The following is a 57,671-nucleotide window of genomic DNA, read 5'->3' as shown; positions in this document are numbered from 1 at the left end:
GGCGCTTCGGCAGACGAGGCAGGACGGCGGATAGACGAGATCGAGAAGCGCGTTCCCCGCCCGTGCAAAGGGTCGCAAAAGTCCCATCTCGGCGCGCCGCGTCATCGGTCGAAACCCGCTCGATCAGTCTTTCCAATGCGATATTTGCCGCCGTCCCGGCATGTATTCCGGCGCCGGAAGGATTGTGTCGCCACTCGCGCGCCGACCAAAATCGTTCGATCGAGATCGTCCGACGCTCGGCCGCCCCCTGTATTGCTAATCAGGGGTTGAGCGCAGGCGGAACCCTAACGCATCGTATGGATCTGGAAAAGATTCGGTCGCGGGTCGGTTTGCCGGCAATCCGCCGTGACCTGCGAATTGGAGCCCAACAGGAGATTGACGCCCATGATTGAGTTCCACGCGATCTTCATCATCTCCTGCATCGCCGTGCTCGCGCCGCTGCTCAATCGCATTCCGGTTTTTGCGCGCGCGCCGATCGTCGCCATCGAACTTCTCCTGGGCATGCTTGTCGGCCCGAGCGGCGCGGGACTGGTGAATGCGGACAGCGCTTTGGACTTTCTCAGGGAATTCGGGCTGGTCTATCTGTTTTTTCAGGCGGGTTTCGAGTTCAACCAGAAGGAAATAAGCGGAAAGCCCCTTCGACTAGGGTTTTATGCATGGCTCGTATCCTTGAGCCTTTCGTTAGTTATTTCCGGAGCGCTTTACCTTCTCGGCCTCGTCGAGGCGCCGCTTCTCGTCGCGCTGATCCTGCCGACCTCGGCTTTCGGCATATTGATCCTGATGTTGCGGCAGGCGGGAGAGCTCGACGACGAATTTGGACATTATGTCCTTGGCGTCGCGGCCGTAAGCGAACTCGGGCCGCTCGTTCTCGCGTCAATCGTTCTCGCGCAACACAATCATCATCTCCACCAGACGCTCTTGAGCGCGTCGTTCATCGCCATCGGACTCGCGGCGATTTTCCTGCTCAAGCGGGTCCGATCCGATCGATTGGCGGAAAGCATCGTTCTTTGGCTTGGCGACGGCGAACTGCTTCCCATCCGAATTTCGATTGTGGTTTTGCTCGGTTTCGTCTCCTTCGCCGATCGACTGGGCATGGAGCTTGTGGTCGGCTCCTACATGGCTGGCATGGCTGTCGCAGTCCTTGTGCGCGGCACCAGGGCGGAAATTCTCAAGGAGCGTTTGACGGCGATCGGCTCTGGTTTCCTCATCCCGCTGTTTTTCATCGAGAGCGGCGCGGCTTTCGATTTCCCGGCGCTGGTCTCGAGTCCGGCGAGCGTCGTGCGCTTCATCTTGTTTTGCGTGGCGTTCCTGCTCATTCGCCTGGCGCCGCTCAATCTTTTCCGAGGGACGCTGCCGGAGCGGGATATGCCGGCATTGGCGCTATTGTCGTCGACCACGCTACCGCTGGTCGTCGCGTTGACTTATCTCGGCGTGGGCAGGGGTCAGATGTCGCATGAGACGGCCTCGGCGCTTGTCGGCGCGGCGATGGTGACCGTCACGGCGTTCCCAACATTGGCCTTCTGGCTTCGCGGAACGCATCGACAATCGCGCCTTGCGGACAGCGTATCGCTTGTCGCCCACGCCGTCGCCGATTGGTGCTCGCTGCAGGCGTCCGCCGGATTGGCCAGACTTCCCCCGCAATGGCGCGAGGACCTGCATGGTCTTGAGCGGCGCGTTCGGGACCTTATCAACCGTTCGGCAAAGTAGTATGGGCGTTCGGTCAGGTCGAAGGGAAGGTCGCGCGCGTTAGCCGAGCAGACCGCGCGCCTTCGGCGCGAGCGGACTATCGGCGAGCGCTTGGGCGTCGGGGCGATCCGGCGCAGGGTGATTGACCAGCGCGCCGTAGAGTCCCTGAACGAAGCCTTCGTCGAGATCCTTGACGATGAAGACGATGCGCGTGCGCGTGTCGGCGTCGGGCCAGGCGTCGAGTCGATGCGGCGGGTGGAAGACATGCTGCACGCCGTGGATCGCCACGGGGCGCGAGGGATCGTCGGCGAGGGCCACGATTCCCTTCACGCGCAACATGCGCGGCCCATGCGTGTGGCGCAGAAGATCGATGAAAATATCAAAGGAGGCTGGCGTCAGCGGCGCGTCGGCGGAAAAGCAGAAGGCGCGAATATGCGCGTCGTGCCGGTTCGCGTCATGACGATGGTGATGAGTTTCGTGATGATGCGCATGGTCGTGGCCGGCGTGGCCATGCTCCTGCGCTTCTTCGACCGCCTCGGCGTTGAGCCATTCCTTCACGCGCGGCGTCTTGGTCGAGAGATCGTATAGGCCACAATTAATGATCGCCTCTGGCGTCGCTTCGCCTTTGGCCGCGTCAAGCTGCAGTGCGCCGGGATTAAGTCGCGCCAGCCTCGCCTTCAGCGCGCCGAACCGCTCGGCGCCCTGCGGCAGATCGGTCTTGGCGATGACGAGCCGGTCCGCGACCGCGGCTTGTTTGACGGCTTCCTCATGCGCGTCGAGCGTCGCTTCGCCATTCACCGCGTCGATCAGCGTCACGACGCCGTCGAGCCGATAACGCATCATCAGATAGGGATGATACATGATCGCGTGCAGGATCGGCGCTGGATCGGCGAGGCCGGTCGTCTCCAGCACGATCCGCTTGAACGGCTTGATCCGGCCGTTGTCGAGGCGCTTCAGCAGGTCTTCGAGCGTGTTCACCAGATCGCCGCGGATCGTGCAGCACACGCAACCCGAACTCATCAGCACCATGTCGCCGTCGATCTTCTCGATGAAGAGATGATCGAGGCCGATCTCGCCGAATTCGTTGATGAGGACGAGCGTATCGGCGAGCGCCGGCGAGGCGAGCAATCGATTGAGCAGCGTCGTCTTGCCGGCGCCGAGGAAGCCGGTGACGACGGTCAGCGGAATGGGCGGCGGCGCCGACCGCGCCGTGCGACCGCCGGCGGTCGTGGTCAAATCATTCATTCAGACGGAACTCGCGCCGCGGCAGAAGAGATTTTCCGCTCGCGGAAGGCGCGCATGTTCGCTGAAAACGCCGCGCCTTTCCAGAGCGCGCGTTTCTTTCGCGCTCAGCTTTTGCCCGGTTCGGCGGGGGAGCGAACTTTCGGCGCGACCGCGCGCTTCTGGGCTTCGTTGGGAGATGCGGCCGCTTTCGGCTTGGCCGCGCTTCTCGCCGCCGCCTTCGGCTTCGGCGCGGGCGCGCTTTCGCTTGCGTCGGCGCCGCCGGCGTCAGATTTGGCGGCGTCGGCCCTGGCGGCTCTTGCCGCCGAGCGCGCCGCCTTCACGGCCTTTGCATGCTTGGCGCGGCGCAGCGACACCGCGTCAGGCGCCGGCTTGCCAATCGGCGAAGCGTTCGCGTCGCCGGGCTCCGGTTGCGCCGCATAGGCGGCGAGATCTGGCTGTTCGCCGACGGGAGCGCCCGGCGCCCGCGTCCGGGCCACAGGGCCGGCGTAGCCCGGCGCGCGTCCGACATAAACCGGGACCGGCTCAAAACGCGGGCGTGGCAGGTGCGCGATCTCTTTGGCGTTCGTGCGCTGCTGTTGCTGAGCGCCGCTCAGCGCGTCGAGCAGCGGAACGCCGGAGCCGACAGGGACCGACGCGTCTTCGATTTCCGCCATGAATTGGGCCGCGCCGGGGCCGCGATGATGACATACCGCTTCGCGCAGGTCGGGCGCCGCAGTGGGGCCCGAAGACGGCAGCGAAGCGAGCGAGGCGACGGCCGCGCCGCTCTGGAAGCCGCGGTCGAGCAAGGCCGCCGTCTTCGCCGTGCGCAGAATCGGATTGGGCGCGCCGAGGACGACGGCGATCAAACGCCGGCCGCCGCGGGTGGCTGAAGCGACAAGATTGAATCCGGCCGAGCAGGTGAAGCCGGTCTTCATGCCGTCGGCTCCGGGATAGCGGCCGAGCAGATGGTTATGAGTGGGAATGATCTGCTTGCCGAGCTGCATCGCGCCGATGTTGAACAGATTGGCGTGCTCGGGAAACTGCAGGTAGAGCGCGCGTCCGAGGATAGCGAGATCGCGCGCCGACGTGACCTGCCGTTCGTCGGGGAGGCCGTTAGGATTGTACCATACCGACTGAGTCATGCCGAGCGAAGCGGAAGCGCGGTTCATCTCGTCGGCGAAGGCTTCGACCGAGCCGGACACGCCTTCGGCGATCGCGACGGCGATGTCGTTGGCGGATTTCACCATCAGCATGACGAGCGCGTTGTGCAGGGTGACTTCCGAGCCGGGTCTGAACCCCATCTTGGAAGGCGCCGCGCGGCAGGCGCGCGGCGACATCATCACCGGCGTGTCGAGCGAGATCCGGCCCTGCCGTACCGCTTCGAGCGCGACATAAACGGTCATCAGCTTCGTCACAGAGGCGGGATACCAGGCGGCGGTCGCCTGATCATGCGAGAGCACGGCCCCCGAAGAGACGTCGATGACGATCGACGGCGTCGCGCGGGCGGGCGCAGCGGCGCAAATTGAGACAAACAATGCGGTAGCCGCCGCGATCAATGTGGACTTCGAGAAGATCATCCGCATAGCCCCTGACCCGTCGCCGAAACGCGCGGGATCGCATAAAAACGCCGACTGTATAATAGCGCGCGAGGCGCACAGCCGAAATAGGCGGGGATTTGGGCGATTCGGGGGCGGCGTTTGCGGACTGTTAACCGTAATTCTTAAGAAAGGGCCCAGCTGCGGCCATCACTGCTTTCGGCGTGCGAGCTCCGGCTCGACAAGGCGATATCGGATGAGGAATTTCAGCGCGCGACTCCAGGACTGATCCGTTTCTCCGCGCAGATCGGTTTGCGAAGCATGCGCCAATCGCCCCGTGCGCGCGTCGCGGATGCGAATCTCGAGATTTTGCTCCATCACACTGATTTTGCGAAAGAAGCAGACGAAGGACAGGTCTGCGCCAAGCGCACGGGCGATATCGGCGTCGCAGCCGTTGCATTTGCGCAGCCAGTGGTCCTTGACTCTCTGGTCGGTTGAGGCGCTTCCATCGACGATGTCGAAAAGCCCTGATTGAGCCAGGAGGTCCTGCGCGAGCGCGGTCATTCTTTGCAGTCGGTCGGTTTCCTCGGGGCTCTCTCCGGCGATCGGTCCGCCGGCGGAGAAATCGTCGAGTTCGATGTCGAAGACGGCGAGTTTCAAGCGCTGAATAGATTGCGCCTGAGCCTGCACGCCGCCGATCATTGCCGGGATCAGCGCCATCAAAAGAAAGCGTGTCAGCATTTTGCGCATCGCGAAGCTCCGCTCTTCATTCAAGAATGACGATAGCTCCTTGACGCGCGACCGGCTTCGGACGATCGCCCCAAGCGGATTGGGCAAATTCCCTTTTTTAAAGCGCGATCAGATCGTGGGATCGTCGCCGACGACTCCCGCCCCGATCGCCAACCAGACAAGATGCGCGTCGGTGCGCGCGCCGATCTTGGCCTTGATTTGATAGTGGTAGTTTTGAATCGTTTTCGGACTGAGATTGAGAATCGCGGCGATGTCCTCGGTCGTTCGGCCGGATGCGACAAGCCGCAGGATCTCCGTTTCTCTCGGGCCAAGCTCATCGATGAGCGCGCGACCCGCGCCTAATCGCTCCGCGGCGATCTCGCGCGCGACGTCATCGCTGAGCGCCCGGCCGCCCTTGGCGACGATCGCGACGGCGCGAAGCAGTTCGGCGGCGTCGCTGCTTTTCGTGACGTAGCCCGAGGCGCCGGCTTCAAAGGCTTTGAGCGCAAAAGCCGCGCCGCCATGCATGGTGAAAATCAGTATGCGCGCGTTCTTATCCCATTGCCGAATTTGGCGCACGGCTTCGACGCCGCTCGCGCCCGGCAGAGACAGGTCCATGATGACGGTGTCGGGCGAAACCCGGCGATAGGCCTGGTAGGCGTCTGCGGCGTTGTCGGCTTCGGCGACAATTCTGTAGCCCGGCTGACGCTCGATCAGCCGCCGATATCCCTCGCGCACGATCGGATGGTCGTCGACGAGAAGAATCGTGGTCATGCGAGCGCGAGACCTCTCATCGGCGCGGGTGCGACGGGGATCAGCGGAAGGCGCGCAACGACGCGGACGCCTCGCGCAGCGTCGCTGATCGAGAGACTTCCGCCGAAGGCCGCGATGCGTTCGCGAATCCCGAGAATCCCGTGACCGGAAGAGGCCGCGAGGCGCGATGCGTCGCCGCCGCCATCATCCTCGACCGTCAGCGCGATGACGCTATCCAGGGACGCGGCGCGCTCGATGCACAGGTAAACGTTTTTCGAGTCGCCGTGCCGCATCGCATTGGTCAGACATTCCTGCGCGATGCGAAAAAGATTTGTCGAAATCGCTTGCGGAAGGCCGGCGAGGTCGCCGAGGACTCTGAGATGGACGACGGCCTTTCGCTCGGCCTTCACGTTCCAGCCGGCGGCGAGCTGAACCAGACAGGCTTCCAGTCCGAGCTCCTCAAGGTCTTGCGAACGCAAACGGGCGAGCGCGTCGCGAAGCGTCGTCATCATGCGCTTGGCGACGCGCGCGATCGCGCGCGCGTCCTCCGTGACGCCCGGGTCGATCCTGGCCGCCGCCGTCTCGATGGAGCCGGCGAAGGCGAGGGTCGCCGTCAGGCATTGGCCGAATTCGTCGTGAAGGTCGCGGGCGAGCGCGCGGCGCTCCTCCTCCTGAACTTCGAAAAGCCGTTTCGTGAGCGCGGCGCGCTCCGCCGTGGTTTGCGCCAGCCTTTCCGCCAGATCATTGACGGCGCGCGCAATCAGGCCGAATTCGCCTTTCCGGATGGAGTTGAGCCGGCTGTCGTAATTTCCTTGCTCCAGCTGGCGCAGTCCTTCGACGATGGCGCGCGTCGGCGCCAGGGCATGGACGATGGCGAGGGCGGCGAGCGCGCACATGCAAATCGCCATCGAGGCCGCGACGCTCACGATGATCGAGATTTGACGCCAGGCCTGCCGAATGGCCGCGTCCGGGTCCGCTTTGACAACGATTGCGCCGGTTTCCGGTTGCCGTACGGTTAAAGGGCGAACGATCGGGGCATGCGCGCCAAATACGCGCTGATAGGCGGTAGAAAACCATGCCGGCGCCGCCGCGCCGACGCCCTCCAGCTGACTGCAGAGCGTGCGCGGCTCGTCGCCTGCCGGCGCGTAGCTGACGCAGACGCCGGGCGAGACAAGCTTTAAGGTCGAAAGCGACTCCCAATCCGTACGGGGCAGGATATTGTCGCGCCGCATGCTGCCGCGCCACAAAATGGCGTGCCAGTAGAGATTCTCGAGTTCGTGCGCCACACGCTCGGCAGACGTCGTCGCTTCGGTTTCGATCGCGCGATGAGCGTCGACCATCACCCAGCCCGCCGTCAGCGCGAGACAGACAAGGGTGATGCCGACAAGCTGCAAGACAAGCCTAACGATCAACCGCATTGCTCATTCCCCAGCGAAGACTCGCCGCTCAGTAGATCAGGAATTGGCAGGCGCACCAATGCGCGCCGCGCATTTGTGCGACGCTTGGGCAAATTGCCCGAGCGTCCCAGCCGATTGGAATCGGTTTAAAATATCGGCGCGGCCGCAGCGAATGTGCTAATGTGAAGCTCGCGCGAGCTGTAGAAGCTCCAGCCACGCCGGCGCGTCTTTGCGGTCCGCGCGCCTATGGACTCCGGCTCGTGATCGAAAAGCTTGAATTCCTGATCGCCGTCGCAAAAGAGAAGAGCTTCTCGCGCGCGGCGGAGATTTGCGGCGTCACGCAGCCCACGCTCTCGGCCGGCGTCAAGCAGCTCGAAGATTCGCTCGGGGTGTTGCTTGTCAACCGGTCTTCGCGCTTTCACGGCCTCACGGCCGAAGGCGAGCGCGTGCTCGAGTGGGCGAAGCGAATCGTCGGCGACGCGCGGGCGATGCGCCAGGAAGTCCGCACGCTCAAGGAAGGCCTCGCCGGCCAGTTGAAGATTGCGGTCATACCGACGGCGCTCGGCATCGTCTCGTCGTTGACCACGCCCTATCGCGAGAAGCACCCCGGCGTTCGTTTTTCGGTGATTTCCGCCTCGTCGAGCGAAGTGCTGACGATGCTCGACAATCTAGAGATCGACGCGGGCATTACCTATCTCGACAATGAACCGCTCGGCCGCGTGCGCACGGTGCCTCTGTGTTCGGAGCGCTACCGTCTGTTGACCTTCGCGGACAAGCCGCTCGGCGACCGCGAACGCGTGACATGGGCCGAGATCGGCCGCATCGACCTGTGCTTGCTGACGCCAGATATGCAGAACCGTCGCATCGTCGAGCAGCTCATTCGCAAGGGCGGCGCAGAACCGGTCCCGGCGCTGGAGTCGAACAGCGTCATCCTGCTGTTCGATCATGTGAAAACCGGGCGCTGGGCGACCGTGCTGCCGGAAAAGCTCGCCAAAACGTTGGGTGTCGCGCCGCCCCTTCGCTCGATACCGATCGTCGAGCCGGAAGCGGTGCACGAAATTGGCCTCGTCGCTCCTCAGCGCGAACCGGTGATCCCATTGGTCGCGGCGCTGGTCGCAGAGGCCAAGAAGCTCGCCGGGAGCCAAGCTCTTGCAGATTGATAGGTTTGTCCTATCGCGTAACGAAGGGTGGCTATTGATCGCGCCATAGATTTCCGGCACTGTCCTCGGAACTAATCCAAAAAGGAGCGGCCGTTAAGCGCAACGCTCTGGACTGAAAGGGAAGAAATGGCTGGCGCTGCTCAATATAGCGACGAGCGCGCGCGGGAGATCATCGCCGCCCATATGGGTCTTGAGGGGCCCGCGATGCCCATTCTGCACGCGATCCAAGAAGAATTCGGTTATGTGCCAGACGCCGCCGTAAGACAAATGGCCGAGGCGCTCAATATTTCTCGCGCCGAAATGCATGGGGTCGTCACCTTTTACCACGACTTCCGCCGCGCGCCGCACGGCCGCCACACGCTCAAGATTTGCCGGGCCGAATCGTGCCAATCAATGGGAGCGGAACGGCAGGCGCGGGCGTTCCTCGACAAGTTGAAGCTCGACTGGGGCGGAACGACGCCGGATGGCGCTCTAACGGTCGAGCCGATTTATTGCCTGGGCTTGTGCGCGCATAGTCCTTCAGCGCTCTATGACGGCGAGCCGATCGGCTGCGTCGACGCTGAAAGGCTCGACGAAATCGCCGCGGAGGCCCGGGACTGATGGCGAAGCTATATATCCCGCTGGACATGGCCGCCGTCGCGATGGGCGCCGACAAACTGGCCGCCGCCGTCGCGCAAGAGGCCGCAGCCCGCGGCGAAAAGATCGAGATCGTGAGAAACGGCTCGCGTGGAATGCTCTGGCTCGAACCCCTGATCGAGGTGGAGACTCCCGCGGGCCGTGTCGGTTATGGGCCGGCCAAGGTCAAGGATGTCGCGTCGCTGTTCGACGCCGGGTTCCTCGCCGGCGGCGCGCATCGGCTGAGCATTGGGATCGTCGACGAACATCCCTGGATGAAGAAGCAGAACCGCGTCACCTTCGTGCGCTGCGGCGTGATCGATCCGCTGTCGGTCGCCGAATATGAGGCGCATGACGGCTTCAAGGGTCTCAAGCGCGCCTTCGAGGTCGGGCCCGCGGCGGTCGTCGAGGAAGTCACCAAGTCAGGCCTGCGCGGTCGCGGCGGCGCGGGATTTCCGACCGGCATCAAATGGAAGACGGTGGCCGACTGTCCGCCTGGCCAAAAATATGTGGTCGTCAACGCCGACGAAGGCGATTCCGGCACCTTCGCCGACCGCATGATCATGGAGGGCGATCCGCTCTCGCTGATCGAAGGCATGCTCATTTGCGGATACGCCGTCGGCGCCTCCAAGGGCTATGTCTATCTGCGTTCCGAATATCCGATCGTGGCCAAGGTCTTTCAGTCGGCGATCGAGAAGGCGCTTGAGGCGGGTTGGCTCGGCGCCAACATCAAGGGCTCCGGTTTTGACTTTGACGTCGAGCTGCGCATCGGCGCCGGCGCCTATGTCTGCGGCGAGGAGACCTCGCTGCTCGAATCTCTTGAGGGCAAGCGCGGCATCGTGCGCGCCAAGCCGCCGCTGCCGGCCCATGTCGGTCTGTTCGGCAAGCCCACGGTCATCAACAACGTGCTGTCCATGGCGACCATACCGATGATCATGGAGAAGGGCGCGAAGCACTATGCCGATCTCGGCGTCGGCCGCTCGCGCGGCACGATGCCGCTGCAGATCGCCGGGAACGTAAAATATGGCGGTCTCTTCGAGACGGATTTCGGGATTCCGCTCGGAACGGTCGTCAACGAGATCGCCGGCGGCACCCGCTCGGGTCGTCCCGTCCGCGCGGTTCAGGTCGGAGGCCCGCTGGGGGCCTATGTGCCCGTCTCGCTTTTCGACCTTCCGATCGACTACGAAGCGTTCGCCGCCAAGGACAGCCTGATCGGCCATGGCGGCCTCGTGGTGTTCGACGACACCGTCGACATGTCCTGGATGGCGCGCTTCGGCATGGAGTTCTGCGCCATCGAAAGCTGCGGCAAATGCACGCCGTGCAGGCTCGGCTCGACGCGGGGCGTCGAAACGATCGACAAGATTCGCAGCGGCCAGGACATCGACGCGAATATCGATCTTCTCAAAGATCTCTGCCATACGATGAAGTTTGGCTCGCTCTGTGCATTGGGCGGCTTTGCGCCCTATCCCGTAGAGAGCGCGCTTCGCCATTTTCCCGAGGACTTCCGCAAGCCGGCCCTTGAAGCCGCCGAGTGAGGTAGCCGCCATGACGCTCATCAAGGAAATCGATTTCGGCACACCCGAGTCAAAAGCCGAGAAGCTTGTTACGCTGACAATTGACGGCACGACTGTCACGGTGCCGGAGGGCACGTCGATCATGCGTGCGGCGATGGAGATCGGCACCGAAATCCCCAAGCTCTGCGCCACCGACAGCATCAACGCTTTCGGCTCGTGCCGGCTATGCGTCATCGAGGTCGAAGGGCGCAACGGGACGCCGGCCTCCTGCACCACGCCGGTTGCGCAGGGCATCTCCGTCAAGACGCAGACTCCACGCCTCGCCGCCATTCGTCGCGGCGTGATGGAACTCTATATTTCCGACCATCCGCTCGACTGTCTGACCTGCGCCGCCAACGGCGATTGCGAGCTGCAGGATATGGCCGGCGCGGTGGGGCTGCGCGACGTGCGCTACGGCTATGACGGCGCCAATCACGTTTTCGCGCGCAACAATGGCGAAGTGAATTTCGATTGGAAGCCGAAAGATGAATCCAATCCGTATTTTTCCTACGATCCCTCGAAGTGCATCGTTTGTAACCGCTGCGTGCGCGCCTGCGAGGAAGTGCAGGGCACCTTTGCGCTGACGATTTCCGGCCGCGGCTTCGGCTCGCGCGTCTCGCCCAGCATGGACGAAGCCTTCATGGAGTCGGAATGCGTGTCCTGCGGCGCTTGCGTGCAGGCCTGTCCGACTGCGACGCTGATCGAAAAGTCCGTGATCGCCATCGGCCAGCCCGAGCATTCCGCGGTCACCACCTGCGCCTATTGCGGGGTCGGCTGTACGTTCAAGGCGGAGATGCGCGGCGAGGAAGTTGTCCGCATGGTGCCCTGGAAGGACGGCAAGGCCAACCACGGCCACAGCTGCGTCAAGGGCCGCTTCGCCTATGGCTACGCCCATCACGGCGACCGCATTCTCAATCCGATGATCCGCGAGACGATCGCCGAGCCGTGGCGCGAAGTCTCCTGGGAGGAGGCGATCGCTTTCGCCGCCGACCGGTTGAAGGCGACGCAGGAGAAATACGGCAAGAACTCTGTCGGCGTCATCACCTCGTCGCGTTGCACCAATGAGGAAAGTTACCTCGTCCAGAAGCTGGCGCGTCAAGGCTTTAAGAACAACAACACCGACACCTGCGCGCGGGTCTGCCATTCGCCGACCGGCTACGGCCTGGCGCAGGCCTTCGGCACTTCTGCCGGCACGCAGGATTTCGATTCGGTCGACGACGCCGACGTCATTCTGGTAATGGGCGCCAATCCGACCGACGCCCATCCGGTGTTCGGCTCGCGCATGAAAAAGCGCCTGCGCGAAGGCGCCAAACTCATCGTCATCGACCCGCGCCGCATCGACCTCGTGCGCTCGCCGCATGTCACGGCGGACTATCACCTGCCGCTCAAGCCCGGCACCAATGTCGCCATGGTCACGGCGCTGGCGCATGTGATCGTGACAGAAGGGCTCGTCAATCTCGAGTTCGTGAAGGCGCGCTGCGACTGGGACGAATATCAGGATTGGGCGGCGTTCGTGGCCCAGCCGCAATACAGCCCGGAAGCGCTCGAAACAACGCTGGGCGTGCCGGCGGCTGACGTGCGCGCGGCTGCGCGTCTCTACGCGACCGGCGGGAACGGGGCGATCTATTATGGCCTTGGCGTCACCGAGCATAGCCAAGGTTCGACGACGGTCATGGGCATCGCCAATCTCGCCATGGCCACCGGCAATCTCGGTCGCCGCGGCGTCGGCGTGAACCCGCTGCGCGGCCAGAACAATGTGCAGGGCTCCTGCGACATGGGCTCGTTCCCGCACGAGCTGCCGGGCTATCGCCACATCTCCAACGAAGCGGCCCGCCAGGCGTTCGAGAAGGATTGGGGCGTTTCCCTCGATCCCGAGCCAGGCCTGCGCATCCCCAACATGTTCGACGCGGCGATCGAAGGCAGCTTCAAGGGACTTTATGTCCAGGGCGAGGACATTCTGCAGTCCGACCCCGATACGAGCCATGTGTCGCGCGCGCTCGCAAATATGGACATCGTCATCGTTCAGGATCTCTTCCTGGTCGAGACGGCCAACTATGCGCATGTCTTCCTGCCGGGCGCGACCTTCCTCGAAAAGGACGGCACCTTCACCAACGCCGAGCGTCGCATCCAGCGCGTCACCAAGGTGATGCGGCCCAAGAACGGCTATGCGGACTGGGAAGTCACGCAGCTTCTCGCCAACAAGATGGGTCTCAACTGGAACTACGCGCACGCCAGCGAGATCATGGACGAGATCGCGCGCCTGACGCCTTCCTTCGCGGGCGTGTCGTTCAAGCGGCTCGATGAGGACGGCTCCGTGCAGTGGCCCTGCAATGAGAACTCGCCGCACGGCATGCCGATCATGCACATAGACGGCTTCGCGCGCGGCAAGGGCAAATTCGTCATCACCGAATATGTTCCGACCGACGAGAAAGTCGGGCCGCGGTTCCCGCTGCTGCTCACGACCGGCCGCATCCTGTCGCAATATAATGTCGGCGCGCAGACGCGGCGCACCGAGAATTCGCAGTGGCATCCTGAGGACGTTCTCGAGATTCATCCGCATGACGCGGAGGATCGCGGCGTGCGTGACGGCGATTGGGTGAGGGTGGCGAGCCGCGCCGGCGAGACGACGCTGCGCGCCAAAATTACGGATCGCGTCGCGCCGGGCGTCGTCTATACGACGTTCCATCATCCGGTCACCCAGGCGAATGTGGTCACGACCGACAATTCGGACTGGGCGACCAACTGTCCGGAATACAAGGTTACGGCTGTGCAAGTCGCGACCACGAATGGGCCGACCGATTGGCAACATCAGTATCGCGAGTTGACCGAGCAGAGCCGTCGCATCGCGAGCACGATAGACGCGGCGGAATGATAGAAACGCCGTCGCCGACTCTTCGGGTAGAATGCCTGGCGCGCCGTCACGATGTGACGGCGCGTTCTTCTCGCGTCATCCCCGAGGAGACGCCGATCGCTTTTACCTTCGGCGGCTCCACGCACGCGGTGATGATGGCGACGCCGGCGGACTTAGAAGATTTCGCGATCGGCTTCGCGCTCACCGAGGGGCTGATCGACTCGCCGGAGCAGGCGGGCGACGTCGAGATTGTCGTTTCCGATGCCGGCATTGAGCTGCGCGCCTGGCTCAAGGGCGGGCGGCAGGAAGCCTATGCCGAACGTCGCCGCTCGATGGCGGGACCGACGGGCTGCGGTCTCTGCGGCATTGAGAGTCTTGAAGCAGCGACGCGCGTTCTGCCGACGCTCGATAATGCTCTATCGGTGCGCGCCGACGCTTTGATCGAAGCGATGGAGCGTCTTCCCGCCGCTCAGAATTACAATCAGGAGACTCGCGCGATTCACGCCGCGGCCTTCTGGAACCCGTCCTCCGGCGCGCTGATCGCGCGCGAAGACGTCGGTCGCCACAACGCCCTCGACAAGCTCGCCGGCGCGCTGACGCGTCAAGCGATCGCCGCGACGCAAGGCGTGGTGCTGATGACGAGCCGCGTTTCAGTCGAACTCGTGCAGAAGGCGGCGCGTATGGGCTCGCCGATCATCGCCGCCGTCTCGGCGCCGACCGCGCTCGCGGTGCGCAATGCGCAGCACTGCGGCATGACGCTCGTTGCGGTCATGCGCGGCCGCGACTTCGAAATCTTCACCCATCCAGGACGCATCCTCGAACAGGTTTCCGCACATGTCGCATGACTCGGTCGACAAGCTCGTCAAAATGGCCAACCAGATCGGCAAGTTCTTCGTGGCTCAGAAACATCCCGAAGGCGTCGCGAGCATGACGGATCACTTGAAGAAGTTCTGGGACCCGCGCATGCGCAACGCGATCGTGGCTCATGTCGATCACGGCGGCGCCGGTCTCGACCCGATCGCAATCGAGGCGGTCAAGCGTCTCAGACATCGCGCCGGCGCCGCCGAGTCGGAGTTACGTCCCGGCGAGGGCGGCTCCGACGGCTAACGAACGCGGCTTCCACGTGCCATGTCGCAAAAACGTTGGACGACAGCGCTGTCGTCGCATAGGTCTGAGGCCTTGGCGCAGCGACGCGCGACAATTCTTACGCCGACTGAGCAATGACCGACCAGACCTGTCCCTGCCGTGCGATGGAGGCGCAACAGCTCGCCTATTCGGCCTGCTGCGCGCGTTACATCGAAGAGAGACTGCCGGCGCCGAGCGCCGAAGCGCTGATGCGCTCGCGCTACACCGCCTTCGCCATCGGCGACATCGATTACCTTGTCGATTCATTGGCGCCGGAGTCGCGTCACGACTTCGACCGTAAAGCGATCACGCACTGGTCGCGCAGTTCGCAATGGCTCGGACTTGAGATCCTGTCGACGGAACAGGGGCCGACAGGCGATGAAACCGGCTACGTGGAGTTCGTCGCGCATTTCACCAGTGAAGGCGAACGCTATTCGCATCGGGAGCGCTCGCTGTTTCGACACGACGCGCAGGATGGACGCTGGTATTTTCTTGAAGAGGCCAATCGCAAGAACGCGCCACTCGTGAAGGGCAAGCAGGCGGGCCGTAACGATCCATGTCCCTGCGGTTCCGGCAAGAAATTCAAGAAGTGCTGCGGCGCAGCCGCTTGACCAGCAATTAGCCCTCGCACATTCGCGTCGCTCCAAGGTCGGAACAAAGCGGCTCCGCCCGCGTTTTGTCGCCGTCGAACACTTCTTGACCTTGGGAGCATGGCGATGGATTGGAATCGTGTAGAAGGCAACTGGAAACAGTTCAAGGGCAAGGTGCGCGAGAAGTGGGCCGAGCTGACGGATGACGATCTCGCGCGCCTGGACGGGAAGCGCGAGCAGTTCGAAGGCCTTCTTCAAGAACGCTACGGCGAAGGCCGGGATCGCATCCGCGAAGAGGTCGACACCTGGCTGAAGACGCTGAACTAGTTTGAGCTTCAGCGCGTCGCAGCCTTAGGCGCGAGGCGGCCCTCGCGCGCCTCGACCCGCCCGAACCTTAGGTTCGGGCTTTTTTCGGCGCGCTTTCACCACCTTCTGGCCAAGTGAGCTCAGAATGGTGCTTTGCCGTCATTTCTGGAACATTTTAAAAAAGGGAGAGTTGTTTCCTTATCCGTCTCCGTTGAAAGGAGAGCCGAAATGAGTTCGAAGCCAAAGCATGGAGTGGACTGGAGACAGCTTATTCTCGAAGCATCCAGCGCCGTCGCCAGAATGCTATTTGTTACGCAGCACGAAGCGCCGCGCGAGCGTCCTATTTTTGTTCGCGAACCGCGACAAGCGGAGATCGAACATTGGCTGCGCAGTCGAAAATGACTCGTTCGATAATTGAACTTTGGTGATTGCCTGTTGTGAAGACAGGCAATCATTTTTTGTTGTGTTGATGGTTTCATTCTCATCTGCGCCCGCGAGTTTGATCAAACGCGTCACCACCTCATCTAACCGGCTGGTGAACGAGAAAGTTGCGCAAGCAAACTGCGCAAAGAATCAGGAATCGGCTCCGAGACGCTGGTCTCGTAAAAACGTCGCAGTTCGGCAGTCAGTTGCGCATTGAGCCCAAGATACGACAGCTTGGACGCCGCGTCGCAGCCTCCCGCATCCATCCTCCGCAGATCTCTCTGGGTTTCTTTTCTAGCCTTTTTGTTCATTTTGCAGCCTTGGATAGCGGTCGGATATGGGAGCCGCCCGCTTCAATAACAACAGCGCCCACGCAGCCCTTTTGCTTGAATTCAACAATATGCGAGTCGCCAACGTTCCCGCGAAGAGCGAAAAGGTTGTTCTTAGTTCTTCAGTTCTGACCGCTTGGGCGCAAGCGGAACGATGGGCTCGATAGCGCGTTATTGGAGAACTCCCTGCTCTAGAGGGACCTGCGGTGGCGCCACGATCATTCTGGAAGGGCTATTTGAAGCTTTCGCTCGTGACTTGCCCGGTCGCGATGACGCCGGCGGCCACGGAAGGCGAAAAGGTTCGATTCCACATCCTTAATCGAGACACCGGCAACCGCGTCGTCAGCCAATATGTCGACTCGGTCACTGGCGGGCCGATTGGCGAAGACGATGCGGTGAAGGGCTATCCGCGCGGCGAAAATGATTACGTGCTCCTTGAAGATGAAGAACTCGACGCTCTCAGCCTCGAAAGCACACGAACCATCGATATTAATACTTTCGCTCCGGCGGCGAGCGTTGACTGGATATGGTTCGACAAGCCCCACTATCTCGTTCCTGACGATCCGGTCGGCGTCGAGGCGTTTTCCGTCATTCGCGACGCGATGAAGGCGACGAATACGGTTGGCCTGTCGCGACTCGTCATGTATCGGCGCGAGCGCGCGGTGATGGTCGAGCCGCGCGATAGGGGTTTGGTGTTATGGACGTTACGCTTTGCCGACGAAGTGCGCGATCCTAAAGACTATCTCGACAACATCCGCGCCGAGACGCCAAATGCGAAAGCGCTCGACCTGATTTCGAAATTGATCGAGGAGCGCAAGACTCATTGGAGTCCTTCGATGGCTCATGATCCCGTTCAAGACCAGCTGCTCGACATCATTTCCGGAAAAAGGAAGGAGCGCAAACCCGCGCGCGGCATGAAGCCGGCCCCGGCGCGCCAGAACAATGTCGTCAATATCGTGGATGCGTTGCGCAAGAGCATCGATGCGGAAAAGCGCGGCTCCAAAGGTCGCTAAGAGGCTTTCTTTTTCCTGCGGGGTTTCGGCGATTCGATCGGCGCCGCCGCGCGTCGAAAGTCCGCCCAGGGATCGGCCTGCAAAGAATCAAGGCGCGCCAGAGTTTTGGCGATCGTGAAATAATCCGGTCCGATGGCGGGACTGAGTTCGTCCCAGGCGAGCGGCATCGATACGGCCGCCCCGGGGCGGGCGCGCGTCGAGTAGGGCGCGACAGCCGTCGACCCCCGCTGATTGCGCAGATAGTCGACGAGTATTTTTCCCCGCCGCTTCGATTTCGTGATCGTCGCAACGTATTTGTCGGGACTGTCACTCGCCATGGCGTCGGCGACGCTTTTAGTGAACGCCTTCACTTCCGGCCATTCGGCTTTGGGATGCACCGGCGCCAGCACATGCAACCCTTTCCCGCCCGAGGTCTTCACGAATGCGCTAAGCCCCAAGTCTTGCAGTCGGTCCCGCGTTTCTTCCGCCGCCGCAATGACGGTCTCCCACGCGACTTGCTCACCGGGATCGAGATCCATGATGATGACGTCAGGACGCTCCCAGTCTGACGCCGTCGATCCCCAGGGGTGAATTTCCAAGGCGGCGGCCTGAACCAGCGCGATCAGCCCGCTGAGGTCCTTGATGCTGAGCAAGGGCTCTTCTTCTTTTTCCTTCGGGTCGTCGATCAGCACAATGTTTGGATCGATGCCTTTCCATGCGTGCTTCTGGAAGAATTTTTCTCCGTCCACGCCGTTTGGGCAGCGCAGCAGCGCCAGCGGGCGTTTGACGATGAAGGGCGCGATATAGCGCCATACTTCAGAGTAGTAATCCGCGAGGCCTTGCTTCGTTACGCCCTGATCGGGCCAATAGAGCCGATCGGGATGGGTGAGCGTCACGGCGCGTTTCTCCGTTCTTGCCGCTGCGGGGCGCTCAGCCGGCGGCGTACTTTCGCGAACGACGTCGCGCGCGGCCTTGTCTTCTCGAAGGCCGCGAAAGGAAGCATGGCGAAGAACTTGGTCGGCCGTCCAGCCGCGAAATTCCACCTCAGCCACCAGTTCGGGACGCACATAGTGCACATTGCGCGCGGCCTCGGCGCTAAGGCGCGCGCCGAACGGGCTTGAGGATGTTCGTATCGGATCGAGCTTGGTGAAAAGTTCATGCGCCATGTCGGCGGTAAATCCCGTCCCGACGCGGCCGACATGGCAAAGAACCCCATTCTGATAAACGCCGAGCATGAGGGCACCAATCGCGCGTCGCGACACTGTTGACGGCGTATAGCCGGCGACCACGAACTCCTGCCGTGCGAAACATTTGGCCTTCACCCAGCTCTTTACGCGCCCCGAGCGATAGGGCGAATCCCGCAGCTTCGACACCACGCCTTCGAGGCCAAGCCGACAGGCATGCGACAGCACAACCGCGCCGCTATCTTGAAAGTGGAGGCTCAGGCGAACTTTGTCTCCGCCCGCGTCGCGGAGCAGCTTTTCCAGCAGGCCCTTCCGTTCGAGCAAGCTCGCTCCGCGCAGGTCGTAGCCGTCGAGGTAAAGAAGATCGAACACCCAATAGACGAAGCGATCGGTGCGCCCCGCGCTCAAATCCGCCTGAAGCGCGGAGAAATCCGATGCGCCTGCACTCGTCTCCACAACCATTTCACCGTCGATAAGCGCGGAACCGAGCGGCAGAGCGCGCAGCGCTGCGACCACCTCGTCGCCAAACTTCTTCGTCCAGTCGAGCCCGCCACGCGAGAGCAGCCGCACGCGTCCCGCCTCAATGCGCGCCTGCAGCCGATAGCCGTCGAATTTGATTTCGTGAATCCATTCCTTGCTTGCCGGCGCGGCGCCAGCGCTGGCCTGCATCGGCTCAACAAAGTTTGGCGGCTTAGCTTTCTTTGCGCCTTTCACGCGCGAGAGGTCCAGGTTCGGCGCAGGCGCCGCCGCCTCGGTGGAGCTCTTCTTGTCCAATGGGGATGCCACGCTCTGCTTTGGCGCCGCGCTTTTCTCGGAGCGCCCCGGGGGTTTGCCCTCTGCGACATCGCCGATCGTGCGCCCAGTGTCGACCGAGCGCGGCATCTCGTCGAGGATGTCCTCGTCTTCAGGCGTTCGCGCAAAATCGTCTTCGCTTTTGATGAGTAGCCAATTGTCGTGCTTCTCGCGCGGCTTTCGCGCCATTCGCACGAGATGCCAGCGGCCCCCGAGCTTCTTGCCGCGAAATTCGAAATCGAGATGGCCCTTGGCGTAGCCCTTGTGCGGATCGCCCTCCGGAATCCAGACGCCTTTGTCCCACACGATCACTTCCCCGGCACCATATTGGCCTGCGGGAATGACGCCTTCAAAATCCCGATAGTCGAGAGGGTGGTCCTCGACGTGAACCGCAAGGCGCTTTTCGCCAGGCACGAGGCTTGGACCTCGGGTGACCGCCCAGCTTTTCAAAACACCGTCCATCTCGAGGCGAAGATCGTAATGCAGCCGCCGCGCGGAATGTTTCTGGATGACAAAGCGATTGCCCGTCTTTGGAGCGCCGCGTCCCTGCGGCTCGCGGGTCGCCGAAAAATCACGCTTCTTGCGATAATCGGCGAGCGACATACGCGGTCAGCTCGCTTTGCGCCGCGCGGCGGCTGTTTTCGCCTTGCGCGCCGGCGCCGCCCGCTTCTTGGTCGCGGGCTTTTCGCGCCGCTCCGACATCGCCGCGCTCTCGCGTAGCGCGTCGAGCAGATTGACGACCTTTGCTTCTCGCGCCTTGCGCGGCGGCGCAATCGGCTTGCCTTCGAGCTTCGCCTTCACGAATTCGGCGAGAGCCTGCTCATAGCGGTCTTGGAACGTCGACGGATCGAAGGTTCCTTTCTTCGTGTCGATAATATGCTTGGCGAGCCGAAGCATCTCGCCTTCAATCTTGATCTCGGGAATTTCGTCAAACGCCTGCTGCGCGGCGCGCACCTTATAGTCGAAATTCAATGTGATCGCGAAAAGTCCGTCGCCGTGGGGACTGATCAGAACATTGCGCGCGCGCCTGAAGAGCGTCGCTTTGGCGATCGCCGCAACCTTGTTCTTGCGCAGGCCTTCACGTATCAGCACGAAGAGTTCGCTCGCGTCGCTCTGCGATGGGGAGAGATAGTACGGCTTGTCGAAATAGATCGTGTCGATCTCGGCCCAATCCAAGAAAGCCTCGATCGTCAGCGTCTTGTCGCTTTGTGGCCTGGCCTGCGCGATCTCCTCCGGCTCGAGAACGACATTTTCGTTCTTATCGACCTCGTAGCCTTTCACTTGATCGCCGGGCTCTACCGGTTCGCCCGTCTCGCTGTCGACAAAGCTCCGCCTTACGCGATGGCCCGTCTCACGGTTAATCGTATGGAATGCAATTCTGTCTGATGTCGAAGTCGCGGAATAGAGCGCCACCGGACAGGTGAGCTCAGCGAGCTTGAGAGAGCCTTTCCAATTCGCTCTCGGGAGCACAACACATACCTCTTACGCTCGCGCGGCCATCGGCCGCCGCTGTCGCATTAGGCTTCCGGGGCCTTTGTTCTGTCAAGCTTTTCTGCAAGTTTCGACGCGACCATCAAGCCCAGCGCGGCGCCAATGATCAGATGAAGATGAGGCCCGACCCGTTCAGCGAGAGCCTTGGCGGCGACCGGCGCGAGCGCCCCGACCGACTTCACCATGTCGCTGTCCGGCCTTAGCAACTGATCAGCAAGCGACAGGACCGAGAAGCTCTTGGTTTCGAGTTCGGCTGCCGCAGGTTGAGTTTCGGCCATGCCGACTTGCCGACTCGCCGTCGCGACATAAACGAGGATGGCGGCGACAAGAAAGGCCCCGGCGATGACAAGATTTCCGCCGATCTCGCCCCAGGTCGCCGTCGCGTAGGCATGGGCGGCGGCGCTGGCAAAGCCGAGCGCGGATAAAGCGAGGACGAGAACGATCGTAAAGCGCCACGCCCCGCGCGTCGCGTTCCCGATGGAGTCGTCAACCCGGCGGAATATCGCATCCAGGAACATGGTCGTACCCCAAGGTCAGCCGCGGCCCTTCCACATTGCGCCGATCAAAAATCCGCCGGCGACTGCGAGCAGCAGCGCGGTGATAGGTTGCTCCCGTACCGTGTCTTCCACCGTCGCCTTGAGGCCTTCGGTCGCGTCTCTCGCTTTCTCTGCTACGTCACGCGACTGCTGCGCTACTGTCGTCAGCGCCGCGTCGGCGTTGTTTATTGTCTCTTCCACTTTGGCGTTCACGTCTTCCGCGAAAGAGTTCGCCCTGGCGGCGGCATTGGCGGACGCCTTGGCAATGGCGTCCTGCGCCTCCTGGACCTTGTTCGTGACTTGCGATGCTACGCTCATGTCCTCTTCTCCCTGTTACCGCCCTGCTGGTCGTCTACTGAACTTGCGGAGCGTTTGATTGTTCCTCCGAAAGCTGCGCTTTCGCTCGCGCTTCTATTCCGGAAGATTGATCTCGTGCTGCGGGAACAAATGGCTGAGCGTGATCGTGCCGGCGATGAGCAGAGGCGTCGCGAGGATTGCGCCGACGGGTCCCCAGAGCCACGTCCAGAAGACAAGCGCCAGGAAAACTACGCCGGGATTTAACGTCAGTCGCCTGCCGATGACGTTGGGCGTCACGACATAGGCTTCCAACGTATCCGCGACCACCATGATCAGCGGCGCCGCCAGCGCATGCGAAATCGAACCAAATGTAGCGAAACCCACGAGAAATAGCGCCGCATACATCGCCAGCGGACCCACGTAGGGGATGAATTCGAGAGCGAAGGCGATAAGCCCCCAAAGCAGGGGATGTGGCAGACCCACTGCAAATGCGGCCGCCACCACGATCAGCGCCAGCGCCAGATTGATGGCGGCGATCACTGCAATATAGCTCTTGAGATCGCGTTCGATATTATTGAGGAGGCGCAGCGTGCGCAGCCGGGCCTCCTTCTCCTCGAAGAAGAATATGAGGTAACGGCGCAGCTCTTCTCTTCCGGAGAGGAGAAAGAACAAGGCGGCAAGAAACACGATGAGCTCGCCGACCGTGGGGGTGAGAAAATTCATCGTGGACTGCAAGATTGCGGCGGCGTCAAAAGGGCCGCCGCCGTCGCTCCGGGCGAAAGTGCTCTGCAGCCGCTCCAGCGAAAATGCCGGACCGAAAGCCGATCGCAGCTTGTCGCTGAAGGAGGCCAATAACTCGGGCGCCCGACCGACCCAGTCAACGGCGATGGCCGAGCCCTCGACAATGGCGGCATGAATAATAAACAGTGCGCCGAAGACGACTGCGCATGCAAATATGCTCATCGGCAGCCCCCATCGCCGCATGGCGCTCGCCCAGGGACCGAGCATGAAGGCAAGCACGCTAGCCGAAACGATCGGCACCAAGAGACTTCGTGCGGCGCTCAATGCGACGCCGAGCATCAGCACAAAAATGCCGATGATCGCCCAAGCAGAAATTTTCTGCAGATCGAGCGAGGGTTCCTGCGACTGATCTTCAAGCGTCTGTGTCTGCAAGGCGAGCACCGGGGAAGCGCGGCAATTGGGCTGGGACGTAACTCAGCGGGAACAGCCAATGTTCCACTGCTGCCGCGCCGACCTCGGATCAGATTGCGTCGTTGCTACAGCCCCGGAAAGACATCCTTCCCATCTTCGGTGAGCTTCGCCTCGCCAATCGATTTTTGGAATTCGCCGACGACGATCTGCGCCAAGCCGGAGAACGTGAGATCGGGCGACTGCGTGACCATGCCGAGGGTCAATTTGGTCTTGCCCATGGCCTGATTGGCGAGGCCGCGCACTTGGTCGGCGGCGGCGGACTGCGCGATGTTGTCGAGAGTCTCGCGCATCGATTCCTTTGCTTGGGCGACCGAGTAGCGCGCCCGCGCCGGCGGCTCGATCGTCACGGGTTTTTCTTGGGACGGCGGCGATAAATTCAAGACGCCGCCGTTGCTGCATCCTTCGGAGGCGCAGATCGGACCGTCGCCGTCAGTCTCAGTCAAAGCAACCATTGACGCTATTCTCCAAAAGCTCAATTCCACCGACCGGCGGCGCCGGTCGCCAGGATAAAAACCGACGGGAGAGTTCTATGTTCCGAACGGCGCGCAATTTGCGCAGCTTGAGTCTCGGCGCGAGAAAAAGAGAGAGCCTAGCGAAGGGGAAAAAGAATTGCCGCTCACTCGAATGGCTCTTCCACGCCTGGCGGCAATGCGACGTTGAAGCCTTGGTTGATTCCCGAAAACATCTGGTAAAAGCCCGACAAAACCACAAGTTCGACGAACCCTTCGACGCCGAATATGTCGATGGCGTCGTCTTGAACGCGCTGCGGAATGTTTCGCCAGGACAATGTCGACTCGAGCACTTTTGAGACGACGTCATAAGGCGTAGCGGCAACCGCGCCCACATCCTCGCCCCGCTGCAGCGCGCCAATGAGCGACGATGGGACGCCGGCCGCTTCGGCGTGCTGAATGTGGTCGACCCATTCGAAGCCCGCGCCGGTCCGGCGCGCGACGAACAGAACGACGAATTGATAAACCTCGCGCGGCAGATGGCCTTGGAACTTCAGGTAATAGCCAAGAGCTTCGATCTTCTCGCAAAGCTGCGGATGGTTCATCAGGGCGGCGTAGGGGCCGCCGAAGCCTGCGCCTTGCGCTTTTCGCCGCTCCGCCATGCGCTCGTAGAGCGCGTGATCGACCGGCGACAGCGTTGAAGGATCGAAGGGCAACTCGGCCATCAGCGCTCTCTCACTCGTGGTAGGAATAGGCCGCGATCGCGTCGGCCCAATCTTTCACCGGCGTCGTGAAGGCCTTATCGGCTTTGACGTCGATGAGGCAGGGGCCTTCGCCCTGCAGCGCTCTCTCGAAAGCGCCGGCAAGATCGCCAGGCGCGCGCACGGTCTCGGCGCGACAGCCCAGGGATTGCGCGAAGCCGGCCCAGTCGTGGTCGGGCAGTCGCGTCAGCTCGTCGGGCGTCGGACCGAGTTGGTGCGCGCGCAGCCAGACATTTCCAAGCGCCGCATTGTTGATAGCGACATAAATGACGGGAATCCGATAGCGCGCCGCGGTGGCGATTTCCATGCCGCCCATTCGCATGCATCCATCGCCCGTGATGACCGCCACGCGGCGGCGCGGCTGGGCGCATTGGACGCCGATCGCTGCGCCGATCGCCCAGCCCATCGGACCGAGATTGGTGGCGGATACATAGGTTCTTGGTTCGTAAGCTTCCCAGTAATGGCCGGCGAAGGCGCGATGCGCGCCGGAATCCACCACCAGAACGCCGTCGCGGGGAAAGACCTTTCTCAGCTCGCTGATGACGCGGGCGGGATGAATCGGAACTGCGTCGCTGTCACAATTTTCCGTATCTTGCAGGCGAGGCTTCGAGCGGATCTCCGAGACCCACATCTCGCGCGTTGACAGCGTCGGCTCGAGAGCGCCGCGCAACTTGTCGCTTTGGTCGAGCAGATAGAGAAGATAGGCGCCGCAACTGCCCACTATCCCGCCGTCATGGACATGCGTCCCGATCGCCGAAGGAAGCAGATTCACGCAGATCGACGCGTTGGGTTTAACCTGGAGCGCCCAATGCATCGTGTCGCGCTCGTTCAGTCCTGATCCCAAGATGATCAGCAGATCGAGCGAGGGGTCCATCAGGGCGGCGCGGGAGTGGTGCGTGCCCGCATAGCCGAAGACGCCGAGCGACAGAGGATGATCCTCTGGAAAGACTCCCTTTCCGCGCAGCGTCGTCGCGACAGGGATGCGCCAAAGCTCGGCGAATTCCTTAAGCGCGCTAGCGGCCTGCGAGTGCTCCACGCCCGCGCCGGCCAGAATGGCGATCTTGACGGGCGGCTTGCCGTCAGCGCCGACCGAGAAGTGCTGGAGCGACGACTCGGCGGAAGCCATGGACAGGGCGTTGTAATCGACCAAGGCCCGATCAATGGGCGTATGGCTGACGGAAATCTCTGCGGCCAGACAGTCGCCCGGCAATGAGAGATGCACCGGCGCGGCCGGCCGGGTGCGAAGCTGCAGTAGGGCGTGCTGGAAGAGATGCGGCATATTCCTTGGATTGTCGATCGACGAGGAATAGCGCGTCAGCGGCTTCATGACGGTGACGTCGTCGAGCGTCTGGGGACTGGCGTCTTGAAACACGCCCAATCCCTCGAGGACCGTCGCCACTTCGCCGCTCAGGAGAAGAAGCGGCGAACCGTCGGACTGCGCGGTCGCCACGGCGGTGACGGTATTGGTGAGGCCGGGTCCGCCGATGCAGAGCGCGGCGCCGAAATTTCCGCTCGCCCGCGCATAGCCGTCGGCCATATAGGCGGCGCCGCCTTCTTGCGCGGCCACGATCGGCGTGATCGCCTTCTGTCTTTCCAAAGCAGGAAGAAAGGGATCGACAAGCCCGCCCGGGACCATGAACACATGGTCGAGTCCTTCGCGCGCCAGCGCGTCGAGAATAAAATCGACCCCAAGGGACATCCCTGCTCCAATTCACGATTGAGGCGCCTCTTAGATCGAATTCTATAGTCGAGCGTAAGCTTGATGAGCAACGGGTATTTGGAAAGGGAGCGAGCCTGGGTTGAGAGCGCGACCTCGGCCGTCACTGTCACGGTGCATCCATTCAATCGACTACCTATCTATGCTGTGGCGGCCGTTCGAAGCTCGAATGGCGCTAAGCGCGTCTTTCCTGCCAAAGCGAGATGACCAAGGATCTGATTGTTCCTGCCGCAGAAGGCCTCTGCTGCCCTCCCGGAAACTTTTACATCGATCCATGGCGCCCGGTGGCGCTTGCGGTGATTACGCATGCGCACTCCGATCACACGCGATGGGGCAGCCGCGCCTATCTCTGTCACGAGGATTGCGCGCCAATTCTGCGCAAACGCCTTGGCGACGTTCGCATCGAAACGCTGCGCTACGGGGAAAGCCGCGAGATTGGGAAGGTGCGGCTCTCGCTGAATCCCGCAGGCCATGTTCTCGGTTCGGCGCAGGTGCGCATCGAACATCGCGGCGAGGTCTGGGTCGCCTCCGGAGACTACAAGCTTGAGGCGGATGGCGTCAGCGCGCCGTTTGAGCCCGTGCGATGCGACGCTTTCATCACCGAATCGACATTCGGTTTGCCGATCTATCGCTGGCGTCCGCAAGCGGAAGTGATGGGCGACATCAACGCATGGTGGGCGGAAAATGCGCGCGCGGGACGGGCGAGCGTCATGCAGGCCTATGGACTCGGCAAGGCGCAGCGCCTGCTCAGACATCTCGACCCGAATATCGGACCCATCGTCTGTCACGGCGCGATCGAACCGCTCAATCAAATTCATCGCGATCTCGGAGTAGCGCTGCCGCCGACTTTGAACGTGACCGCCCTGGACAAAGCCGGACTTGCGCGATGCTTTGCGCTTGCGCCTCATTCGGCGATCGAGAGTCCATGGATACGACGATTTGGCGTCCATTCCGACGCCTTCGCCAGTGGATGGATGCAGCTGCGCGGCAATCGCCGACGTCTCGGCGTCGATCAAGGCTTCGCGCTCTCGGATCACGCCGACTGGCCGGGGCTTTTGCAGGCGATCGCCGCGACGGGCGCTGAGCGAATCTTTGTCACGCATGGAAGTGACGACGCGCTTTCACGCTATCTGCGCGAAAAAGGATATGACGCTAGGCCGATGGCCACTGAATATGGAGACGAGGAGGGCGAGGCGGAGCCGGCCGGCGAGGTCGATACGGGCGGCGCATGAAGACCTTCGCGACGCTTTACCGACGCATCGACGCCGCGACGTCGACGCAGCACAAGAGACAGGCGCTGACCGATTATCTGCGCGTTGCGATCGGCGATCCTGAGCAATACGCAAGCGCCGCTTGGACCGTCTATTTTCTCGCCGGCGGCAAGCCGCGCCAGCTTATCCCCACCAAGCTCTTACGCCAGTTCGTTTTGGCGGCGACGGAGCTACCCGAGTGGCTCGTTGACGAGTGCTATCACAGCGTCGGCGACCTTGCAGAGACGCTAGCGCTTCTGCTGCCGCCGCCGACTCACGTCGAAGACGTCCCGCTCGACGTTTGGATGAACGAGCGGCTTTTGCCGTTGCGCGAGCTGGATGAACCCGCCCGGCTGTCGGCGCTGCGAGGCTGGGTCGATGCGATGCCGTCCGGGGATCGCTTGCCGTTCTTCAAGCTCGTGACCGGCGAATTGCGCATCGGCGTGTCGAAGCTGCAAATGACTCAGGCGATCGCCGAAGCGACGCAGCTTGACGCCAAGCACGTCGCGCAGCGGATGATGGGCTATACGCAGGCGAACCGCACGCCTCAGGCGCAAGAGTTCGTCGCTCTCGTCGCGCCAGCCGAAGCCGCCGAAGACGGGCGGCCTCTGCGCGGGCAGCCCTATCCGTTCTTTCTCGCGCATCCGCTTCAAGCGCCGTTTCCCGCCTTTCCCGAACTGCTCGGCCCTGTCGACGATTGGCTTGTCGAATGGAAATTCGATGGCATACGTGCGCAGTTCATTCATCGCGCCGGGGAGTGGTGGCTGTGGTCGCGCGGCGAAGAGCTGGTCAGCGACAGCTTTCCAGAGCTTGCCGCGCTCGTCGAGTTTCTCCCCGACGACATTGTGCTCGATGGCGAGCTCATCGTCGTCGCGCCACGTTCGGACGCGCGTCCCGCAGTGGACGATCTTAGCGATCTGCGACCATTTCCCGAGCTGCAGCAGCGGCTGGGACGCAAGCTTCTCACCCCAAAAATACTGCGCGAGCGGCCGGTAGCGCTGATCGCTTACGACCTGCTTGAGAAGGACGGCCACGATCTGCGCGAAGAGCCGCAGCGCGACCGACGCGTTCTTCTCGAGGAGGTCGTGTCGCGCGCGCATTCTTCCGCGATACAGGTCGGCGCCGATTTGCCGCTGCGGCTCAGTCCTACGCTCCTGCAGCCCGATTGGGACGCCTTTGCGCGACAGCGCGAAGAGGCGCGGGCGCGCGGCGCCGAAGGGATGATGCTTAAAGCGATGGGCGCGCCTTATGGCGTTGGCCGCCAGAAAAGCGGCGCCAATTTGTGGTGGAAATGGAAGCTCGATCCGATGAGCGTCGACGCCGTGCTGATCTATGCGGCGCGCGGACACGGACGCCGTTCAGGCGTTTACAGCGATTACACTTTCGCGGTGTGGAGCGGCCCGCCGGAGCAGACGGACCGGACGCTGCTGCCGTTCGCCAAGGCTTATTCCGGGCTTTCGGACGAAGAGATGCGTAAGGTTGATGCAACCATCAGAAGGACGACGATCGAAAATTTCGGGCCCGTGCGCAGCGTACGACCGACCATGGTTTTCGAGCTCGGCTTCGAGGGCATCGGTTCGAGCAGTCGCCACAAAAGCGGCATCGCCGTTCGATTCCCGCGCATGTTGCGGTGGCGGCAGGATAAGCCCGTTGAAGACGCCGACACGATCGAGGCGTTGCGGATGCTGCTGCCGGGCGGCGGCGCATGAGCGGTCAACGCGCGAAACAGTCTGCTGTAAGGACGTTACTGGCGGAGCGTGGCTGGAAGCCGTTCGCCTTCCAGCGGGAAGTATGGCGCGAAATGGCGGAGCAACGCAGCGGCCTGCTTCACGCGACGACAGGCGCCGGCAAAACCTTGGCCGTTGCGCTCGGCGCCTGGCAGGCATTCGCCGATGACGCTGAGGAGCCGCCACGTCTTTGCGTTCTCTGGATTACGCCGATGCGCGCACTCGCAGCGGATACCGCTAAGGCGCTGAACGAGGCGTTCGGCGGTCTTTCAGCCTATGGCCAGCGATGGACGGTCGGCGTTCGCAGCGGCGACACGCCGTCCGCCGAACGCGCGCGGCAAGCACGCCGTCCGCCGAGCGTTTTGATCACGACGCCGGAGAGCCTGTCGCTCATGCTGTCGCGCGCCGACGCCCGCGATTATCTCGGCGCGATCAGATGCGTCGTCGTCGACGAGTGGCACGAGCTCATCAGCAATAAGCGTGGCGTGCAGACGCAGCTCGCGTTGGCGCGATTGAAGCGTTGGCGCCCGGATCTGCTGATTTGGGGAATGTCGGCGACGCTTGGGAATCTTGAAGAGGCGAAGCGCGTTCTGCTCGGTCCAGCCGATGCGCCGCGCGGCGTGGTCGTCGCCGGCGGCTTGCGAAAAGACATCGTCATCGACACGCTGTTGCCGGAAGATTCCGCGCGCTTTCCCTGGGCCGGACATCTCGGCATCAAGATGGCGCCGCAGGTGGTCGCAGAGATTGATCAATCTCCGACATCGCTCGTTTTCACCAACACGCGCTCGCAGGCGGAGATCTGGTATCACAATCTCTTGCGCGCCCGGCCCGATTGGGCTGGGCTCCTTGCGGTTCATCATGGGTCGCTCGCGCGGGAGTCGCGCGATTGGGTTGAGGACGGACTTAAGGTCGGCAAGCTTAAAGCGGTCGTCTGCACGTCGAGCCTCGATCTCGGCGTGGATTTCCTTCCGGTCGAACGCGTCCTGCAGGTCGGTTCGCCCAAGGGCGTCGCACGCCTCCTGCAGCGCGCCGGTCGCAGCGGCCATTCGCCGGGACGCGCGTCTCGCATCACGCTCGTGCCAAGTCATTCGCTGGAGCTTGTCGAGTCATCGGCCATGCAGCAGGCGGTGCGGGACGGCCGCATCGAAGGCCGCCGTAGTCCAAACGCGCCGCTCGACGTGCTGGTGCAGCATCTCGCGACCATCGGACTGGGCGGCGGCTTTAGGCCTGACGAATTGCTCGACGAAGTCCGTTCGACAGCGGCATACCACGATCTTTCCGACGAAAACTGGCGGTGGTGCCTCGATTTCGTCAGCGGCGGCGGACCGAGCCTCTCCGCCTATCCCGAATATCGACGCTGCGGACCAGGCGCCGATGGCGTATGGCGCGTAACGAACAAGCAGATCGCCCTGCGCCATCGCCTCAACATCGGGACCATCACGGCGGACGCGAGCGTGCTTGTTCAGTACGGGCCAGCCCCCGCAGGCCAGAAGCTCGGAATCGTGGAGGAGAGCTTTATCGCGCGGCTGAAACCCGGTGACAGTTTCTGGTTTGCCGGACGTCTGCTCGAATTCGTGCGGCTTCGCGATCTTACCGCCTATGTGCGGCCGGCAAAGACATGCAGCGGCGCCGTGCCGCGGTGGGATGGCGGACGAATGCCGCTTTCGACGACTTTGGCCGACGCCATGGTCGAGCAATTACAGCGCGCGGCGGAGGGGCGATTTGATACGCCGGAGCTGCGCGCCGCCGAGAAAATGCTCAGATTGCAGACGCACTGGTCGCGTTTGCCCACGCCGACCACCTTACTTGCGGAAACCCTGAAAAGCCGCGACGGCTGGCATTTGTTTCTCTATCCATTTGCAGGCCGCAACGCCCATGTCGGCATGGCGAGCCTTATCGCGTGGCGCGCCGCGCAGAAGACAGCTGGCACATTCTCGATCGCCGTGAATGATTACGGCTTTGAGCTCTTGAGCGCCGACGCGCGCGACTGGGCGGTCATTCTGCCGGAACTGATCGCGCCGCGCGCTGTTCATGATTTGACCTGCGAAGTCCTCGCGAGCTTGAACGCGGCGGAGCTGGCGCGCCGGCGGTTTCGCGACATCGTGCAGATCGCCGGCCTCGTCGTGACGACCTATCCCGGACAACACAAGAGCCTGCGCCAATTGCAGGCGTCGTCCAGCCTGTTCTATGAAGTATTTCGGAAATTCGATCCAGACAATGGATTGCTGCGCCAAGCGGAGCGCGAGGTCTTGGAAGACGCGCTCGACATCGCCCGGCTTGCCGAAAGCTTCGAACGATTGCAAAACAGAGAACTCGTCCATGTCACGCTACAGCGCTGTTCGCCGCTCGCCTTTCCGCTGATGGTCGAGAGAATGCGTGATCGCCTCAGCAACGAAACGCTTGCGGCGCGCATCGAGCGCATGACGTCACAGCTGGAGCGCGCCGCGGACAAATGCTAGAGCCCAACGAGACGTTGGAACGGGAAGGCTCCGGCTTGGTCTCCACTCACGAGCGCCGCGGGCTCCTTTTGCTGCCGCAGCGCGCCGTCTGGCGCGCGGAAACGCGCACGCTGTTCATTGCTGACGCGCACTTTGGCAAGGCGGCGACATTTCGCGCGCTCGGCCAGCCGGCGCCGAAGGGAACGACGCGCGACAATCTCAACCGGCTGGACGCGCTGGTGGCTCGCTTCGATCCCGCGCGTCTCCTCTTCCTCGGCGATTTGTTTCACGCGCGGCAGGCGCATGCGCCGGCAGTGGTGGCCGCGTTCCTCGATTGGCGCAGACGTCACGCTGCATTGCGCCTCACCCTGGTGCGCGGAAATCATGATCGGCGCGCGGGCGATCCCTCAGAACAGTTCGGAATCGAGCTTGTTGATGAGCCCTATGATGCGGAAGGGGTCGTCGCGCGCCATCACCCGCTTGCGGCTGATGAATGCAAAGATAATGGGGTGACAGTGCTTGCCGGGCATTTGCACCCCTGCGTCCGGATGAACGGAGCGGCGCGCGATAGCCTACGTCTCCCCTGTTTTGTCCTGCAGGTACGCCAGATCGTGCTGCCGGCCTTCGGCGCATTTACGGGCGGCGCGCTGGTGCGCAGACGCGATGTTCGAACCTGCGCAGTGGTCGACGAGCGACTGCTCGTTGGAGACTAGCCGCGCGTTGCATGAAGGGCGGGCGCGTGGGTCGGCGGGGGGCGACAAGGAGATCTGAACTCGTCTCCCAGCAGTCCAAGCGATTTCATTTTGGCGTAATCCGCCGAGATCAGCCGCTCTCCGATGTCGCGCCGGAAACGCATGTTGGGAATGTGCACGCGGTCGATCAAACGATAGGCGTTACGTCTGGCGCTCTCAATCGTTCGCCCACTGCCTGTCGCCACCGCCGTCCAGCCATAGGCGCCGGCGGTGACAAGCTGGCCGTTGTCGAGAGCCACTTCGCAATAGTGCAGATTTTCTTCGTCCTTGCGCGACAATGCTCCGTCCAAGAGGATCGGCATGCCGATCGGCTCTTGCGTTTGTCGTCGCGAATAGGGGAAAGGCGGAACGGTCAGCACGACTCCGACTGAGAATCCCTCATGGACAGCCAGACGATCCTTGTCGCGGCGGACCATTGCTTTAAACAATTCCGGGCAAGAAGTTCGCTGTAACGGCGACAGAACGGCGAAGCCGGGATAGCCGAACCGGCAGGTGAATTCGAGCGGCCAGATACCTTGTTCATTGACGATGGTGTTGAGGTTCACATAGCCGCAATGGCCGTGGCGCCTGAGCAGCGGCTCGATCCTCGCGAGAGTTTTTTCGAAAAAGAGAGTTGAATGCTCGAATGTGGCGACCGTGCCCATCTCTCCCGTCAGCTCTCCAAGATCGCCCGGGAAAAAGCGCTTGTGCTCCCAGTCGAGACAGGCCGGCATCAGAAATTTCTCGCCGTCGAAATAAGCGCCGACTCCCATCTCGACGCCCTCGAGGAAATCCATGAGGATGAAGCCCGCATCGTCCGATGGATTGACAGGGAGATTTTGAAGGAGTGCGGATATGTCGCGTCCGTCGGCGAGACCGCCGACGAAGTTGCGATGCGCCAAGTCCGGCGCATTGAATTTCAGGACATAGCGTCCAGGGCGCTCACGAAGAAAACGCAAGCCGTCCTGCCTACTCGAAAAGCGCCTGGTCGTCGCGGTGGAAAGGCCGAGCTCGGCGAGAAGGCTCTGCGCATAGGCTCGGTCGATTTCAAGCCGGTCGCCGAAGGCGCTTCCGCCAATGACGTTGAATCCGTCTCGACGCAACCGGTCTTGCAAACCCCCGCATGCGACGTTTTCAAAGAGGATAATTCCTTCGCTGTCCGCTGCCTTCACCCATTGCAGCACGGAACGCCAGTCGTCCGTTTTGGCGACCATGCCGTTCAGAATGTCTCGACAAAGCGGCGCGTCGATGAAAACTTTGACGTCATGCCCTGCCGCGGAAAGGCGAAGATAGAGCGCGGCGAGATCGCAATAGTCTCCAATCCCCAGAACCCGCATGGATGCTCCTAGGCCGCTTTCCGTGGCGCCGCTTCCAGGCCGAAGTGACGCCGGTAGCGCTCGAAGCATCGCGCGCCATGTCATAGCCGAAGAACGGCGCCTTCGCCGATCGCCTGCGCGCGACAGGAATCTTCCTTCACAAGAGGACGCAGAACTTCGCGATTCCACGCTTCGGAATGTTTGACGTCGAGAATCGCATGAAGCGAAAAATACTGTCGCTGTTTGCCCGGCACTTTTAGACGCCGCAGTCCGCGCTCGACTTGGATCGCGCGTCCTGGCGCCGTCATCTCGATTGCGCCCAGCGCCCCGATAGAATGGAAGGCGTAGTGACGATTGCTGGCGAGCGCCACCATGGTGTTGCCGAGCGCAAGCGACTCGGGGCAGACGCGTTCTGGCCTGGCGTCTGCGCCAAAATAGGCGGCGAGCCGGGAGAGCATGGGTCCGTGCATGCCCTGCGCATTGCCTCGGCCCATTTCATCCCAGTAATTGCACGCCATTTCGAGCTTGGGAATATGAGGCATCTTGATCTGCGTGAGGGCGACGAGATCGTCGAACCCTGCTTCGCCGGACACTTCTTGTTCGAGGAGCCATTTCATTTCATCGAAGCTCGCCTGTCGCTCGAGCCATGGGAACAGCGGATCGTTTTGGCCAGGCCCATTCTCGGCAAGCTTCTCATACCAAGCCAGAAAGGCGTCGGCGTCGCTCGGGATATCGGCGACGAGCGGAGCGATCGCCTCACGAACGCTCTCCACATAAGCGATCTCCGCCTCGGCGAGAGCGGCGCTGTCTTTCACATCCTTACGCCAGTCGCCGGAAGGCGTTGAGGGCTCAAGCCGGGCGCCGTTGCGTCGGCAGAGTTCTCTCTGGAAGCGCTCAAAGGCCGCGCCGCTGAGCGCCGGAGCCAGAGCGGTCCAATCGAGGTCCCGCATATGTCACCCTTCTTTCTTAATGTTGAGAAAGACCGCAGCGATGCGGTCAACGCGCCGATAGACGGGCCGGTCCAGCTCCTCGCCAAAAACGTCGGGATCCACCTCTTCGTAATCGAACGTCACTGGGGAAGCGTCGAGAAGCGGCTTCATGGCGGCAAGGAACTGGTCGACCCCTCCGATGATCGGCGAGCCTGTATAGAGAAGCAGCCGTCCGTTCCGCGAGAGATGGGGGATAGCTTCCCTGACAATGTCGAGAGAAAGCTCGATGCCAAGTTCGCCGCCTCCGTGCCGATAGAGCCGCTGGAAGTCATCAACGAGGTAGGGGGGATTGGCGACGATATAGTCGAACGGGCCGCGCGCATTCTGGAAAAGATCGCTATGAATCGCTTGAGTTCGCGTCATCCCGTTAAGCATCGCATTGATGCGGGCAAATCGCACGGCTTCTGGATTGATGTCGGCGAGCAGAAGCTCGACGCCGGGCCTCAAGAGGTTTGCGGCCAGAATTCCGCCTGCGCCGCTGCCGCATCCGATGTCGATGAGTCGCTGGGCGGAATATGAGGGCGGCTGCGAATTGAGGACTGACTCGATGCAGCGCGCGAAGCGGTAAGTGTCAGGCCCAAAGAAAACTGAATCGGCTGCTTCGGTAGGAAAGGCCGAATGCGCATAAATCTGGTCGTTAAGCGTCGAGAATCGCACCTTGCTGCGCAACAGGCCGTTGGAATGCGCCAACGCCTTCGCCAACGCAAGGGCCTGCAGCACCTCTGCGGGCAGATCGCTCGCGGAGAAAGGCAGGCTCCACCCGAAGACGCGCATCAGAGATGCGCCGTCAACCGCCCCACGCTGCACGACACGGCTGTGGGTCAATGGGGTCGTCGTGGTGAAGCGATAGCTCTGATCCCGAAGAAAGCCGCCCAGCCACAGAAGAGCTTCATCCGCTGCGCTCAGAGCACGGGGGCTAACGACAGCAGCGTCATCACAGTAGAGATCCGTTTGCATCGGTCAGCGAACGCCCAGCGCAAGAGAGGTTTCAACTCATGGCGATGACGATAGTTCCGACACGTTTGCGCTTGCGGTGGACTTAGTGCGTCAAGCTCGCGGCGAGAGATCGTTTACGGCTCATTCTTGACGTCGATCGCGTGCGGCCCTTCCGGCGCAAGCGTCTCGGCTTCGTCCTTGAGTTCGACGCCGGTCAGCCCCCGCCGGCGAGCTTCGTTGCAAAGATAAAGCAGCTTTCGGGTCGCTTCGTCATAGGCGAGGCCCTGCGGGCGGATATTCGACAGGCAATTGCGCTCGGCGTCGGTGCGGCCGACGCGCGGCGCAAAAGTCAGATAGACGCCCAGGCTGTCAGGCGAGGAGAGCCCGGGCCGCTCGCCGATGAGGACCGCCACGAGTCTGGCGCCAAGCGTTTCGCCGATGTCGTCGCCAAGCGCGACGCGCCCCTGTTCGGCGAGCACGATCGGCGCGATCTTCCACGATGTTCGATCGAGGGATGAGAGCGTCCTTTCAAGGATCGGAAGCGCATGCCGGGCGATGGCGCGCGCGGACAGTCCTTCGGCAATGACGAATGCAAGGTCGTAAACGCCTGCGAAAGATTTCAGCCGCTCGCGGGACTCGTCATCCAGTCTTCGGCCAAGGTCCGGGCGCAGCAGGAAGCTGCGCCGATCACGCGCGGCGCTCCTGACGCAAACCGCCGTCAACCCGCGCGCCGTCAGTTCGTCGAAGAGCGTGTCGACGTCGAGCCGCTCTTCGACCGCGTCGCGCGCCTCGGCGTGCGCCAGCTGAAAATCCAAAGTGGCGCGCGTGGTCAGCCCCGCGCCGGCGCGCGGCAGGAAAATTCGCGCCGGCGTCGCCGAACGCAGTTTCAAAATCATGTCGAAAAGTGCCGGGCGACGATCCGCCATTCTCACGCTCTTTCGAGAAGCGGCGAAAAGGATGCAGGAAGCGCCTGCGACTGCAATTCGCCGCGCGCGTCGGTCAAACCGACGTCCGCAAACCATTGCGCGAATTCCGGCGCCGGCGCCAGATTGAGCATGCGCCGGACGGCGAGCACGTCATGATACGAGGTGCTTTGGTAATTCAGCATGACGTCATCCGCGCCGGGAACGCCCATAACGTAGTTGACGCCGGCGACGGCGAGCAGCGTCAGCAGATCGTCCATATCGTTCTGGTCGGCCTCAGCGTGATTGGTGTAACACACGTCGCAGCCCATCGGCAGTCCAAGCAGCTTGCCGCAGAAGTGGTCTTCAAGCGCCGCCCGCGTGATCTGCTTGCCATCGAAAAGATATTCGGGACCGATAAATCCAACGACCGTATTGATCAGCAGAGGCTCGAACATCCGCGCGACGCCATAGGCGCGCGCCTCCAGCGTCTGCTGGTCGCAATTCCAATGGGCGTTGGCTGAAAGCGCGCTGCCCTGGCCGGTTTCGAAATACATGACATTGTCGCCGATCGTCCCACGCTTTAGGGCGAGCGCCGCCTCCCGCGACTCGCGCAACAAAGCCAGATCAATCCCGAAGCTTGAATTGGCGGCCTGGGTTCCGCCGATCGACTGGAAAACCAGATCAACCGGCGCCTGCCGCTTCATCAGCTGCAGCGTCGTCGTGACATGAGCGAGCACGCAGGTCTGGGTGGGAATGTTGAGCGTCTCACGCAATTCGTCGAGAAGGCGCAAAAGTTCGTAGCATTGTTCCGGACTGTCGGACGCTGGATTGACGCCGATGACGGCGTCGCCATTGCCGAGCAGAAGCCCGTCGATCGCGCTCGCGAGAACCCCCCGCGCGTCGTCGGTCGGATGGTTGGGCTGGATGCGCGACGATAGTCGTCCGCGCAGGCCGAGCGTATTGCGAAACCTGGTGACGACGCGCCGCTTGGCGGCGATCAGAATGAGGTCCTGGTTGCGGCAGATTTTCGAGACCGCCGCCGCCATTTCTGGCGTGAGTCCGAACGTCAGAGCGGCGAGCGAATTCGCGTCGGCGGCCTCAGAGAGAAGCCAGTCGCGAAATTCGCCGACGGTCAGCGAAGCGATCGGCGCAAAGGCCTGTCGATCGTGACTGTCGAGGATCAGTCGGGTGACTTCGTCTTCCTCATAGGGAACGAGCGATTCGTTCAAGAACACGCTCAGCGGGAGATCGGCGAGGGCCATCTGCGCGGCGACGCGCTCCGCCGCGCTCGTCGCAGCGATTCCAGCGAGGCAATCTCCCGAGCGCAGAGGAGTCGCCTTCGCCATCAGCGATTTGAGATCGCGAAACCCGTAGCGCGTTCCGCGAATCGTCGTCCCATACATGGCTCGACCTCGAACGACCGTTTCTCAGGCTAGGGCGCCGATGCGAACATGTCACCTTGCGGCCTATGGTTTTCCCCAGCGCCGTCGCGGCCCATGGCCTTTGCGCCCGGCCCGCATATACTAGCAAAGTCGAAGTTTGTTTCGCGCCGCCGGAGCCGATGTCAGCCCATACCGCAGACCCTGAAACTCTGATACGCGCGCTTCCGTTCTGGCGGGGGCCGATCGAGATCGCGCCCTTGCTCGGCGGCATCACCAACAAGAACTACATCGTCACGGACGGCGACCGTCGCGTCGTCGTTCGCCTGGGCGGCGACATTCCCGTTCATGGCGTGATGCGCTTTAACGAATTGGCGGCGAGCAGGGCCGCGGGCGCTGCGGGCGTGTCGCCGCAAGTTCTTTATTCGGCGCCTATGGCTCTGGCGCTCGACTTTATTTCCGGCCGTACTTACGAAGCGCAGGACGTGCGCGCAAATCGTCAGCGCTGCGTCGATCTCGTCAAGCGCGTTCATCGCGAGGTAGCGCGGCATTTGCGCGGGCCGACACTGGCGTTCAACGTCTTTCATGTCATCCGCGACTATGTCCACACGCTCCTTGAGGACCGAAGTCGAATTACGCCGCAATTGCCGCGTTTGCTCGCGGCGAGCGAGGTCCTGGAAAAGGCCGTCGGCCCGATCAATCTCGTTTTCGGCCATAATGATCTCCTCGCCGCCAATTTCATTGATGACGGACGACGCCTCTGGCTCGTCGATTGGGATTATGCCGGCTGGAACACGCCGCTGTTCGATCTTGGCGGGCTCTCATCGAACAATGGCTTCGACGCCGCGGAAGACGACGCGATGCTTGAGGAATATTTCGAAACGGCGCTCACCGATTCGCTGCGCCGGCGGTTCAAAGCGATGCTTTGCGCCTCGCTCTTGCGTGAAGCGCTGTGGAGTTTTGTGTCGGAAAGCCGATCGGCGATCGATTTCGACTATGTCGCTTACTCCGATCAAAATATGAGTCGCTTCGAGGGCGCCTGGGCGGCGTTCCAGCAGATGGAAGCAGCATGACCGACCTTCCGCGAAGCGCACAGATTGTCGTCGTTGGCGGGGGCATCGTCGGCTGCTCGGTCGCCTACCACCTCGCCAAACGCGGCGTCGAAACGCTGCTCATTGAACGCCATCAACTCTCATCGGGTTCGACGTGGCATGCCGCCGGATTGATCGGACAGTTGCGGACCAACGCCAATATCACCAAGCTGCTTGGCTATTCGGTCGAACTTTACGATCGGCTCGAAGCAGAGACAGGCTATGCCACCGGCTGGCGGCGCAATGGCGGCCTGCGCCTCGCCTGCAACGCCGATCGATGGATCGAGGTCAAGCGACAGGCGACTTCTGCGCGAAGTTTCGGCCTCGAAATGCAGCTCCTTGGCGCCAAGGAGGCGCAGGCGCTCTGGCCGCTGATGAATGTCGATGACGTCGTCGGCGCGGCCTTCCTGCCCACTGACGGCCAAGCGAATCCTTCCGATATCACGCAGGCGCTGGCGAAAGGCGCGCGGCTCGCCGGCGCAAGGCTTGTCGAAGGCGTCGCCGTCACGGATTTCATCATCGAGAACCAACGCGTACGCGGGGTCGTCACCAATCGCGGCGCCGTTGCTTGCGAAAAGCTCGTGCTCTGCGCCGGTCTGTGGACGCAGCCGCTCGCCGCGCGCGCCGGCGTCGCCGTTCCGCTCTCCGCGGTTCACCATCAATATATCGTGACCGAAAAAATCGACGGCGTGACTAGCGATTTGCCGACTCTGCGCGATCCGGATCGGCTGACCTACTACAAGGAGGAGGTCGGCGGCCTCGTCATGGGCGGCTATGAACCCAATCCCGTGCCCTGGTCATCGGGCGTCGTTCCCGAGGATTTCGCCTTTCGGCTTCTTGAAGACGACTGGGATCATTTCGAGCCGATCATGAATCTTGCGCTCGGCCGCGTGCCGGCGCTCGCCGGGGCCGGCGTCAAGCAGATGATCAACGGCCTCGAAAGCTTCACGCCCGACGGCAATTGGATGATCGGCGAAGCGCCGGAGGTGCGAAACTTCTTCGTCGGCGCCGGCTTCAACGCCTTCGGCATCGCCTCTGCCGGCGGGGCCGGCATGGCGCTCGCCGAATGGGCGGCCGATGGCGAACAGCCCTTCGATCTCTGGCCGGTCGACATCCGACGTTTCGGCGCGCCGCACAGGGATCCTGCCTGGGTGCGCGTGCGGACGCTCGAAGCCTATGCGCGTCACTACAGCATCGCCTGGCCTTTCGAAGAGTTTACGTCCGGACGACCGCTGCGGCGCTCGCCGCTCTATGACCGGCTCAAGGCGAAAGGCGCGTGCTTCGGCGAGAAAATGGGTTTCGAACGACCGAACTGGTTCGCGAATGTGAGCGTCGGCGAAACGCCGGTGGATCGTTATTCCTTCGGCAGGCCGGGATGGTTCGACGCCGTCGGACGAGAGCATCGCGCCTGCCGGGAGACGGCGGCGCTTTTCGACCAGACGAGCTTCGCCAAAGCGCTTGTGATCGGCAAGGACGCCGAGGCGGCGCTGTCCTGGATCGCCGCGAACGATGTCGCCAAGCGGCCCGGCGCGGTCGCCTATACGCAGTTGCTGAACGCCAAAGGCGGCATTGAATGCGACCTGACGATCACGCGCTTGGCGAAGGATCGCTTCTATGTCGTGACCGGGACAGCCTTCGGCACGCATGACTTCGATTGGATCAGGCGATCGATTCCCGAAGGCATGGACGCAACCCTCGTCGACGTCACCTCGGCGAATTCCGTGCTGGCGTTGATGGGACCGCGCGCCCGCGACATCCTGCAATCCTGCTGCGACGATGATCTTTCGAACGTCGCCTTTCCTTTCATGAGCGCCCGCGAAATTCGTCTGGCGGGCGCGCCGGCGCTGGCGATCCGCGTCACTTATGTGGGCGAACTGGGCTGGGAGCTTCACATCCCTGTCGATTTCGCGGTCTCGGTCTATGACGCGCTCGTCGAGGCGGGCGCGCCATTCGGACTTGTCGACGCCGGCTACCGGGCGATCGAATCCCTTCGTCTGGAGAAGGGCTACCGCGCCTGGGGGTCTGATATCGGTCCCGATCACACGCCGCCGATGGCGGGCCTTGGCTTCGCTGTCAAGATGAAGTCCGGCGCGCCTTTTCAGGGCAGAGAAGCGCTCGTTCAATCCGCCGCCGCGCCCTTGCCGCGCCTGCTCGCCGGTTTCGCCGTCGACGATCCTGACGTCGCGCTATTGGGACGCGAAACCATTTATCGCAATGGCGCGCGCGTCGGCTGGCTGTCGAGCGGCGGCTATGGCTATTCGATCAGCAAGGCGATCGGCTACGGTTACGTTCGTCACCCCGACGGCGTCGATCCGACATTTGTTCTCTCGGGCGACTATCAGCTCGAAATCGCTGGCGAGCGCTGGCCGGCGACCGTTTCTCTTTCGCCGTTCTATGATCCCAAAGGCGAACGCATTCGCGCCTGACCGCGCCGGCTACGCTTCGAGTTGCTGGTCGGCGACTGCCGCCGCGTCGCCGACATCGCGCGGGGCGTCAAATGTCGAGATCGCCGCCTCGACCGCGTCGAGCGCCAGATCGAGGTCTTCTTGAGAGATGACGAAAGGCGGCGCCAGGCGAACGACGGTGCGATGCGTGGCGGTCGTCAGTACGCCCCTGTCGATCAGGCTCTCGCACACTTCTCGCGCGCTCGCATAGCGTGGGTCCAGCTCCACGCCCGCCCATAGGCCGCGTCCACGAATCTCCCTGATCGCCGGCATGCGCATCGCATTCAGCCGTTGCAGCATTCTCGCGCCGAGCGCCTGGCTGCGCTCGACCAGCCGCTCGTCGCGAATGACGCGCAGCGCTTCGAGCCCGACGGCGGCGGCGAGCGTATTGCCGCCGAAGGTCGACCCATGCGAGCCAGGCGTGAACACGTCCATCACTTCGCTCTTGGCGACGAAGGCGGAAACCGGCAGCACGCCGCCGCCAAGCGCCTTTCCGAGCATGACGCCATCGGGGAGGACCTTCTCATGTTCGAAGGCGAACCAGGTTCCGCTGCGCCCCAGCCCGGATTGAACTTCGTCGAGCAGCAGCAAGACGCCGCGCTCGTCGCACAGTCGGCGGAGCCCCGCGAGCCAGCCGTCGGGCGGCACGATGACGCCCGCTTCGCCCTGGATCGGCTCGACGAGAATGGCGGCTGTATTAGGCGTGACGGCGGCTTCGAACGCCGCGAGATCGCCAAAGCGCGCCGCGCGAAACCCCGGCATGAACGGACCGAACCCGTCGCGATATTCGCTCTCCGACGAGAAACTGATGATCGTCGTGGTGCGGCCGTGAAAATTCCCGTCGGCGACGACGATCTCCGGATCGGCGATGCCTTTGACGCGGTGACCCCAGCGCCGGGCCGCCTTGATCGCCGTCTCGACAGCCTCAGCCCCGCTATTCATCGGCAGAGCGGCGTCGAGCCCCGTGACTTTGCACAGTTCGTCGAGAAACGGGCCGAGCCTGTCATCGCAAAAAGCGCGGGAAGGCACGGCCAACCGCTGCGCCTGCTCGGAAAGCGTGGCAAGAATGCGCGGATGTGCGTGACCAAGGCTGACCGCCGAATAGGCGCTCATCATGTCGATGTAGCGCCGGCCTTCCACGTCCCATAGATATGCGCCCTGTCCGCGCGCGAGCATGACGGGCAGCGGATCATAGTTTCTGGCGACGTGCGAGTTCCTAAACGCCGAGCTATCCATATCCGAGAGCTTTTTGCGCGCATCCACATGAGAAAGGCGCCTGCGGACATTTGCGTGATTAAAGCATACATAGGCAGAAGGGATGGGCGGCGCCAGCCGCATAAGTCATGGCCATCATCGGGAGTCGAAATGGAGGCGCGCGTTCTGCATGCCGACGTGGCCGCCGAAACTGCGGCCCTTCTGGAAAAATTTGGAGTCGAATCTGACAGGTTCAGGCGCGGGTCTCTGACCACGCGTTCACCGATCACCGGCGAGATCATCGCGCATGTGGAGAGCGCCGATTTAACGATTGCGCAGCAGACCATCGAGCGCGCCGAGGCTGCGTTTCGGGTCTGGCGTAACGTCCCCGCGCCGCGCCGGGGCGAATTCGTGCGCCTGCTGGGCGAGGAGCTGCGCGCGGCCAAGACAGAGCTCGCGCGCCTCGTCACGATCGAGGCCGGGAAAATTACGACGGAGGGCCTCGGCGAAGTTCAGGAGATGATCGATATCTGCGACTTCGCCGTCGGACTCTCACGTCAACTGCATGGCCTGACCATCGCCACCGAACGCCGCGGCCATCGGATGATGGAGACATGGCATCCGCTGGGCGTCGCCGGCGTCATCACCAGCTTCAACTTTCCCGTCGCCGTCTGGGCCTGGAACGCCGCGCTGGCGCTGGTCTGCGGCAACTCCCTTGTCTGGAAGCCTTCGGAGAAGACACCGCTCGTCGCGCTGGCGACGCAGGCGCTGGTGGAACGCGCCGCCGCGCGTTTCGGCGATGCGCCCGATGGTCTTTCCAACCTGCTCGTCGGCGGGCGCGAGATCGGCGAGGCGCTGGTCGAAGACGCGCGGGTTCGGCTGGTTTCCGCGACAGGTTCGACCGCCATGGGCCGCGCCGTCGCGCCGCGCCTCGCGCGCCGTTTTGCGCGATCGATTCTCGAGCTTGGCGGCAACAACGCCGCGATCGTCTGCGCCTCCGCGCCGCTCGACCTCGCGGTGCGGGCAATCGCCTTCGCGGCGATGGGCACGGCGGGCCAGCGCTGCACGAGCTTGCGCCGCCTGATCGTGCATGAAGACGTTCATGAGGAGCTACTCGACCGATTGCGGCGCGCCTACGCCTCAGTTCCGGTCGGCGATCCCCGCGACGGCGGCTCCCTCGTCGGCCCGCTCATCGACGAGAGCGCCTATGCGGCGATGAGCGCGGCGCTTGACGAAGCGCGCGGCGCCGGGGGCGTCGTTTTCGGCGGGGAACGCCTGCTTGCGGAAAAATATCCCGACGCCTTCTATGTGCGTCCGGCGCTGGTGGACATGCCGGGCCAGACGGAGGTCGTTCGGCGCGAAACATTTGCGCCCATCCTTTATGTGATGAAGTTCGGCAGCCTCGAGGACGCAATTCGACTGAACAATGATGTGGCGCATGGCCTGGCGTCGTCGATCTTCACGGCGCGCCTCGATGAAGCGGAATTTTTCATGGCCGCGAGCGGTTCGGACTGCGGTATCGCCAATGTGAACATCGGCCCGTCCGGCGCCGAAATCGGCGGCGCTTTCGGCGGCGAGAAGGACACCGGCGGCGGCCGCGAAGCGGGGTCCGACTGCTGGAAGGCCTATATGCGCCGCGCCACCAACACGATCAATTATTCGGGCGAGTTGCCGCTGGCTCAGGGCGTCAAATTCGATTTGGGGGCCTAGGTTTCGCGTCGTCGCCCCCGTGATTTTGCGACGCTGACGACTTAAGTTACGAGAAGCAAGAGTCGATCGGTCAGGGCTGAGATGCACGAATCTTCCGCTTCCGCCGACGCCATTCGAGCGATGTTCGCCTCGGCGATCTCGGACATGTATCAGGCCGAAGCGCCGCAGTATCGCGCGATGAAAGCGCTCGTCGCCGAGCTGAATCGGCAGGCGCTCGCCGAGGACTTGCCGCTCAAGCGCCGTCTACGCCAAAGCGGCGAATTCGAGCGACTCGACATCGAGCGCCATGGCGCCATTCGCGTCGGGACGGCCGAAGAATTGTCGATGCTGCTCCGGCTGTTCGCGATCATGGGGATGGCGCCGGTCGGCTATTACGATTTGTCGGTCGCCGGACTTCCCGTGCATTCGACCGCATTCCGGCCGATCGGCGAAGCTGCGATGCGGGCGTGCCCGTTTCGGATCTTCGCCTCGCTTCTCAGACTGGATCTGATCGTTGACGCGAAAGCGCGCGAGATCGCCGCGAAGATTCTCGCGCAGCGTGACATTTTCACGCTGCGCTGTCGGGAGCTGATCGATCTCTTTGAAGTGCGCGGGTTCGACGACGAAGAGGCGCGCGAATTTGTGGTTGAAGCGACAAAGACGTTCCGCTGGAACGGGCTGGCGATAGTCTCGTCCGCCATCTATCAGAAGCTCTATGCGACGCATCCGCTGCTCGCCGACATTGTTTGCTTCAAAGGGCCGCATATCAACCATCTCACCTTGCATGCGCTCGATATCGACGCCGTGCACGCGGCGATGGCGGCAAAAGGCATGAGTCCTAAAGCGATCATCGAAGGGCCGCCGCGTCGCCGCTGTCCCATCCTCCTGCGCCAGACGAGCTTCAAGGCGCGCCCCGAGCCCGTCGAATTCATCGAGGAAGACGGCCGGAGGCGTGGCGCGCATGCCGCGCGCTTCGGCGAGATCGAACAGAGAGGCGCCGCGCTGACCGCAAAGGGACGCGCGCTTTACGACAGGCTTCTCGCCGAGGCTCAGGCCGAGGTTCCGCTCGCGACAGATGGCGCCAATGCGGTTGCCTTCAATGCGGCGCTGACCCGACGCTTTGCGGCGTTCCCCGACGATGATGAGACCTTGAGAGGCGAGAAGCTCGCTTTCTTTCGCTATTCTCCCGAAGCAAGTGCGAAGGCAGTAGACCCGGCGTCCCGTCCGGCGCTGGACGATCTTCTGCAGGCCGGAGCCCTGCGCGCCGAGCCGATCCTTTACGAGGATTTCCTGCCGGTCAGCGCCGCCGGCATTTTTCGCTCGAATCTCGGGGATCAACGCGCGGAAGATTTGATCGAGCGCGCCGACCAACGCGCCTTCGAGGCGGTGCTCGGCGCGCCGGTCGTTGATGAACTCGCGCTCTATGAAGAGGCGGAAACGCGCTCTCTAGCGACAAGCCTCAAGGCGCTTGGCCTCGATCACGCCGCCGAACCTCATCCTTGAAAGGCGGATATTGGCGCGACGGAAACCAGCCGTGACTTAAGGAACGCACCGCGCGGCGGATTTCCAGATGAGCGCAGGTCACGCAACTGCCGAAATCGACGTATCGAAAAAATAAGGCGAACGCTCCGTCTGCGCGAGCAACCGAGGTTTGGCGCGCTATTTGCCGTAGCGGCGCCGCTTGATGAGCAGGCGTCATCAAGGGAATGACCATGGACAGCGCGCGATACCATAAGGCCAGCATCGGCGACCATCTGCTTCAGCCGGAAACGCTGATGTTGAGCTACGGCTACGACCCGGCGTTGTCTGAAGGGTCGGTCAAGCCGCCCGTGTTCCTCACGTCGACCTTCGTGTTTCGCACCGCGGAGGACGGGCGCGACTTCTTCGACTATATGGCCGGCCGTCGCGCGCTGCCCGAGGGCGAAGCGTCCGGCCTCGTCTATTCGCGCTTCAACCATCCCAATCTCGAGATTGTCGAAGATCGTCTGGCGATATACGAACACGCCGAATGCGGTCTCGTCTTTTCCTCCGGCATGTCGGCGATCGTCACGACGATTCTTGCGTTTGCGCGGTCCGGAGAAACGATTCTGCGCAGCCGCCCGCTCTATGGCGGCACCGAAGTTCTCATCGACAAGACCCTGGCGCCGTTCGGCTTGACGGGCGTCGGCTTCACGGACGGGCTTGACGAAGAAAACATCCGCGCCGCGGCCGAACGCGCAATGGACATCGGGCGAATTGCGATGATTTTCATCGAGACGCCGTCCAATCCGATGAACAGCCTCGTCGATATTGCGCTCGTGCGGCGCATCGCCGAAGACATTGCGGCGAAGCAGGGCGCGCGCCCGGTCATATGCTGCGACAATACGCTGCTCGGCCCGGTTTTCCAGTCGCCGCTGCGGCATGGCGCCGATCTGTCGCTCTATTCGCTGACCAAATATGTCGGCGGACACAGCGATCTGATCGGCGGCGCCGTCGTCGGCGCCTGTGCGCATCTCAAGACGATACGCGCGATGCGCAGCGCCATCGGCACGCAACTCGACGCGCATTCCTGCTGGATGCTCGGCCGGTCGCTCGAAACATTGTCGTTGCGCATGAACCGGGCTGCGGAGAACGTGGCGATCGTCGCGAAATTTCTTGCAAGCCATCCCAAGGTGGCCAGCGTTCATTACCCCCCGCTGCTGCCGCCCGATCACCCTCAGCGGATGCTGATGGAGCGTCAGTCGAGTTCGGCCGGCTCCACCTTCTCTTTCGAAGTCACTGGCGGGCAGGCCGAGGCCTTCGCCTTTCTCAATCGGCTGCAGATTTTCAAGCTCGCCGTGAGCCTGGGCGGCGCCGAATCTCTGATCTGTCATCCGGCGACGACTGTGCATTCGGCGCTGACCGAGGAGGCCAGGCGGGAAATCGGCATCACGCCGTCGCTCATTCGGGCTTCGATCGGCATCGAGCACCCGGACGACCTCATTGCCGACCTCACCCAGGCGTTTGGCTGAAAACCGTGAGCTCAAGGCGTCCGAGGAATGAGGAAGCCGGAAGCTTTGCATCAGACCCTGTTAAAATGCGGGGCTCAGACATATGTAATCGGCATATCCGTTCGTGGTCCGAAATCGAGCCGAGACTGGACAATGAGAGCAGCTAAGGAAGTGCGCGACGACCGCACCGTTTTGAGCATCCAGGAAGATCGCATCGACGCGCACAACTCCGGCGAGCTTAAGAATCTGGTCCTGAAAACGCTAGAAGGTGGCGCAAAAAACGTGGTGATCGATCTCGCGAGAGTTCAATTTATCGACAGCTCGGGCTTGGGCGCTCTACTTTCCGGCTACAAAAATGCGAATTTGCGGTCGAGCGGGTTCGCTTTGGCGGGTCTGCAGCCGCGCGTCAGGTCGATGTTCGAGCTGACACGGCTGCATCGAGTTTTCGACATTTATCCAAGCCTGCAACTGGCGCTGAGCGCCTGAATGGGGACGGGCGGTGATCGAAATGTGCGAGACGGCGGTCAATTTGGAAATCGTCGTTCCCAATGAAACGCGATATCTGCGTTTTGTTGGCGCGATCGCTGAACAACTCGCGAAAGAGTTGGACGTCCAGGAGGATAAGCGCGAAACTCTCGCTTTCCATCTCAATCTTGCACTGACCGAAGCCGTCGCCAACGCGATTCAATACAGCACCGCAGTAAGCGCCAAGGACTCCGTTCGGATCTGTCTTTCCGTCAAGGACGCCTATCTTTCCGTGCGCGTCTTTGATCATGGCGGAGGCTTCAATCTTGCCGCCGTGCCGACGCCCGACCTTGACGAACTCGGCGAACGCGGCCGTGGCATATTCTTCATCCGTTCGGTGATGGACTCGGTTCAATATTCCAAGACGGATTCGGGCAATGTGCTCGAAATGCGCAAGAAGATCGCTTAGCCTTCCCGTGTTTGGCCCTCCCGAAATGTCGGCGATCGAGACATTCCGCACCGCAGATTGGGATGCGGCGGTTCGCCGCTTCCTGCATCGCGCCGAACGCCGTGTCGGACATGAACTGCCGGCGGATGCGCTTCGCGCGCTGCCTAAGTCCTATCGGCATCTCGTGCCGGCTGCGCGCGCCGCGCGCGACATAGCGTTGATCGAGATAAACCAAGACAGCGCGCGCGATATTGTCGAACTCCGCCCGCTGGGCGGCGCCGGCGCAGCGAACTATGAGATTCGCCTGATCAGCGGGAAGGAGCGTCCGCTCGACGAACTCCTGCCGGTGCTGCAAAACCTGGGACTGCGCGTCTTAGACCAAATACAATTCAAGCTTAATCTCAGCATGGGGCCGCGCTTCATACGCAGCTTTACGGTTGAGCCCTCGATGCAGATTGGAACGAGCCTCGCGCGCTGTCGTCGGCGATTGTTGCAGGCGCTCGAGGCGGTGCTTTCCGCGGATGTCGAAAGCGACGCCTTGAACGGCCTGATCCTGGCGACTGAGCTCGATTGGCGTCAGATCGATCTCTTTCGCGCTTACTGCAATTACTATCAGCAACTCGGCGTCCGGGTCGGACGCGCCCGCATTTACCATGGACTGTTGCGAAGTCCGGCGGCCGTCGAGCTGTTGTATCGCTATTTTGAAGCGCGGTTCAAACCCGATCACGGGGGACGCGACGCTTTTGAGACCGAGCTTGAACTGCTCACGCCGATCAGGGCTCAACTCGTCGAGGTTCTGGATAAGATCGTCGACAGCAGCGACGATCGCATCTTGCGCGACCTCTTTAATCTCATCGACGCGACGGTGCGCGCCAACTTCTATTTTTCCGGCGATTGGGCGCGCAATTTCATCGCTTTCAAAATCAGCAGTCTTGGCGTGTTCAACATGCCGGCTCCAAAGCCCATGGCTGAGATCTACGTTCATTCGCCCTCGATGGAAGGCATACATCTTCGCGGGGCGAAGGTCGCGCGCGGCGGCATTCGCTGGTCGGACAGGCCAGAAGACTTTCGCAGCGAAATCCTCGCCCTGATGCAGACCCAGATGATCAAGAACGCTCTCATTGTGCCGCAGGGGGCCAAGGGCGGCTTTATTCTGAAACTTCCCTATGAGGAGGCGGCGCAGCGTCAGCGGGCGGGGAAAGAGGCATATTCCCAGTTCTTGCGCGGACTTCTCGATCTGACCGACAATCTGAAGGACTCGAAGATCGTTCGGCCGCCGGATCTCGTCGCATATGACGATCCCGATCCCTACCTCGTCGTCGCCGCTGACAAGGGCACGGCGACCTGGGCCGACGTCGCCAATGACATTTCTCGCTTCTATGGGTTCTGGCTCGGCGACGCCTTCGCCAGCGGCGGCGCGCATGGTTACCACCACAAGCGGTTAGGCATTACCGCGCGCGGCGCGTGGGTCTGTGTCAGGCGGCATTTTCGAGAACTTGGTCGCAACATTGATACAGAGCCGATTACCGTCGTCGGAGTCGGCTCCATGGATGGCGACGTCTTCGGCAACGGGATGTTGCATACGTCAAGCATCCGATTGCTCGGCGCTTTCGACGGCCAGTACATCTTCTTGGACCCGAACCCGGACCCGCTGGCGTCCTTCGCTGAGCGTCGCCGCCTGTTTGAATCGCCACACTCGACATGGCGCGACTATAACCCGGCGCTGCTCTCGCCAGGCGGCGGCGTCTATCGGCGAGAAGCCAAGGATGTCCCTCTAAGCCCTGAGGTGCGGGCCTGGCTCGGCGTGCGGCACAGCGCGACCGACGGCGAAGCGCTTGTTCGTTGGCTTTTGACGGCGCCCGTGGACCTTTTGTGGATGGGCGGAATTGGCACGTATGTCAAAGCGAGTTCGGAGACAAATGAAGGCGTCGGCGATCGTGTCAATGACGGCGCGCGGGTGGATGCCCTGCAGCTTCGCGCCAAAGTCGTCGGAGAGGGCGCGAATCTGGCGTTCACCCAGAGGGCGCGCATCGAATATGCGTTGAAGGGCGGCCGCACCAACACCGACGCCGTCGACAATTCGGCGGGCGTCGATCTTTCCGATCACGAAGTCAATTTGAAGACTTTGCTCCGTGTCCGCCCTGATGAAAACGCGCCGGAACCTGGCGACGCCGACGCGCTTCTTGAATCTCTGACCGAGGAAGTTTGCGCGTCCGTACTGCGGGACAACGACCAACAAAGTCTTTGCCTGTCGTTGGACCATGCGCGTTGTCTGGGTAACCTCGATCCATTTATGGATCTTGCCGGACAACTCGAAAACGCCGGATATATCAATGCGGCTGCGGACGCGTTCCCGACGCGCAAAGATGTCGCTGCGCGCGAGACGAAGGAGTTGACGCGGCCGGAACTCGCCTTGCTGATGGCGAACGCGAAACTGGCGCTGAAGCAGCGGCTGCTTGAAGACGATTCCTTCCTGCAAGGGTCTTGGGCCAACGAGTTTCTGGCGAGCTATTTTCCGGAATATTTGCGGTCTCATTTTCCGGACCGGATCAGAAACCATTCGCTCGCACGGGAGATCGCGGTCACGGCGATATGCAACAGAGTGATCGATCAGACGGGCGTGTGTTTTCTGCTGCTTGGCGAGGGACTGGCGCCGGCGCCGCTCAGCTACGCTGTGAAGCTCTATCTGTCCTTCGATCGAATTTTTGAAGGCGACAGATGGCGCGCGCATTTTCGGTCGCAGGACCGCCTGGACGCCGCGCATGAATATGGCCTGCTCCTTCAGCTCGAAGACGCTTTGTCCTACATGTGCCAGTGGGCGATGCGGCGCGGCTATCGACTGAGCCCGGATGATGAAGAGATCGAACAGTGGCGCGCCGATCTTCACGACTACCGCGCGCGCGTGGGAGCCGCCGAAGCGGCTGGCGGGCTGGGAGAATCCTATTTCGATCGGGTGGGCGATTTTCCTTTCCTTGTCGCGCTCACCCGGGAGTCGGGAGAAGACATGCGCGCGGCCGGCGGCTATTTCGATCGGGCGGCCAATCTCTTCGGACTGCCAAAGCTTACCGCCTTTCTGGAGGAGGTGAAGCCGCGCGACCGCTGGGAACAGCAGTTGCAGGCCGCGCTCGACGCAAGGATGCGGGATGCGGCCGCGCGCATCGCATCGATGCAGTTTCTTACCGGGATCGCCGACCCCCGCGCCTTGTTTCGTAACGTCGGCCTGGAATTCGGGCTCGCCGGCCTTGAGCGGCTGGCCTTCAAACTGGAGTCTTCCCTCTTCACGACGCTCACGCCGATTGCGGCGTTCGTCGCGGAGCTGAACGCGCTCGTCGATGCATGCGACGCCGCCTACCGCAAACGTTCCGGCGCGCGCGCGGAAGGAGAGCGAAGGCGCGGGGGCGCTTCGCCGCAAGCAAGGGCTTCTTAGCGCAATGGAAACGCTGGCCGCCGATCGCGCCATTCTCGACGCCTTCGAAGAGGCGCTTTGCGTTGTTGAGTCTTCAGGCACCCTGCAGTCGATGAATTGCGCCGCCGAACGCTTGACCGGCTATGTCGAGAGCGAGCTGCGCGGCCGATCTTTTTTCTCGCAGCTTGTCGAGCGCAGCGGCGGCGACGGCGAACCATCATGGCCGCCGCATGCTCGCGAGCGGCTGTCCTTGCGCATTCGACGCAAAGATCGAACGCTGATCGAGGTTCGCTGCGAGATCGATCCGCTGGCTAACAACGGCGGCGGCGCCGCGCTGCTTAAACTTCGCCCGATCGACGAAGGACTGAGCGAGCAGGAAGCGCTCGACGACATCACCGAAAAGCTCGAAACGATCTTTGGCGGCATGGCCGACGGCCTCGTGGTGATCAACGAGGCCGGCGATATATTGCTGTTCAGCAAAGGCGCGGAGAAGCTTTTTGGCTATCGCGCTAAAGAAGCGCTCGGCGCGAACGTCAAGCTGTTGATGCCTCCGCCCTATCGAGAGGCGCATGACCGCTATCTCGCCGCCTATCAAAAAACCGGCGTCAAGAAAATCATCGGCGTCGGCCGCGAGGTCGTGGGACGGCGAAAAAACGGCACGACCTTCCCGATGTATCTCTCGATCGGTGAAATCTGGCTTAAGGGAACGCGCTATTTTGTCGGCGTCACCCATGATCTGACCCGGCTCAAACGCGCTGAGGACCGGCTGCTGACGCTTTCCGCCGCCGTCGAGCAAAGTCCGATCGCGGTGATGATCGCCAACAAGGATGGCGAAATCGAATATGTGAACAGCCGCTTCGCGACTCTGACCGGCTACCAGCCGCATGAGCTGATCGGCCAGAACCCGCGCATGCTTCAGTCGAAGCGCACGGAGAGCGACCAATATCGGCGCCTGTGGGAGAGCATTCGCGCCGGCGTCGAGTGGCGCGGACAGATTCAGGACAGACGCAAGGACGGGGAGCTCTACTGGGCGTCCGAAATCATCACGCCGCTGCGCGACGCCGCCGGCGAGATCACCCATTTTCTGGCCATCCAGCAGGACATCACCGAACAGAAGCGCGACAAGGAGGCGCTGTTCGAGAGCGAGCAGCGCTTCCGCCAAGTCGCCGAGATGGCGGGCGACTGGCTGTGGGAGCAGGATCAACACGGCCGCTACACCTATAGCAGCAACGCCGTCGAGGACGTGCTGGGCATGACGCCCGAAGAGGTGATCGGCAAGACCTATCTCGACCTTTTCGCCGGGCCGCCTTCGAGCGGCTCCGCCGCAGCGAGCGCGCAGCCTCCGACCGCTTCGCGCCGGCCGTTCCACCGCATCGTCAACCATTATCGCCATAAGAGCGGCGGCGACATTTATACGGAGTCGACAGGCGCGCCGGTTTTCGACGACGACGGCCGACTCGTCAAATGGCGCGGCGTCGACCATGACATCACCGGGCGCAAGAAGTTCGAGGATGCGCTGCGCGTGCGCAACCGCGCGATCGAAGCCGTCCCGATTGGCATCGCGGTCTGGGATGCGCAGGCGCCCGGCGTTCCCAATGTTTACGTCAATCCGGCGCTGAGCCGGATCACCGGCTTCGCCCGCGAGGAGCTGCTCGGACACAGCATGCATCTGTTGCGCGGGCCGGGGACCGATCCTGCGGCGCTCGAAGAAATTCGCAACGCCATCGCGCATCGACAGAGCTGTCAGGTGACGGTGAAATTCTACCGCAAGGACGGCACGCCGTTCTGGGACGAATTGTTCATCTCGCCAGTCGCCAATGAGGCGGGGCGCATCACCCATTTCGTCAGCGTGCACGCCGACATTACCGAACGGCGCCGGATCGAGGAGAGCCGCCACGAGCTCGAAATCGCCAAGCAAATCCAGCTGTCGCTGCTGCCGAACGCGCCGCTGCGCACGCCGCATATGGAGATCGCGGGAATCTGCGTGCCGGCGATGCATGTCGGCGGCGACTATTTCGACTATTTCGAAAATTCCGGCGTCATCGACATCGTCATCGCCGACGTCTCCGGCCATAGCGTCGGCGCGGCGCTGATCATGACCGAAGTGCGCAGCACCCTGCGCGCCGAGACGCGAAAAGCGACCAACGCCTTGAGCGGCCCGGCGGAGCTTTTGCACGATCTCAACGAACTCTTGCACGAGGACCTGACCGCCGCCGACCTGTTCATCACCATGTTCTATTGCCGATTCCTGCCGCAAACGCGCACGCTGCAATACGCCAACGCCGGGCATAATCCGCCGCTGGTGCTGCGCGCCGAGGGCGCCACATGCGCGCGGCTCGACGCGGAAGGCCTGGTGCTCGGCGTCATGCGCGCCGTCGAGTTCAAGGAGGGGAGCATCGAACTCGCCGCGGGCGACAAGCTGCTGTTCTACACCGATGGAATCACCGAGGCGCAAAACCGTCAGGGCGACTTCTTCGGGCTCGAACGCCTGTCCAACGCGTTCAAGCAGCATCGCAGCCTCTCGCCGGGCGACCTCATCAAGGCCGTGCTCGCCGACGTGCGTGTCTTCCGCGGCGAGGCGCCGGCGTCCGACGACGTCGCCATGGTGGCGGCGGACATGCGCTGAGGAAAAAGCGCGCGCGAACGGGCGCGCAAATGCGCGCGCGAAGATTTCCCGCCGCCGTGAAGCGCGGGGGGCGAGCGGTCCGGGACGCCCCGGCCATCGCTTGGCCGCAGCGCAAAGAAATGTCTTTCGACGCCCGGTTTCTCCCGGACACGGATCGCGTCGTCTCGCCGCCTCCGGGCTGAGGGAGCCGCTCCCCATCGTTCGGGTAACCGACGCCTGCGCCATCCTCGGATATTGTGGTCCGGGCTTTCAAAGCCTGCACATGAGTTTCGGCAAGCCTTGCGGCTTATCGAAGGGCTCATGCGTCTCCGCGCAAAGGAGAGAAGCCCAGACCGGCGACGCGCCGCCGGACCAGGGAACGAGGGTCGTTCGTCCCGCCGGATCCGTCCTTCGCCGGCGCCGCTCGACCCTGAGCCGCGCCCTCGCTTGACGAAAGCGAGCAGAGGATAGGAATTTATTCCAGAGATGTCAAGGACGGCGGGCGGCGGCCTACTTCGAATTTCCGTCGCCCAAATTCCATAGCCGATCCAGCAGGATTTTTAGGTCGGCGTGGCAGCGTTCGATATTCTCTCGAATGACGACTCGATCGTCGTGCGTCAGGGTATCCAGCCGAACGTTAAACCACTCGCGCCGGATCGTCTCTCGCAGCAATTCTATTTCTCGTATCAGTCTCTCCGCGTCAGTCATTGCGCATGCCTATGTTCAGCGATGATTGCCGCTATTGCCGCGTCCTGCGGGGATCTTGCCTGCCTATATAGCGCGGCGAAAAACCGCCGCTTGTCGCTTCCCGCTATAGGTGACGACCATGCCTAGGCGCGTGTTGCCGGACAACGCCGGGCAGCGGCCAATGCGCGCCTAAAGCACACGCTGCAGAACAGCGGCCGCATGCTTCGAGACGGCGCCTTCGGCGCCTCCTCAGCATGAGGGCGCGAGTTGGGATGACGCTCGCCAATGTCATTCCCGACAGGCCGAAGGCCTGATCGGGAATCTCGAAGGACGAGGGTGAGGAAAGATACGAGAAAACGGGCTTCCTCGTCCTTCGAGACGCGTGCTGCCCACGCTCTCAGGATGAATAAGCCCTTCACTCGATCGCTCTGGGGCGATTGCGAAGCTTGCTGGAGAAGCATCTCGCAAATCGGTAATCGGGCGAATTGAATTTTGCAAAGCGACAGCCGCCCGTCGCGACTCACATTCTATCGCTGCGAACCGCCCCGTTTTGATGGCGATGCGCGTTTCGATCGACGTTGACCTTCCGCATAAATTTTCGCCTCGGCGAAATGATTTTCGTGACCCTTCATTTTCATGAATTGCGCGCAATCCGAAAGACAGCTCAGCAGTCGGGAGGACGCCTGAGGACGCGTAATAATTGCTTGAATCAATCTCGCGACAATTTTTTGGTTCGCGATGTCCTCATCAGGCAAAACTTTTCCGGACGCCAGAATATGCGCCGCAATCTGCAAAATGCTCTCTTCCGATATCTCGATATTTTGCTTGGGCGCCTCTGCCACTTATGATCCTACTGTCCGCCCAGGATAGAATCTGCGACGCAAATCTCTATCGGGGGCCTGGCTCATCATTGTGACCCAAAGCCATCGCGCGCGGCCGCGCCGAACCCGTTGCAACGACGCGCTCAAGGATCGACGGTCAGCGTTTTCCCGGCTTTATTCGCTGCAATCCACTTGTTGAGTTCAGCCACATGGCTGCGCTCCTCGGCGACAAACTCCTTGGCCAGCGTCTTGATCTCGGGGTCCGACGTCGTGTCGAGAACGCGTTGGTAATAGTCGAGCCCCGCGGTTTCGGCGTCCAGCGCGATCTCAAGCGCCTGCTCGCGTCCCATGAACGGATCGGCCGCCCAGATGGCCGCCGTCTCCGGGCTCTCCAATCCGGGCCAAACGAAATCATCCGGTTTCATCTTGGGTATGTCGCGAAAGCCGCCGCGGGCGCGCGCTTCCGCCAGATGCAGTCTGGAATACTCCGCCAAGCGACGAAACAGCGCACACACTTCGTGATTGCCGCCCGCCTCCATCGCGTCGGCCAACAGGGCGTAGCGGTTCGCCGCTTCGAGTTCGAGATTGATTGCGTAAGCAAGAAATTCCTCGACCGATTCCATCCCACCCCTCGCTTTGTGATCGAATGCCCGAAGCAAGCGGCGGACGCGACAGCGCCGCCTCCCGCTTCGGGTTGCTATTGTTTGGCGGCGTCGCTCAAGCGTTGGCGCCCGGCGGGTTCTTTATGGTCCATTCTTCGCGCGTGATCCAGGCTTCGAGAATTTTGACGTGCTCGGCCTCTTCCCTGACGAACTCCTTGGCCATCGCTTCAATCTCGGGCGACTTGGTCTTGGCGACCACGGCCCGATAAAATTCATAGCCTCGGCGCTCGCCCTGCAGCGCGGCCTTCAATCCATCCAGCCGCGATAGCGACGGATCGGCGGCCCAGATTTCAGTGCGTTCCGGGGTCGCGTGACTTGGCCACACGTAATCAGGCGGAATGACCTTCGTCAGGTCGATCGATCCGGCGCGCTTCTTGGCCTCGGCGAGATGCAGGCGCGAAAAGCCGGCGAGCTGCCGAAATAGTTTGGCGACTTCTTCGTTGCCGCAACTCTCCATCATGCCCGCGAGTTCGTCGAAATGTATCGCCGCGTCCTCTTCGACCTTCACGGCGTAGCCAAGAAATTCATCCAACGTGGCGATATCAATGCCGCCCGTAAAGCGTTTTGCGGCATGCGTGACATGTTGGCCTTGCGCGGGGAGCGTTTGATCGCCCTCGAACGCGACGAGGATATCCTCGTTGCGGATGAAACATTGGCACGCCAGGCGATAGCGCGGCGGCATGTCGTTGACTTCGGCGGCCTCGATCTCGGCTTTGGTGATCTTGCCGAGCTGGCGCAGCATCTCCTTTTCCTTCTCGGTCAGCGCGATGCCGTATTTGGGATTCCGGCTGAGATGGGTGACCTCGACAAGGCAGGAGCCACACTCGCCATCCTGGCAATCGAATGGAATGGGGATTTTGTGGGCCTTGGCCACCGCCAGGATCGTGCCGCGGTCTCCGGCGATCGCATAGACGGTGACGTCCCGCGCAAGGACGGGCGATGAAAATGTCACATTAGCCACGATATTCGCTCCTTTTGTCTGCTCTCAGACATTGTCCGGCATCGGATGGGCGATCCGGGTCGAACGTAAGCTCTCCGGTGTTTTTCGGAGCGGCAGCTGAGCCCGTTATCTTGCCCGGGACCTTTTGAAAGCAGAACTCTCGCCATGAAATACGGTTCGATCTACGGCGGATTGTCGCACGCCCGATACCGACGCGAATGCAATCGCACGGGATGCGACGATGATAACGACAGCCGCGCATCTCCATGCGTGTGACGCCACGACCCGGGCACCCAGAGCAAATTCGCGAATGAATGCGTTCTGCGGACTGGTTGGCGAGACGGCTTTCAAAGCGAAGGTCTCGCTCCGCCCCTTGACGCGCGCGTTGCGCAGCCAATTTCACACACATGGCCCGGCGCAAGCGAGGGTAAGAAAATGGCGACTTATCGAGTTCGCGAAGTCAAATTCATTGAGAGGGAAGGCGGCCATGTCAAGCTGAAGCCGCTGCGCGAATATGAGCGCGAATCATCCGATGCGGCCAGCGTCATCGCTGAAGTCAGCCGCTTCTTCGAAATGGAGCTCTCCAGTCCCAAGGCGCTCGACGTCGTCGACTTCGACGAGGTGATCATTCTCGACGACAAGGGCGCGGTCATCGCGCGCTTCGGCGTCGCCGATTTTTGGGAGCAGGAGTGGAACGCCGTCGCCGCTAAAGGCGACGCCGCCCATCCGCTGGCGCGCTCGGCTTATACCAACCCGCGTTGATTAGAACCGATAGGCCCATTCGCGCAGCCCGATGGACATTATGCGCCAGGGTTGTTCGACGAGGCTGTTCCACGCATCACAGCAGTGATCGACGATATCATCGTAGGATT

The 57,671-nt window shown here is 62.2% G+C and carries 49 protein-coding genes (1 of these 49 running past the window's edge); 24 read left to right on the top strand and 25 right to left on the bottom strand.

The window, feature by feature from the left end; all coding sequences use genetic code 11:
- Positions 1–87: the 5' portion of a ComF family protein gene (locus QZ964_RS04260; protein WP_292529116.1), read on the bottom strand. It extends 663 nt beyond the left edge of the window; only the first 87 of its 750 coding nucleotides appear in the window; the start codon lies at positions 85–87; its stop codon lies off the left edge, out of view.
- A gap of 297 nt (positions 88–384) precedes the next feature.
- Here QZ964_RS04260 and QZ964_RS04255 point away from each other — a divergent pair, with 297 nt between their 5' ends.
- Positions 385–1,707 carry a cation:proton antiporter gene (locus tag QZ964_RS04255; protein WP_292529112.1) on the top strand — a complete coding sequence of 441 codons (1,323 nt, stop codon included), beginning with the start codon at positions 385–387 and terminating at the stop codon, positions 1,705–1,707.
- Between the two features lie 39 nt (positions 1,708–1,746).
- On the opposite strand, the gene QZ964_RS04250 is transcribed toward QZ964_RS04255, so the two are convergent.
- The 5 genes from QZ964_RS04250 to QZ964_RS04230 form a co-directional block, all read right to left on the bottom strand.
- Entirely contained in the window at positions 1,747–2,931 is a 1,185-nt protein-coding gene (locus tag QZ964_RS04250) for a GTP-binding protein (protein ID WP_292529109.1), read from the bottom strand.
- Positions 2,932–3,035: 104 nt separating this feature from the next.
- On the bottom strand, positions 3,036–4,487 hold the full coding sequence (locus QZ964_RS04245) for a D-alanyl-D-alanine carboxypeptidase family protein (protein WP_292529107.1): 1,452 nt from the start codon (positions 4,485–4,487) through the stop codon (positions 3,036–3,038).
- A 168-nt stretch (positions 4,488–4,655) separates the two neighbouring features.
- Complete coding sequence (locus QZ964_RS04240) at positions 4,656–5,219, bottom strand: DUF3280 domain-containing protein (RefSeq protein WP_292529105.1); 564 nt, start codon at positions 5,217–5,219, stop codon at positions 4,656–4,658.
- 84 nt (positions 5,220–5,303) lie between these two features.
- Positions 5,304–5,948 (bottom strand): response regulator transcription factor, encoded by a 645-nt coding sequence (locus tag QZ964_RS04235; RefSeq protein WP_292529104.1) that lies wholly within the window; start codon positions 5,946–5,948, stop codon positions 5,304–5,306.
- Positions 5,945–7,345, bottom strand: a complete 1,401-nt coding sequence (locus tag QZ964_RS04230) for a histidine kinase (RefSeq protein WP_292529102.1) — start codon at positions 7,343–7,345, stop codon at positions 5,945–5,947. Before QZ964_RS04230 ends, QZ964_RS04235 begins: the two co-directional genes overlap by 4 nt.
- A gap of 239 nt (positions 7,346–7,584) precedes the next feature.
- Here QZ964_RS04230 and QZ964_RS04225 point away from each other — a divergent pair, with 239 nt between their 5' ends.
- The 8 genes from QZ964_RS04225 (at position 7,585) to QZ964_RS04190 (ending at position 15,545) form a co-directional block, all read left to right on the top strand.
- Positions 7,585–8,484: a LysR family transcriptional regulator gene (locus tag QZ964_RS04225; protein WP_292529100.1), complete on the top strand. Its 900-nt coding sequence runs from the start codon at positions 7,585–7,587 to the stop codon at positions 8,482–8,484.
- A gap of 126 nt (positions 8,485–8,610) precedes the next feature.
- On the top strand, positions 8,611–9,084 hold the full coding sequence (locus tag QZ964_RS04220; RefSeq protein WP_292529098.1) for a formate dehydrogenase subunit gamma: 474 nt from the start codon (positions 8,611–8,613) through the stop codon (positions 9,082–9,084).
- Positions 9,084–10,634 carry an NADH-quinone oxidoreductase subunit NuoF gene (locus QZ964_RS04215; protein WP_292529097.1) on the top strand — a complete coding sequence of 517 codons (1,551 nt, stop codon included), beginning with the start codon at positions 9,084–9,086 and terminating at the stop codon, positions 10,632–10,634. Before QZ964_RS04220 ends, QZ964_RS04215 begins: the two co-directional genes overlap by 1 nt.
- 10 nt (positions 10,635–10,644) lie before the next feature.
- Positions 10,645–13,524 (top strand): formate dehydrogenase subunit alpha, encoded by a 2,880-nt coding sequence (gene fdhF, locus QZ964_RS04210; RefSeq protein ID WP_292529096.1) that lies wholly within the window; start codon positions 10,645–10,647, stop codon positions 13,522–13,524.
- The gene (gene fdhD / locus QZ964_RS04205; RefSeq protein WP_292529095.1) at positions 13,521–14,348 is read left to right on the top strand and encodes a formate dehydrogenase accessory sulfurtransferase FdhD; all 828 of its coding nucleotides are present in this window, start codon (positions 13,521–13,523) and stop codon (positions 14,346–14,348) included. Before fdhF ends, fdhD begins: the two co-directional genes overlap by 4 nt.
- Positions 14,338–14,610 carry a formate dehydrogenase subunit delta gene (locus QZ964_RS04200; protein WP_292529093.1) on the top strand — a complete coding sequence of 91 codons (273 nt, stop codon included), beginning with the start codon at positions 14,338–14,340 and terminating at the stop codon, positions 14,608–14,610. The genes fdhD and QZ964_RS04200 overlap by 11 nt, the downstream gene beginning before the upstream one ends.
- Positions 14,611–14,723: 113 nt before the next feature.
- Positions 14,724–15,239 carry a YchJ family protein gene (locus QZ964_RS04195; protein WP_292529091.1) on the top strand — a complete coding sequence of 172 codons (516 nt, stop codon included), beginning with the start codon at positions 14,724–14,726 and terminating at the stop codon, positions 15,237–15,239.
- A 105-nt stretch (positions 15,240–15,344) separates the two neighbouring features.
- Positions 15,345–15,545 (top strand): CsbD family protein, encoded by a 201-nt coding sequence (locus tag QZ964_RS04190; RefSeq protein WP_292529088.1) that lies wholly within the window; start codon positions 15,345–15,347, stop codon positions 15,543–15,545.
- 503 nt (positions 15,546–16,048) lie between these two features.
- Here the strand turns inward: QZ964_RS04190 and QZ964_RS04185 are convergent.
- Entirely contained in the window at positions 16,049–16,258 is a 210-nt protein-coding gene (locus QZ964_RS04185; protein WP_292529086.1) for a NepR family anti-sigma factor, read from the bottom strand.
- Positions 16,259–16,482: 224 nt separating this feature from the next.
- On the opposite strand from QZ964_RS04185, the gene QZ964_RS04180 reads away from it, so the two are divergent.
- Positions 16,483–17,289, top strand: coding sequence for a Ku protein (locus QZ964_RS04180; protein WP_292529083.1), 807 nt, complete (start codon positions 16,483–16,485; stop codon positions 17,287–17,289).
- Here the strand turns inward: QZ964_RS04180 and ligD are convergent.
- The 8 genes from ligD to QZ964_RS04140 form a co-directional block, all read right to left on the bottom strand.
- Positions 17,286–19,847, bottom strand: a complete 2,562-nt coding sequence (gene ligD / locus QZ964_RS04175; RefSeq protein WP_292529081.1) for a DNA ligase D — start codon at positions 19,845–19,847, stop codon at positions 17,286–17,288. The two genes, QZ964_RS04180 and ligD, sit on opposite strands and share 4 nt — an antisense overlap.
- A gap of 6 nt (positions 19,848–19,853) precedes the next feature.
- Positions 19,854–20,714, bottom strand: coding sequence for a Ku protein (locus tag QZ964_RS04170; protein WP_292529079.1), 861 nt, complete (start codon positions 20,712–20,714; stop codon positions 19,854–19,856).
- Between the two features lie 47 nt (positions 20,715–20,761).
- Positions 20,762–21,253, bottom strand: a complete 492-nt coding sequence (locus QZ964_RS04165; RefSeq protein ID WP_292529076.1) for a hypothetical protein — start codon at positions 21,251–21,253, stop codon at positions 20,762–20,764.
- 15 nt (positions 21,254–21,268) lie between these two features.
- Positions 21,269–21,589, bottom strand: a complete 321-nt coding sequence (locus tag QZ964_RS04160) for a hypothetical protein (RefSeq protein ID WP_292529074.1) — start codon at positions 21,587–21,589, stop codon at positions 21,269–21,271.
- Positions 21,590–21,682: 93 nt separating this feature from the next.
- Entirely contained in the window at positions 21,683–22,741 is a 1,059-nt protein-coding gene (locus tag QZ964_RS04155) for an AI-2E family transporter (protein WP_292529072.1), read from the bottom strand.
- 104 nt (positions 22,742–22,845) lie between these two features.
- Positions 22,846–23,232, bottom strand: a complete 387-nt coding sequence (locus tag QZ964_RS04150) for a hypothetical protein (RefSeq protein WP_292529069.1) — start codon at positions 23,230–23,232, stop codon at positions 22,846–22,848.
- A gap of 164 nt (positions 23,233–23,396) precedes the next feature.
- Positions 23,397–23,954: a carboxymuconolactone decarboxylase gene (locus tag QZ964_RS04145; protein WP_292529067.1), complete on the bottom strand. Its 558-nt coding sequence runs from the start codon at positions 23,952–23,954 to the stop codon at positions 23,397–23,399.
- A 10-nt stretch (positions 23,955–23,964) separates the two neighbouring features.
- Complete coding sequence (locus tag QZ964_RS04140; RefSeq protein WP_292529065.1) at positions 23,965–25,689, bottom strand: thiamine pyrophosphate-binding protein; 1,725 nt, start codon at positions 25,687–25,689, stop codon at positions 23,965–23,967.
- Between the two features lie 221 nt (positions 25,690–25,910).
- On the opposite strand from QZ964_RS04140, the gene QZ964_RS04135 reads away from it, so the two are divergent.
- From QZ964_RS04135 to pdeM, 4 genes are read left to right on the top strand one after another with little or no spacing between them, the layout of a single operon-like run.
- Positions 25,911–26,939 carry a ligase-associated DNA damage response exonuclease gene (locus QZ964_RS04135; protein WP_292529063.1) on the top strand — a complete coding sequence of 343 codons (1,029 nt, stop codon included), beginning with the start codon at positions 25,911–25,913 and terminating at the stop codon, positions 26,937–26,939.
- Positions 26,936–28,666, top strand: coding sequence for an ATP-dependent DNA ligase (locus QZ964_RS04130; RefSeq protein ID WP_292529061.1), 1,731 nt, complete (start codon positions 26,936–26,938; stop codon positions 28,664–28,666). Before QZ964_RS04135 ends, QZ964_RS04130 begins: the two co-directional genes overlap by 4 nt.
- The gene (locus QZ964_RS04125) at positions 28,663–31,143 is read left to right on the top strand and encodes a ligase-associated DNA damage response DEXH box helicase (protein ID WP_292529060.1); all 2,481 of its coding nucleotides are present in this window, start codon (positions 28,663–28,665) and stop codon (positions 31,141–31,143) included. Before QZ964_RS04130 ends, QZ964_RS04125 begins: the two co-directional genes overlap by 4 nt.
- The gene (pdeM, locus tag QZ964_RS04120; protein ID WP_292529058.1) at positions 31,137–31,835 is read left to right on the top strand and encodes a ligase-associated DNA damage response endonuclease PdeM; all 699 of its coding nucleotides are present in this window, start codon (positions 31,137–31,139) and stop codon (positions 31,833–31,835) included. The genes QZ964_RS04125 and pdeM overlap by 7 nt, the downstream gene beginning before the upstream one ends.
- On the opposite strand, the gene QZ964_RS04115 is transcribed toward pdeM, so the two are convergent.
- From QZ964_RS04115 to QZ964_RS04095, 5 genes are all read right to left on the bottom strand, one after another.
- Positions 31,832–33,190, bottom strand: coding sequence for a phosphoribosylglycinamide synthetase C domain-containing protein (locus QZ964_RS04115; RefSeq protein WP_292529056.1), 1,359 nt, complete (start codon positions 33,188–33,190; stop codon positions 31,832–31,834). The genes pdeM and QZ964_RS04115 overlap by 4 nt on opposite strands.
- 80 nt (positions 33,191–33,270) lie before the next feature.
- Complete coding sequence (locus QZ964_RS04110) at positions 33,271–34,119, bottom strand: iron-containing redox enzyme family protein (RefSeq protein ID WP_292529053.1); 849 nt, start codon at positions 34,117–34,119, stop codon at positions 33,271–33,273.
- Positions 34,120–34,122: 3 nt separating this feature from the next.
- Complete coding sequence (locus QZ964_RS04105) at positions 34,123–35,115, bottom strand: class I SAM-dependent methyltransferase (protein ID WP_292529051.1); 993 nt, start codon at positions 35,113–35,115, stop codon at positions 34,123–34,125.
- A gap of 113 nt (positions 35,116–35,228) precedes the next feature.
- Positions 35,229–36,020 carry an ethanolamine ammonia-lyase subunit EutC gene (gene eutC, locus QZ964_RS04100; protein ID WP_292529049.1) on the bottom strand — a complete coding sequence of 264 codons (792 nt, stop codon included), beginning with the start codon at positions 36,018–36,020 and terminating at the stop codon, positions 35,229–35,231.
- Between the two features lie 2 nt (positions 36,021–36,022).
- On the bottom strand, positions 36,023–37,402 hold the full coding sequence (locus tag QZ964_RS04095; protein ID WP_292529047.1) for an ethanolamine ammonia-lyase subunit EutB: 1,380 nt from the start codon (positions 37,400–37,402) through the stop codon (positions 36,023–36,025).
- Between the two features lie 158 nt (positions 37,403–37,560).
- Between QZ964_RS04095 and QZ964_RS04090 the strand changes: the two genes are divergently transcribed.
- Entirely contained in the window at positions 37,561–38,451 is an 891-nt protein-coding gene (locus tag QZ964_RS04090; protein WP_292529045.1) for a choline kinase family protein, read from the top strand.
- A complete protein-coding gene (locus tag QZ964_RS04085; protein WP_292529043.1) occupies positions 38,448–40,895 on the top strand; it encodes an FAD-dependent oxidoreductase in 2,448 nt (815 codons plus the stop codon). The genes QZ964_RS04090 and QZ964_RS04085 overlap by 4 nt, the downstream gene beginning before the upstream one ends.
- 9 nt (positions 40,896–40,904) lie before the next feature.
- Here QZ964_RS04085 and rocD read toward each other — a convergent pair whose 3' ends face one another.
- Entirely contained in the window at positions 40,905–42,149 is a 1,245-nt protein-coding gene (gene rocD, locus QZ964_RS04080) for an ornithine--oxo-acid transaminase (RefSeq protein ID WP_292529128.1), read from the bottom strand.
- A 129-nt stretch (positions 42,150–42,278) separates the two neighbouring features.
- Here rocD and QZ964_RS04075 point away from each other — a divergent pair, with 129 nt between their 5' ends.
- The 7 genes from QZ964_RS04075 (at position 42,279) to QZ964_RS04045 (ending at position 53,710) form a co-directional block, all read left to right on the top strand.
- Positions 42,279–43,817, top strand: a complete 1,539-nt coding sequence (locus QZ964_RS04075) for an aldehyde dehydrogenase family protein (protein ID WP_292529040.1) — start codon at positions 42,279–42,281, stop codon at positions 43,815–43,817.
- Between the two features lie 81 nt (positions 43,818–43,898).
- The gene (locus tag QZ964_RS04070; protein ID WP_292529038.1) at positions 43,899–45,299 is read left to right on the top strand and encodes a DUF1338 family protein; all 1,401 of its coding nucleotides are present in this window, start codon (positions 43,899–43,901) and stop codon (positions 45,297–45,299) included.
- A 209-nt stretch (positions 45,300–45,508) separates the two neighbouring features.
- Positions 45,509–46,786 carry a cystathionine gamma-synthase family protein gene (locus QZ964_RS04065; RefSeq protein ID WP_292529126.1) on the top strand — a complete coding sequence of 426 codons (1,278 nt, stop codon included), beginning with the start codon at positions 45,509–45,511 and terminating at the stop codon, positions 46,784–46,786.
- A 27-nt stretch (positions 46,787–46,813) separates the two neighbouring features.
- On the top strand, positions 46,814–47,251 hold the full coding sequence (locus tag QZ964_RS04060; protein WP_292529036.1) for an STAS domain-containing protein: 438 nt from the start codon (positions 46,814–46,816) through the stop codon (positions 47,249–47,251).
- A 22-nt stretch (positions 47,252–47,273) separates the two neighbouring features.
- Positions 47,274–47,699: an ATP-binding protein gene (locus QZ964_RS04055; protein WP_292529035.1), complete on the top strand. Its 426-nt coding sequence runs from the start codon at positions 47,274–47,276 to the stop codon at positions 47,697–47,699.
- A gap of 25 nt (positions 47,700–47,724) precedes the next feature.
- Complete coding sequence (locus QZ964_RS04050) at positions 47,725–51,105, top strand: NAD-glutamate dehydrogenase domain-containing protein (RefSeq protein ID WP_292529033.1); 3,381 nt, start codon at positions 47,725–47,727, stop codon at positions 51,103–51,105.
- Between the two features lie 4 nt (positions 51,106–51,109).
- The gene (locus QZ964_RS04045; RefSeq protein ID WP_292529031.1) at positions 51,110–53,710 is read left to right on the top strand and encodes a PAS domain S-box protein; all 2,601 of its coding nucleotides are present in this window, start codon (positions 51,110–51,112) and stop codon (positions 53,708–53,710) included.
- A 489-nt stretch (positions 53,711–54,199) separates the two neighbouring features.
- On the opposite strand, the gene QZ964_RS04040 is transcribed toward QZ964_RS04045, so the two are convergent.
- The 4 genes from QZ964_RS04040 to QZ964_RS04025 all read right to left on the bottom strand — a co-directional run bounded on the left by QZ964_RS04040 (position 54,200) and on the right by QZ964_RS04025 (position 56,820).
- Entirely contained in the window at positions 54,200–54,397 is a 198-nt protein-coding gene (locus QZ964_RS04040) for a hypothetical protein (protein ID WP_292529029.1), read from the bottom strand.
- A 506-nt stretch (positions 54,398–54,903) separates the two neighbouring features.
- Positions 54,904–55,218 carry a hypothetical protein gene (locus QZ964_RS04035; RefSeq protein ID WP_292529026.1) on the bottom strand — a complete coding sequence of 105 codons (315 nt, stop codon included), beginning with the start codon at positions 55,216–55,218 and terminating at the stop codon, positions 54,904–54,906.
- Positions 55,219–55,340: 122 nt separating this feature from the next.
- Entirely contained in the window at positions 55,341–55,820 is a 480-nt protein-coding gene (locus tag QZ964_RS04030; protein WP_292529023.1) for a ferritin family protein, read from the bottom strand.
- Between the two features lie 94 nt (positions 55,821–55,914).
- Positions 55,915–56,820, bottom strand: a complete 906-nt coding sequence (locus tag QZ964_RS04025) for a ferritin family protein (protein WP_292529022.1) — start codon at positions 56,818–56,820, stop codon at positions 55,915–55,917.
- Positions 56,821–57,234: 414 nt separating this feature from the next.
- On the opposite strand from QZ964_RS04025, the gene QZ964_RS04020 reads away from it, so the two are divergent.
- Positions 57,235–57,561, top strand: a complete 327-nt coding sequence (locus QZ964_RS04020) for a hypothetical protein (protein ID WP_292529020.1) — start codon at positions 57,235–57,237, stop codon at positions 57,559–57,561.
- The last annotated feature ends 110 nt before the right edge of the window (positions 57,562–57,671 follow it).

This window comes from Methylocystis sp. (assembly GCF_021731785.1).
Lineage (GTDB): Bacteria > Pseudomonadota > Alphaproteobacteria > Rhizobiales > Beijerinckiaceae > Methylocystis.
Note: the sequence above shows the minus strand (reverse complement) of the source record. Positions and strands in the feature narration are given on the sequence as shown.

Bases quoted from the DNA above. Each gene is read 5' to 3' on its own strand.
- QZ964_RS04130 (WP_292529061.1), top strand. From the start codon at position 26,936: ATGAAGACCTTCGCGACGCTTTACCGACGCATCGACGCCGCGACGTCG.
- QZ964_RS04140 (WP_292529065.1), bottom strand. From the start codon at position 25,689: ATGTCCCTTGGGGTCGATTTTATTCTCGACGCGCTGGCGCGCGAAGGA.
- QZ964_RS04090 (WP_292529045.1), top strand. From the start codon at position 37,561: ATGTCAGCCCATACCGCAGACCCTGAAACTCTGATACGCGCGCTTCCG.
- QZ964_RS04085 (WP_292529043.1), top strand. From the start codon at position 38,448: ATGACCGACCTTCCGCGAAGCGCACAGATTGTCGTCGTTGGCGGGGGC.
- QZ964_RS04145 (WP_292529067.1), bottom strand. From the start codon at position 23,954: ATGGCCGAGTTGCCCTTCGATCCTTCAACGCTGTCGCCGGTCGATCAC.
- QZ964_RS04250 (WP_292529109.1), bottom strand. From the start codon at position 2,931: ATGAATGATTTGACCACGACCGCCGGCGGTCGCACGGCGCGGTCGGCG.
- fdhD (WP_292529095.1), top strand. From the start codon at position 13,521: ATGATAGAAACGCCGTCGCCGACTCTTCGGGTAGAATGCCTGGCGCGC.
- fdhF (WP_292529096.1), top strand. From the start codon at position 10,645: ATGACGCTCATCAAGGAAATCGATTTCGGCACACCCGAGTCAAAAGCC.
- rocD (WP_292529128.1), bottom strand. From the start codon at position 42,149: ATGGATAGCTCGGCGTTTAGGAACTCGCACGTCGCCAGAAACTATGAT.
- QZ964_RS04070 (WP_292529038.1), top strand. From the start codon at position 43,899: ATGCACGAATCTTCCGCTTCCGCCGACGCCATTCGAGCGATGTTCGCC.
- QZ964_RS04095 (WP_292529047.1), bottom strand. From the start codon at position 37,402: ATGTATGGGACGACGATTCGCGGAACGCGCTACGGGTTTCGCGATCTC.
- QZ964_RS04215 (WP_292529097.1), top strand. From the start codon at position 9,084: ATGGCGAAGCTATATATCCCGCTGGACATGGCCGCCGTCGCGATGGGC.
- QZ964_RS04110 (WP_292529053.1), bottom strand. From the start codon at position 34,119: ATGCGGGACCTCGATTGGACCGCTCTGGCTCCGGCGCTCAGCGGCGCG.
- QZ964_RS04195 (WP_292529091.1), top strand. From the start codon at position 14,724: ATGACCGACCAGACCTGTCCCTGCCGTGCGATGGAGGCGCAACAGCTC.
- QZ964_RS04060 (WP_292529036.1), top strand. From the start codon at position 46,814: ATGAGGAAGCCGGAAGCTTTGCATCAGACCCTGTTAAAATGCGGGGCT.
- QZ964_RS04245 (WP_292529107.1), bottom strand. From the start codon at position 4,487: ATGATCTTCTCGAAGTCCACATTGATCGCGGCGGCTACCGCATTGTTT.
- QZ964_RS04125 (WP_292529060.1), top strand. From the start codon at position 28,663: ATGAGCGGTCAACGCGCGAAACAGTCTGCTGTAAGGACGTTACTGGCG.
- QZ964_RS04030 (WP_292529023.1), bottom strand. From the start codon at position 55,820: ATGGAATCGGTCGAGGAATTTCTTGCTTACGCAATCAATCTCGAACTC.
- QZ964_RS04065 (WP_292529126.1), top strand. From the start codon at position 45,509: ATGGACAGCGCGCGATACCATAAGGCCAGCATCGGCGACCATCTGCTT.
- QZ964_RS04020 (WP_292529020.1), top strand. From the start codon at position 57,235: ATGGCGACTTATCGAGTTCGCGAAGTCAAATTCATTGAGAGGGAAGGC.
- QZ964_RS04230 (WP_292529102.1), bottom strand. From the start codon at position 7,345: ATGCGGTTGATCGTTAGGCTTGTCTTGCAGCTTGTCGGCATCACCCTT.
- QZ964_RS04040 (WP_292529029.1), bottom strand. From the start codon at position 54,397: ATGACTGACGCGGAGAGACTGATACGAGAAATAGAATTGCTGCGAGAG.
- QZ964_RS04160 (WP_292529074.1), bottom strand. From the start codon at position 21,589: ATGAGCGTAGCATCGCAAGTCACGAACAAGGTCCAGGAGGCGCAGGAC.
- QZ964_RS04050 (WP_292529033.1), top strand. From the start codon at position 47,725: ATGTCGGCGATCGAGACATTCCGCACCGCAGATTGGGATGCGGCGGTT.
- eutC (WP_292529049.1), bottom strand. From the start codon at position 36,020: ATGGCGGATCGTCGCCCGGCACTTTTCGACATGATTTTGAAACTGCGT.
- QZ964_RS04165 (WP_292529076.1), bottom strand. From the start codon at position 21,253: ATGTTCCTGGATGCGATATTCCGCCGGGTTGACGACTCCATCGGGAAC.
- QZ964_RS04220 (WP_292529098.1), top strand. From the start codon at position 8,611: ATGGCTGGCGCTGCTCAATATAGCGACGAGCGCGCGCGGGAGATCATC.
- QZ964_RS04105 (WP_292529051.1), bottom strand. From the start codon at position 35,115: ATGCAAACGGATCTCTACTGTGATGACGCTGCTGTCGTTAGCCCCCGT.
- QZ964_RS04255 (WP_292529112.1), top strand. From the start codon at position 385: ATGATTGAGTTCCACGCGATCTTCATCATCTCCTGCATCGCCGTGCTC.
- QZ964_RS04135 (WP_292529063.1), top strand. From the start codon at position 25,911: ATGACCAAGGATCTGATTGTTCCTGCCGCAGAAGGCCTCTGCTGCCCT.
- QZ964_RS04055 (WP_292529035.1), top strand. From the start codon at position 47,274: ATGTGCGAGACGGCGGTCAATTTGGAAATCGTCGTTCCCAATGAAACG.
- QZ964_RS04235 (WP_292529104.1), bottom strand. From the start codon at position 5,948: ATGACCACGATTCTTCTCGTCGACGACCATCCGATCGTGCGCGAGGGA.
- QZ964_RS04200 (WP_292529093.1), top strand. From the start codon at position 14,338: ATGTCGCATGACTCGGTCGACAAGCTCGTCAAAATGGCCAACCAGATC.
- QZ964_RS04115 (WP_292529056.1), bottom strand. From the start codon at position 33,190: ATGCGGGTTCTGGGGATTGGAGACTATTGCGATCTCGCCGCGCTCTAT.
- QZ964_RS04150 (WP_292529069.1), bottom strand. From the start codon at position 23,232: ATGGTTGCTTTGACTGAGACTGACGGCGACGGTCCGATCTGCGCCTCC.
- QZ964_RS04045 (WP_292529031.1), top strand. From the start codon at position 51,110: ATGGAAACGCTGGCCGCCGATCGCGCCATTCTCGACGCCTTCGAAGAG.
- ligD (WP_292529081.1), bottom strand. From the start codon at position 19,847: ATGTCGCTCGCCGATTATCGCAAGAAGCGTGATTTTTCGGCGACCCGC.
- QZ964_RS04190 (WP_292529088.1), top strand. From the start codon at position 15,345: ATGGATTGGAATCGTGTAGAAGGCAACTGGAAACAGTTCAAGGGCAAG.
- QZ964_RS04185 (WP_292529086.1), bottom strand. From the start codon at position 16,258: ATGAACAAAAAGGCTAGAAAAGAAACCCAGAGAGATCTGCGGAGGATG.
- QZ964_RS04075 (WP_292529040.1), top strand. From the start codon at position 42,279: ATGGAGGCGCGCGTTCTGCATGCCGACGTGGCCGCCGAAACTGCGGCC.
- pdeM (WP_292529058.1), top strand. From the start codon at position 31,137: ATGCTAGAGCCCAACGAGACGTTGGAACGGGAAGGCTCCGGCTTGGTC.